We start from the raw sequence: 57,442 nt of genomic DNA, 5'->3' as shown, positions 1-57,442 counted from the left end.
TCGACCAGCAGCCGCTCGGCGCCTGGCATCACGGCTTGGCCCCAGGCCAGCAACTGCGCCTGGGCGGGCTCATCGAGCAGGCGCACGTCGCCCAGCGCCCGCTGCGGATCGGCGCACACCTGCTCGAGCAGGGCCAACAGGTGGCCGGCCAGGCGCTCGACGGTAGTCGCCTCGAACAGCTCGGCGGCATAGTCGAAAGCCAGGGTCAGGCGCCCCAGGTGGTCTTCCTCGCTGTGCAACTGCAGGTCGAACTTGGCCTCGCGGCTGTGCCATGGCAACTCTTCGGCGAGCAGGCCCGGCAGCCGGCGCAGGGCCGACAGGTCGCGCTGCTGGTGGTTGAACATGACCTGGAACAGCCCCTGCTCGCGCGCCTCGGGCAAGGCTTCGAGCAGTTGCTCGAACGGCAGGTCCTGATGGGCCTGGGCCTCCAGGGTAGCTTGGCGTACCTGCTCCAGCAGCCGGGCGAACGGCAGGCGGCCATCGAGCTCGGCACGCAGCACCTGGGTGTTGATGAAGAAGCCGACCATGCCCTGGGTTTCCAGGCGCGGGCGGTTGGCATTGGGCACGCCGACGCGGATATCGCCCTGGCCGGTATAACGGTGCAGCAGCGCCTGCCAACCGGCCAGCAGGACCATGAACAGGCTGGCCTGCCGTTCACGGGCCAACGCCTTCAGGGCCGTCCCCAGGCTGGCGGGCACCTTCACGCTCAAGCGCATGGCGCTGTTGGCCTGCTGGCTGGTGCGTGGCTGGTCGGTGCACAGGTCGAGCACCGGCAGGTCATCACCCAGCCTGGCGGTCCAGTAGCGCAGTTGGCGCTCGGCCTCGCCGCCGGCCAGCCACTGGCGCTGCCAACGGCCATAGTCGGCATACCCCAGCGCCAGCTCAGGCAGCGACGCCGCCTGCCCCCGGGCCGCGTACAGGCGGGCGAACTCGTCGAGCAGGATATTCAGCGACCAGCCGTCGGCGACGATATGGTGCAAGGTCACCCACAGTTGGTGCTCTTCATCGCCCAGACGCGCCAGGGTCACCCGCAGCAGCGGCCCCTGGCGCAGGTCGAACGGCTGCTGCGCCTCGTCCTCCCGGCGCGCGGCCACTTCGTCCGGCGCCAGGCCCTCGAGGTCGTAGCGCTGCAAGGTCAGCGGCATCTGCGGCAGGACGCGCTGCAACGCCTGGCCGTCGACCTCGTCGAACAGCGTGCGCAGGGATTCGTGACGGGCCACCAGCGCCTTGAAGCTGGCCTCGAGGGCCGCTTCGTCGAGCTCGCCACGCAAGTGCAGCCCCGCCGGAATGTTGTAGGCGGCCGATTGCGGCTGCAACTGCCACAACAGCCACAAACGGTTCTGGGCCAGCGATTGCGCCAGCGCCTGGGCGCGATCACAAGCCTCGATCGCACCCGGCGCGCTACCTCCCGCGGCAAGCTGGACCGCCACGGCGGCGCTGTACTCGGCCAGGGTCGGCGCCTCGAACAAGGTCCGCAGGCCCAGCTGGGTCCCCAGTTCGTCAGTGAGCTGCGCGGTCACCTGGGTAGCGGCGATGGAGTTGCCGCCCAGCAGCAGGAAGTGATCGTCCGCCGCCACCGCCTCGACCTGGAGCACCTCGCGCCAGACTGCGGCGATGCGCGCCTGCAATGGGTCGGCAACGTGTCCTCCAGCCCTTGCCGGCTCAAGCGCCGGAAAACGTGCATAGCAATCCAGGCTGCCATCGCCCATGCGCAGGCGGCAGGCCGAACGCTGCAGCTTGCCGCTGGACGTCTTGGGCAAGGCGCCCGGGTTGAGCAGCAGCACCGCTGCCGGAGCCTGGCGGCAGGCATCGGCGATCACCCGGCGCAGGGTATCGATCAACACCCTGGGCTCGACCGCCTTCTGCACGTTGCGACTGATCTCCACCGCCACGCCGATCCCCTCCTCGCCCTGGTCATCCACGGCGAATACCGCCACACGGCCCTTGCGCAACACCTCCACCTCGCGCTCGAGGGTCTTTTCCAGATCTTGCGGATAGAGGTTCTGGCCACGCACGATGAGCATGTCCTTCAGGCGTCCGGTGACGAACACCTCGCCGTCGCGCAGGAAGCCCAGGTCGCCGGTGCGCAACCAGGTCTGGCCATCGCGCTCGACGAACGTGCGGGCACTGGCCTCGGGATTGCGCCAATAGCCCAAGGCGATGCTCGGGCCGGCGGCCCAGATCTCGCCAACCTGATTGTCGCCCAGCGACAACTGCCGGCCCGGCTCGACGATGCGCACCGTATGCCCCGGCTGCGGGTAGCCGCAACTCATCAGCACACTGCCCTGGCCCGGCTCGGCGCGATTGCCGGCCAACGCCTCGGCGTCCAGCGCCAGGGCGCCGATACCCTGGCCGCGACGGCTGCCGCTGACGAACAGGGTGGCCTCGGCCAGGCCGTAGCTGGCAAAGAAACTGTCGGCCGCAAAACCGCAAGCGGCGAACTTGGCAGCGAAGGTGCTCAGGCTGTCCTGGCGGATCGGCTCGGAACCGGAATAGGCCACACGCCAACGGCTCAGGTCGAGCCCGGCCAGGGCCGCGTCGCTCACCCGTTCGCTGCACAGGCGGTAGGCGAAGTCCGGGCCGCCGCTGATGGTGCCGCCGTATTCGCTGATCGCCTGCAGCCAGCGCAGTGGCCGGGCGAGGAAGTAGCCGGGGGACATCAGCACGCAGGGCACGCCGCTGAAGATCGGCTGCAGCAGGCCGCCGATCAGGCCCATGTCGTGGTACAGCGGCAACCAACTGACGATCACATCGTCAGGGTTCAGGTCGATGCCGAAGCCGTGGCGGATCAGTTGCTCGTTGGCGACCAGGTTGCCGTGGCTGACCTGCACCCCCTTGGGCAACGCGGTGGAACCCGAGGTGTACTGCAGGAAGGCGATGTCATCGGCCGCCAGCAACGGTGGCTGCCACTGCCCGGCCAGGCACGGGTCCAGCCCGTCGACCGCCAGCAAGCCCGGCGCCTTGTCGCCACCGAGCCCCTGCAGGCTGTCGCACAGCGCCTCGACGGTGAGCAGCAGGCGTGGCTCGGCGTCATCGATAATCGACAGCAGGCGCTCCTGGTGGTGCTGGCGCGAGGACTCCGGGGGATAGGCCGGTACCGCGATCACGCCGGCGTACAGGCAGCCGAAGAAGGCCGCCACATAGTCCGGCCCACTGGGGAACAGCAGCACCGCGCGCTCGCCGAAGCCGGCCTGGGCCTGCAGCGCCACAGCGATGGTCCGGGCACGCTGATCGAGGTCCCGGTAACTGAGCACGGCCTGCTCGCCAGGCGCATCGGCGAGAAAGCGCAAGGCGACCTGGTCCGGGGTCCGGGCAGCGCGCTGCACCAGGGCCTGGACCAGCGATTGCGGGAGTTCGAAGGCGTCCGTCATGGAATGTTCCTGCCAGTGTCTGGGTAAGTCGCGCCCACACCACGCCGCGCAAGGGCGCGGACGGCGGCGATGGGCAGCCGGATGTACACAGGGGAACGGATGGGCAAGGCAAGAAATTAGCGTCGCCCGACTGCCGCAGCGGTAGCGGGCAAGGCCGGAAAGTTGAAGTGCTTCACAGCCTGCGGCTTAGCACAACATCGAATAAATACTCATTAGCTTTCGCAATTGACAATCATTATCATTCTGCATAGCTTGTCGCTCGTCGTAGGAAGCATCCCCTTTCGGTGTGCTCCCTTTCCCTTCCGAGACAAGGTGACTTCCATGGCGGAACAACTATCCACAAGTAAGTGCGATTCACCCTTACTCCAGGCCTTCGTCGACAACCGCAGCATCCTGGTCAAGATCGCCGCGCGCATCACCGGTTGCCGCTCCCGTGCCGAAGACGTGGTCCAGGACGCCTTCTTCCGACTCAGTGCCGCCCCGCAGATCACCTCTTCGTTCAAGGCCCAGCTCAGCTACCTGTTCCAGATCGTGCGCAACCTGGCCATCGACCACTACCGCAAGCAAGCCATGGAGCTGAAATACTCCGGCAGCGAGGAGGAAGGCTTGAACGTGGTCATCCAGAACGCCTCGCCCGAAGCCACCCACATCAACCTCGCCACGCTCGAGCACATTGCCGACGCCCTCAACGAACTGCCCCAGCGCACCCGCTACGCCTTCGAGATGTATCGCCTGCATGGCGTGCCGCAGAAGGACATCGCCAAGGAACTGGGCGTATCGCCGACACTGGTCAACTTCATGATCCGCGACGCACTGATCCACTGCCGCAAGAGCAGCCGCCAGGTCTGAAGACCCAGTGCCTGCAGGGGCCGGCTTGCCGGCCCTGCGTCAGGCCAACCGGCAACGATCGAAGAAACGCTCCCGCCCCAGGATCATCAGCGCCGCCCGCTTGTGCGGGAAATCGAACTCCTTCTCGCAATGGAAGCACTGGTCGTGCATGTAGCCGATCATCTTGCCGTTGTCGGCCCGCGGCTCGGCCACCACCCGCTGGGTGCGCGGGTCGTCGAGGAACAGGTAATGCACCAGCGCCGACAGCCAGCTGGCCACCTTGTGCGGACCACGGTGCGCCTCTTCCCCCACCAGCATGTGGATGCCGCGGTCGTAATCGTCGGCCGGATAGAACGGCGCGATGCGGTCTTCCTTGGCCCAGTAGGCCTCGAAGTAGGCGAAGGGCTCGTCGTCGAAGCAGCCGATCAGGGTCAGGGTATGCGGATCCTGCTCGAGCTTGGCCAGGTATTCACGGTGCTGCGCCAGCGTGCCGCCCTCCTGCCAGAACTGCACGACCCGGGGATGATTCTGCCAGCGGTTGAAACGCGCCAGGTCCTGCTCGATCTCCAGGGTGCGCAGCGAGACCCAGGCACCGAGGCGCGCGTCGAAGCGCCGGTACACCTCGCCATGGGGCTTGGGTGCCCGGCGCGGATGGCGCTTGCCCTGGCTGATCTGCATCTGCTGCGGATACACGCCAGCCAGCGACTCGCCCAGCCAGGGCTGGGGCAGTTGCCAGAACAGCGTGCGTTCGCACAGGTACTGCCCGGCCTGCTCACCCGGTAGCAGCAGGCCACTGGCCACGGCCCGCGGCTGCGCCTGAGGCAACCGCCAGTCCAGACGCTGGCAGGCCGGATCGCGGGACAGCAACCAGTAGCAGGCGGCCCACAACGCCTGCTCGGGGCGCTCGGGGCAGATCTGCTCGAGGTGGATTTCAAGCGCGTCGGCGTTGACCAGGCGCACACCGATCAACGGCCGCCCTTCCAGGGTCAGGCTCAGGCGGCAATCGCCCTCGTCGGCGTGCAAGGTGCGCCAGCGGGGCGCGCAAAGGGGCGGCGAAGCGGCATCGAACGGCATGGTCTTGGCTCACGGGGGAATGAAAGAAAGGCTCACTCCAGAGAACGTGACCGGTGCCGTGCGATTTAGTCCCGTGGCGCCTCGACGGTGATCTGGTAGGGCTGGAAGATGTGCAGCAGTTCGCCGTCCTCGCGCAGGCGGCGCAGTAGCCCGGCGAACGCCTCGGGGCTGATCGGCGCGCTGGGGCGCAGCAACGCGTAGTGATGATAGACCTGGTCGACCCGCTGCGAGGCGAGCAACTGGCTGACGCTGTCCGGGTTGCGCTTGAGGAAGTCGCTGAGGAACGAACGGGTGACCAGGGCGATGTCGGCCCGGCCACGCTCGACCATGCTCAGGTTGCTGTCGTGGGAGTAGGTCAGGGTCGCCCGGTAGCGCTTCTTCAGGTAGGCCGGGTCCGGATTGAAATCGGCGAAGGCATAGTGATAGCCGTTGAACAGGGCCAGGCGCTTGCCTTCAAGTTCATCGAAGTAGCGCTGGTCGCGCCCTGGCTGCTGGCGCGCGACGAAGATCTCGGCATCCTCCAGCCCCATGTCCACCGCCTTGTGCTCGATGCCCTGCCAACCCCATTGCGGGTTCTCGAAGACGGCCATGTCGGTGCGCCCCTGCTGGAAATCGCCGAAGCGCCGGGGAATCGAGGTGGGCACCAGGACGAAACGGTAGTCTGCCTGCAGCCGGTTCAACGCCTCGACCAGTTGCGGCAGCAGGCCGGTGTCCGCCCCTTGCTCCGGGCGCACGGTATAAGGAGGGAAGTGCGCCGCACCGACCTTCACCTCGACAGCCTCGCCGGCCCGTACCGCGACAGTCACGAACAGCGCGGCGAACATCAGGGAGAACGACACCTTGAAGCTGGGCAGTGGGATCAAGACGAGACACTCGTTGCGGATAGTGGCCTGGATGCGCCTAAGCTAGGCGTTTTCCGGTATGGGCACAACAGCCGGATATGCCAAAGTGCCAGGGGATGCCTTGTGCCGCGACATTGGCTACCCTCTACGGGTCCGCGCACCCGAGCGCGAAGTACAGCGTAATGGATTAGGGAGCCTGGCATGGGCCACTGGTTGGTGATCGACCTGGAAGCCACCACCGACGAAGGCGGCTGGCCGGTCACGGAGATGGAAATCATAGAAATCGGCGCAAGCCTGGTCACCCGCGACGGTCGCGAGGTCGATCACTTCCAGCGCTTCGTGCGCCCCAGGCGCAGGCCACAGTTGACGCCCTTCTGCCGCGAGCTGACCCACATCAGCCAGGCCGATGTCGACGGCGCTGCCCCGTTCACCGAGGTCTGGGGGCAATTCGAGCGCTGGCTGGGCCATCACCAGGGGCAACTGCAGGCCTGGGTCAGCTGGGGCGACTACGACCGCAAGCAATTGCTGCAGGAATGGCACCACCACCACCTGCGCAGCCTGCTGGAACAGCTGCCGCACATCAACCTCAAGCAGCGCTTTGCCAAGGCGCGTCATCTGCAGCGCCCCGCCGGACTCAACAGCGCCCTGCAACTGGCCGGCCTGCAGTTCGCCGGGCAACAGCACCGGGCCCTGGAAGATGCCCGCAACACCGCGCGCCTGCTGCCCCTGAGCCTGCCGGCGGGCACTGCCTGAAACAGATGACGCCAGGAAAGGCCTTGGGCATACTGGCCAGCCCTTTTTCCTCCCTGTTCCAGGAGTCGTCCCATGTTCAAGGTCAACGAGTACTTCAATGGCACCGTCAAGTCGATCGCCTTCGAAGGCCACGAAGGTCCGGCCACCGTTGGCGTGATGGCGCCGGGCGAATACGAGTTCGGTACCGCCAAGCGCGAGATCATGCATGTGGTCTCCGGCGCCCTGACCGTCAAGCTGCCGGGCAGCGACAACTGGGAGAAGTTCGAGGCGGGCAGCCAGTTCAACGTGCCGGCCGACAGCAAGTTCCAGCTCAAGGTCGCCGTCGACAGCGCCTACCTGTGCGAGTACCGCGACTGAGCTGAACGCCCTCATCGCGCAGAAAAGCCCGCTTCCACAGACGCCACCAGGACGTCGTGGGAGCGGGCTTGCCCCGCGATGGCTACTCGCGCAGAAAAGCCGCCACCTGCTGCGCGGCTGCCTGCAGATGCTGCTCATGACTGAACCCCGACGCCTTCAATGGCTTGAGGTCATGATCCCCCGCCACCAGCCAGCTCAGTTCGATCGCCGGCGATAGCGCATACCCCTCGACCGCCTCACGATTGCCCAGGGCATCACGCTCGCCCTGCACGATCAGCGTGCGCGTGCGCAGCGCCGCCAGATGCTCGACTCGCGGCTTCTCCGGCTTGCCCACCGCATAGAACGGATAACCCAGGCACACCAGCGCATCCGCCCCCAACTCATCGGCCAGCAGGCTCGCCATGCGTCCGCCCATGGACTTGCCGCCAACGGCCAACCGACCCGCGACAAAAGGTCGCACCTGTGCATATACCGTTCGCCAGGTTTCCAGCAACACCTTCTGCGGATTGGGCGGCCGCTTGCCGCCGCTGACACGCCGCTCGGCCATGTACGGAAACTCGAAGCGCACCACCCCTACCCCTTGCCGGGCCAGCCTTTGCGCCATGTCCTCCATGAACCCGCTGTCCATCGGCGCGCCCGCGCCATGGGCCAGGATCAGGCAGCCGGACGCGCCGTTTTTCCCCGCCAGATGCGGAGGATCGCAGCGCAAGCCTGGGACATTTGCGATCTTCGCCCATTGATCCCCGTCAATACCGGCACTTTGCCCATTAATCATGCTTGCCTCGCTGTTTAGCCTGCCTATAACCGTGGATGGGAACCCATACATGAACACAACCAGCAGTACCGCCTACAACTATCAGGTGGTCCGCCAATTCGCCATCATGACGGTGGTGTGGGGCATCGTCGGGATGGGGCTCGGCGTCTTCATCGCCGCCCAGCTCGCCTGGCCCGCCCTCAACCTCGACCTGCCGTGGACCAGCTTCGGCCGCCTGCGACCCTTGCACACCAACGCGGTGATCTTCGCCTTCGGCGGCTGTGCCCTGTTCGCCACCTCCTATTATTCGGTGCAACGCACCTGCCAGACCACCCTGTTCGCGCCACGCCTGGCCGCGTTCACCTTCTGGGGCTGGCAACTGGTGATCCTGCTGGCGGCGATCAGCCTGCCACTGGGCTACACCAGCTCGAAGGAGTACGCCGAACTGGAATGGCCGATCGACATCCTGATCACCATCGTCTGGGTCGCCTACGCCGTGGTGTTCTTCGGCACGCTGATGAAGCGCACCACCAAGCACATCTACGTGGGCAACTGGTTCTTCGGCGGTTTCATCCTGACCGTGGCGATGCTGCACATCGTCAACAACCTGGAACTGCCGGTCAGCCTGACCAAGTCCTACTCGGTCTACGCCGGTGCCACCGACGCCATGGTGCAATGGTGGTACGGCCACAACGCCGTGGGCTTCTTCCTCACCGCCGGCTTCCTGGGGATGATGTACTACTACGTGCCCAAGCAGGCCGAGCGTCCGGTGTATTCGTATCGACTGTCGATCGTGCACTTCTGGGCGCTGATCACCCTGTACATCTGGGCCGGCCCGCACCACCTGCACTACACCGCCCTGCCCGACTGGGCCCAGTCGCTGGGCATGATCATGTCGCTGATCCTGCTGGCACCGAGCTGGGGCGGCATGATCAACGGCATGATGACCCTCTCGGGCGCCTGGCATAAGCTGCGCAGCGACCCGATCCTGCGCTTCCTGGTGGTGTCCCTGGCCTTCTACGGCATGTCCACCTTCGAAGGCCCGATGATGGCCATCAAGACCGTCAACGCCCTGTCCCACTACACCGACTGGACCATCGGCCACGTGCATGCCGGCGCCCTCGGCTGGGTGGCGATGATCTCCATCGGCGCGCTGTACCACACCATTCCGAAAGTGTTCGGCAAGGAGCGCATGTACAGCATCGGCCTGATCAACGCGCACTTCTGGCTGGCCACCATCGGCACCGTGCTGTACATCGCCTCGATGTGGGTCAACGGCATCGCCCAGGGCCTGATGTGGCGCGCGGTCAACAGCGACGGCACGCTGACCTACTCGTTCGTGGAGACCCTGGTGGCCAGCCACCCTGGCTTCATCGTGCGCTTCGTCGGCGGCGCGATCTTCCTCACCGGCATGTTGCTGATGGCCTGGAACACCTGGCGCACCGTGCGTGCCCCGGCTGCCGAGCAAGCCACCGCCAACGCCCAGCTGGCCTGAGGAGTAGAGCCTGATGAAACACGAAGTCATCGAGAAAAACGTCGGCCTGCTGGCCTTGCTGATGGTGTTCGCCGTCAGCATCGGCGGCCTGACCCAGATCGTCCCGCTGTTCTTCCAGGACGTCACCAACAAGCCGGTCGAAGGCATGAAGCCCTACACCGCCCTGCAGCTCGAGGGTCGCGACATCTACATCCGCGAAGGCTGCGTCGGCTGCCACTCGCAGATGATCCGTCCGTTCCGCGCCGAGACCGAGCGCTACGGCCACTACTCGGTGGCCGGCGAGAGCGTCTGGGACCACCCGTTCCTGTGGGGCTCCAAGCGTACCGGGCCGGACCTGGCCCGGGTCGGTGGCCGCTACTCGGACGACTGGCACCGCGCCCACCTGTACAACCCGCGCAACGTGGTGCCGGAGTCGAAGATGCCGTCCTACCCGTGGCTGGTCGCCACCCAGGTCGACAACAGCCACACCGACGTCAAGATGCGCACCCTGCGCACCCTCGGCGTGCCCTACACCGACGACGACATCGCCGGTGCCCGCGAAGCGGTCAAGGGCAAGACCGAGATGGACGCGCTGGTCGCCTACCTGCAGGTGCTCGGCACCGCGATCAAGAACAAGAGGTGAGTGCGATGGAAATGGACATCGGCATGATCCGCGGCCTGGGCACCCTGGTAGTGATGATCGCCTTCATCGGCCTGTCGCTGTGGGTGTTCAACCGTCGCCGCGACCGTGATTTCGCCGAAGCGCGCCTGCTGCCCTTCGTCGACGACCGCCTGCCCCCCGCCGGGCAGGAACCTGCTGCCATGAACGCAGCCGTGAGGAGTAACGGGCAATGACCACCTTCTGGAGTACCTACATCAGTGTACTGACCATCGGCAGCCTGATCGGCCTGACCTGGCTGCTGCTCGGCACCCGCAAGGGCCAGAGCAGCAACACCACCGACCAGACCATGGGCCACAGCTTCGATGGCATCGAGGAGTACGACAACCCGCTGCCGAAATGGTGGTTCTGGCTGTTCGTCGGCACCCTGGTGTTCTCGGTGGGCTACCTGATCCTCTACCCGGGCCTGGGCAACTGGAAAGGCATCCTGCCCGGCTACGAGAACGGTTGGACCCAGGTCGACGAATGGCAGAAAGAAATGGACAAGGCCGACGCCAAGTTCGGCCCGATCTTCGCCAAGTACGCCGCCATGCCCGTTGAGGAAGTGGCCAAGGACCCGCAGGCACTGAAGATGGGCAGCCGCCTGTTCGCCTCCAACTGCGCGGTCTGCCACGGCTCGGACGCCAAGGGCTCGTACGGCTTCCCCAACCTGACCGACAAGGACTGGCGCTGGGGCGGCGAGCCGGAGACCATCAAGGCCACCATCATGAACGGTCGCCACGGCGTGATGCCGGGCTGGTCCACGGTGATCGGCGAGCAGGGCGTGGCCGATGTCGCCGCGTTCGTGCTGACCAACCTCGACGGCCGCAAGCTGCCTGAGGACGCCAAGGCCGACCCGGTCAAGGGCAAGGAGATCTTCGCCAGCAACTGCGTGGCCTGCCACGGCCCCGAAGGCAAGGGCACCCCGGCCATGGGCGCGCCGAACCTGACCCACCCGCAGGCGTTCATCTACGGCTCGAGCTTCGCCCAGCTGCAGCAGACCATCCGCTACGGCCGCCAAGGCCAGATGCCGGCCCAGGCCGACATCCAGGGCAATGACAAGGTGCACCTGCTGGCGGCGTACGTGTACAGCCTGTCGCAGGAGGCGGCGCCGGAAAGCGCAAGCGTCAAGTAACCTCCCCTGTGGGAGCGGGCCCGCCTGCTCCCACAAACCTTCCCGCCAAACCCGCTCCCGCAGCCCTCCCCCGCCTTGCACCCCCTCCGAACGCAACTAAGCTTGTTGCCACAGTGGCTTCGCCCGAAGCGACCGGAGCAGACGTGGTGCCCAGCCTGATACCTCGCCCTCGACTCCGCCCGCCCGGGCCTGCGGCTTTGGGATGACGCCTTGCGTGCCCGTCCCAGCAGGAAAAGCTTGACCGATCGATCAGAAAAACATGGAAAACGGTACACATTACAAATATTTATTTGTGTACAATCGTTCGACCCCAACGCTGCGGGACGGTAGCGCAAAGGGGCTGGACACGGGTCGGCGCAAGTCTTCTTGCGTTGCCATAACCCTGGTGGTTATCGATACTGGCGCCGATTTTCCAACCAACAAGAACACCCAAACCGTGGAACCTTAGAATGAGCACTGCAATCAGTCCGACTGCTTATAACTATAAGGTCGTCCGCCAGTTCGCCATCATGACGGTGGTCTGGGGGATCCTTGGCATGGGGCTCGGCGTCTTCATCGCCTCGCAACTGGTATGGCCCCAGCTGAACCTGGACCTGCCATGGACGAGCTTCGGCCGCCTGCGCCCGCTGCACACCAACCTGGTGATCTTCGCCTTCGGTGGCTGTGCCCTGTTCGGCACCAGCTACTACGTGGTGCAGCGCACCTGCCAGACCCGCCTGATCTCCGACAGCATGGCCGCCTTCACCTTCTGGGGCTGGCAGGCGGTGATCGTCGGCGCGCTGATCACCCTGCCGATGGGCTACACCACCACCAAGGAATACGCCGAGCTCGAATGGCCGCTGGCGATCCTGCTGGCCATCGTCTGGGTCACCTACGCCCTGGTGTTCTTCGGCACCATCGTCAAGCGCAAGACCAAGCACATCTATGTCGGCAACTGGTTCTACGGCGCCTTCATCGTGGTCACCGCGATGCTGCACATCGTCAACCACATCTCGCTGCCGGTGAGCCTGTTCAAGTCGTACTCGGCCTACGCCGGCGCCACCGACGCGATGATCCAGTGGTGGTACGGCCACAACGCCGTGGGCTTCTTCCTCACCACCGGCTTCCTGGGGATGATGTACTACTTCGTGCCCAAGCAGGCCGAACGCCCGATCTATTCCTATCGCCTGTCGATCGTGCACTTCTGGGCGCTGATCACCCTGTACATCTGGGCCGGCCCGCACCACCTGCACTACACCGCCCTGCCCGACTGGGCCCAGTCGCTGGGCATGGTCATGTCGATCATCCTCCTGGCGCCGAGCTGGGGCGGCATGATCAACGGCATGATGACCCTCTCGGGCGCCTGGCATAAGCTGCGCACCGACCCGATCCTGCGCTTCCTGGTGGTGTCCCTGGCCTTCTACGGCATGTCCACCTTCGAAGGCCCGATGATGGCCATCAAGACCGTCAACTCGCTGTCGCACTACACCGACTGGACCATCGGCCACGTGCATGCCGGCGCCCTCGGCTGGGTGGCGATGATCTCCATCGGCGCGGTCTACCACATGATCCCGAAACTCTACGGCCGCGAGCAGATGCACAGCGTCGGCCTGATCAACGCGCACTTCTGGCTGGCCACCATCGGCACCGTGCTGTACATCGCCTCGATGTGGGTCAACGGCATCACCCAGGGTCTGATGTGGCGCGCCATCAACGACGACGGCACCCTCACCTACTCGTTCGTCGAAGCGCTGCAGGCCAGCCACCCGGGCTATATCGTCCGCGCCCTGGGCGGTGCGTTCTTCGCCTCCGGCATGCTGCTGATGGCCTACAACGTGCTGCGCACCGTCCGCGCCGCCAACCCGGCACAGGCTGAGGAAGCCGCCAAGATCGTCGTCGTGGGAGCGCACTGATGAAGCACGAAGCAGTCGAGAAGAACATAGGCCTGCTGGCCTTCTTCATGGTCATCGCCGTGAGCATCGGCGGCCTGACCCAGATCGTCCCGCTGTTCTTCCAGGACGTCACCAACAAGCCGGTCGAAGGCATGAAGCCCCGTACCGCGCTGGAGCTCGAAGGCCGTGACATCTACATCCGCGAAGGCTGCGTCGGCTGCCACTCGCAGATGATCCGTCCGTTCCGCGCCGAGACCGAGCGCTACGGCCACTACTCGGTGGCCGGCGAGAGCGTCTGGGACCACCCGTTCCTGTGGGGCTCCAAGCGTACCGGGCCGGACCTGGCTCGGGTCGGTGGCCGCTACTCGGACGACTGGCACCGCGCCCACCTGTACAACCCGCGCAACGTCGTCCCCGAGTCGAAGATGCCGTCCTACCCCTGGCTGGTGGAGAACAAGCTCGACGGCAAGGACACCGCGAAGAAAATGGAAGTGCTGCGCACCCTCGGCACTCCCTACACCGACGAGGACATCGCCGGCGCGCGCGACGCGGTCAAGGGCAAGACCGAGATGGACGCCATCGTGGCGTACCTGCAAGGCCTTGGCACCCTCATCAAGAGCAAACGGTGACGCTGATGGATATCGGGACGATTCGCGGCCTGGGCACCGTCGTGGTGCTGGTGGCCTTCGTGGGCCTGGCGCTGTGGGTGTTCAACCCGCGGCGCAAGAAGGATTTCGACGAGGCCACGCAGTTGCCGTTCGCGGATGACCCTGAAGCCATCAGGCATGTCGAGCAAGCGAAAGCGCATGAGCGCGCTTCTGGGAGCAAACAGCAATGACAACGTTCTGGAGTCTGTACGTCACCGTACTCACGCTAGGCACCATCTTCGCCCTGACCTGGCTGCTGCTGTCGACCCGCAAGGGCCAGCGCGAGGAGATCACCGACGAGACCGTCGGCCACGCCTTCGACGGCATCGAGGAATACGACAACCCGCTGCCGAAGTGGTGGTTCTGGCTGTTCGTCGGCACCATCGTCTTCGCCCTCGGCTACCTGGTGCTGTACCCGGGCCTGGGCAACTGGAAAGGCATCCTGCCGGGCTATGCCTACCTGGACAACGACAAGCAGACCGAATTCGCCAACGGCCAGCAGGGCTGGACCGGCGTGCACGAGTGGGAAAAGGAGATGGCCAAGGCCGACGCCCGCTTCGGCCCGATCTTCGCCAAGTTCGCCGCCATGCCGCTGGAGGACGTGGCCAAGGACCCGCAGGCACTGAAGATGGGCGCGCGGCTGTTCGCCTCGAACTGCTCGGTGTGCCACGGCTCGGACGCCAAGGGTGCCTACGGTTTCCCCAACCTGACCGACAACGACTGGCGCTGGGGCGGCGAGCCGGAGACCATCAAGACCACCATCATGAACGGCCGCCACGGCGTGATGCCGGGCTGGGGCACGGTGATCGGCGAGCAAGGCGTGGCCGATGTCGCCGCCTTCGTGCTGACCAACCTCGACGGTCGCAAGCTGCCCGAGGACGCCAAGGCCGATCCGGCCAAGGGCCAACAGATCTTCGCCACCAACTGCGTGGCCTGCCACGGCCCCGAAGGCAAGGGCACCCCGGCCATGGGCGCACCGAACCTGACCCACCCGCAGGCGTTCATCTACGGTTCGAGCTTCGCCCAGTTGCAGCAGACCATCCGTTACGGTCGCCAGGGCCAGATGCCGGCCCAGGCGCAGATGCAGGGCAACGACAAGGTCCACCTGCTGGCGGCCTATGTCTACAGCCTGTCGCACCAGGACCCACAGGCGCCGATCCAGGCCGAGTGAGCGGATGACCGAACGTGGGAGCGGGCTTGCCTCGCGAAGGTGTCGAAGCTGACCACACCTTCGCGGCACAAGCCCGCTCCCACCGTCGTTTTGGCGGGGGCAAAAACCGCCGCGCCTGACCTGGATCAATTGACAGTCGCCATATCACGATTCATGCAGGCAACCCAACGCGACGAAGTGTCGCAGCGCAACCCGGGCGCGCCAACACAGGCGTATCATGGGCTGCAGAGCGCTAGCAGAACGCGCGAGACTGCGGCCGGCACGCACTGGTCGCGGCGTTTCTCCACTGCCGTGGGACTTGATGATGAGCAAGCAAATTCCGGTACATGATGTCACCCCGCCTGCCAACAAAGGGAAGGATTCCGTCGACCTCTACGCCTCGCGCGAAAAAATCTACACCCGTGCCTTCACCGGGCTGTTCCGCAGGTTGCGGATGGTCGGCGGCGCCGTGCTGTTCCTGCTCTACTTCGGCACCGTGTGGCTGAACTGGGGCGGTCACCAGGCCGTGTGGTGGAACCTGCCGGAACGCAAGTTCTACATCTTCGGCGCCACCATCTGGCCCCAGGATTTCATCCTGCTTTCAGGCCTGCTGATCGTCGCCGCCTTCGGCCTGTTCTTCATCACCGTCTACGCCGGCCGGGTCTGGTGCGGCTACACCTGCCCGCAGAGCGTGTGGACCTGGGTGTTCATGTGGTGCGAGAAGGTCACCGAGGGTGACCGCAACCAACGCATGAAGCTGGACAAGCAGCCCATGAGCGGCAACAAGTTCCTGCGCAAGTTCGCCAAGCACAGCCTGTGGCTGCTGATCGGCTTCGTCACCGGCATGACCTTCGTCGGCTACTTCTCGCCGATCCGCGAACTGGTCCTGGAGTTCTTCACCGGGCAGGCCGACGGCTGGGCCTACTTCTGGGTCGGTTTCTTCACCCTGGCCACCTACGGTAACGCCGGCTGGCTGCGCGAGCAGGTGTGCGTGTACATGTGCCCCTATGCACGCTTCCAGAGCGTGATGTTCGACAAGGACACCCTGATCGTCTCCTACGACCCGCGCCGCGGCGAAGCCCGTGGCCCGCGCAAGAAGGATATCGACTACAAGGCCAAGGGCCTGGGCGACTGCATCGACTGCACCATGTGCGTGCAGGTCTGCCCCACCGGCATCGACATCCGCGACGGCCTGCAGATCGAGTGCATCGGCTGCGCCGCGTGCATCGACGCCTGCGACGCGATCATGGACAAGATGAACTATCCCAAGGGCCTGATCAGCTACACCACCGAGCACAACCTGTCGGGGCAGAAGACCCACATGCTGCGCCCGCGCCTGATCGGCTACGCCCTGGTGCTGCTGGTGATGATCGGCGCCCTGACCACCGCCTTCGCCACGCGCTCGCTGGTCGGCTTCGACGTCGCCAAGGACCGGGTGCTGTACCGCGAGAATGCCCAGGGACGGATCGAGAACGTCTACAGCCTGAAAGTGATGAACAAGGACCAGCGCGACCACGTCTACGTGCTCGATGCCGCCGGCCTGCCGGACCTGCAGCTCGAAGGCCACCGCGAGATCCGCGTCGCCGCCGGCGATATCGTCAACCTGCCGGTGCAACTGTCGGTCGCCCCGGAGAAACTGCCCTCCACCACCAACGAAATCACCTTCATCCTCAAGGACGCCGACGACAGCGCCAGCCAGGTTGAAGCCAAGAGCCGCTTCATCGGCCCACAGATCCGCTGAGAGAGAACTTCGACAATGCCTGCAGCCACCGCCACCAGCCCCTGGTACAAGCACCTCTGGCCCTGGATCATCATCGGCATCCTGACCACCTCGGTGTGCCTGAGCCTGACCATGGTCAGCATCGCCGTGCGCAACCCGGACAACCTGGTCAACGACAACTACTACGAAGCCGGCAAGGGCATCAACCGCTCGCTGGACCGTGAGCTGCTGGCCCAGACCCTCAACCTCAAGGCCAGCGTCCACCTCGACGAACTGACCGGCGAGGTCGAGGTGCGCCTGACCGGCAACAGCGACCCACAGGCGCTGGAGCTGAACCTGATCTCCCCGACCCAGCCGGACCGCGACCGCAAGGTCCAGCTGACCCGCAGCGAACCAGGCCGCTATGTCGGCCAGCTCGACGACAAGGTCGAGGGACGACGCTTCGTCGAACTGCTGGGTAGCCAGGGCGATCATGTCTGGAGGTTGTTCGAGGAAGAGAAGGTCGAGCACGGCGTGACCCTGCAACTGGGTGACGAGGCCATCCAAGGGGCAGAACACCTGTAGGATCGCCCTTGCATCGCGATGGCGGCACAGCAGCCCCGAGCATGTGACACCACTGGAATGATCGGGGCCGCGCTGCGGCCCATCGCGCAGCAAGGCAGCCCCAGCAGGGTGCTTGCCAGACGATTTGTGTAAGGCCGACGACCGATGACCCACCCCATCCCCTGCTACCACTGCGCCCTGCCCGTCCCCGGCGGTAGTCGCTTCAGCGCCGAAGTTCTCGGCGCCTCCCGGCAGTTCTGCTGCCCGGGCTGCCAGGCGGTGGCCGAGTCGATCGTCGCCGGCGGCCTGGAGCACTATTACCAGCACCGCAGCGACACCAGCGCCAACCCCGAGGCGTTGCCCCGCCAGTTGCAGGACGAACTGGCCCTGTACGACCGCGACGACGTGCAACGCACGTTCGTGCGGCACGAAGGCCCACTGGCCGAAGCCACCCTGCTGGTCGAAGGCATCAGTTGCGCGGCGTGCGGTTGGCTGATCGAGAAACACCTGCGCAACCTGCCCGGCGTCGCCGAGGCGCGCCTGAACCTGTCCAACCATCGTCTGCTGGTGAGCTGGGACGACAGCCTGCTGCCACTGTCCAGGCTGCTCGCCGAACTGCGCCAGATCGGCTACGCCGCCCACCCCTACCAGCCCGACCAGGCCGCCGAGCAGTTGGCCCGGGAAAACCGCAGCGCCCTGCGCCGCCTGGGCGTGGCCGGGCTGCTGTGGTTCCAGGCGATGATGGCGACCATGGCCACCTGGCCGGAATTCAACATCGACCTTTCACCCGAGATGCACACCATCCTGCGCTGGGTCGCGCTGTTCCTCACCATCCCGATCGTGTTCTACAGCTGCGCGCCGTTCTTCAAGGGCGCCGCCCGCGACCTGCGCACTCGCCACCTGACCATGGACGTCTCGGTGTCGCTGGCCATCGCCCTGGCCTTCTGCGCCGGAATCTGGACGGCGGTCACCGGCCATGGCGAACTGTACTTCGATACCGTGGGCATGTTCGCCCTGTTCCTGCTCACCGGCCGCTACCTCGAACGCCGCGCCCGCGAGCGCACGGCAGCGGCCACCGCGCAACTGGTCAACCTGCTGCCGGCTTCGTGCCTGCGCCTGGGCAGCGACGGCCAGGCCGAACGCATCCTGCTCGGCGAGCTCAAGTGCGGCGACCATGTGCAGGTGCTGCCGGGCGCGGTGATCCCGGCCGACGGCCGCATCGTCGATGGCCGCTCCAGCGTCGATGAGTCGCTGCTCACCGGCGAATACCTGCCCCTGCCGCGCCGCAGCGGCGACCGGGTCACCGGCGGCACCCTGAACGTCGAGAGTGCGCTCACCGTCGAGGTCCAGGCCCTGGGCCACGACTCGCGCCTGTCGGCCATCGTCCGCCTGCTGGAACGGGCACAATCGGAAAAACCGCGGCTGGCTGAAATCGCCGATCGGGCCTCGCAATGGTTCCTGCTGTTCAGCCTGGTGGCCGCCGTGGTGATCGGCTTAGTCTGGTGGCAGCTCGATGCTTCCCGGGCATTCTGGATCGTCCTCGCCATGCTGGTCGCCACCTGCCCCTGCGCCCTGTCGCTGGCCACTCCCACCGCCCTCACCGCCGCCACCGGCACCCTGCACCGGCTTGGCCTGCTGGTGACCCGCGGGCACGTACTGGAGGGTCTCAACCAGATCGACACGGTGATCTTCGACAAGACCGGCACCCTGACCGAAGGGCGCCTCGCCCTGCGCAGCATCCGTCCACTGGGTCGGCTCGACAGCGACCAGTGCCTGGCCCTGGCCGCCGCCCTCGAGAACCGCTCCGAGCACCCGATCGCCCGCGCCTTCGGGCGTGCCGCGCGGCCGGCCGACAGCGTCAGCGCCGTTGCCGGCCTGGGCCTGGAGGGCGAACTGGACGGCGAACGCCTGCGCATCGGCCAGGCAGCCTTCGCCTGCGCCCTGAGCAACGCCGAAGTGCCAGCAGTACCGGAGCAGCGCGGTCAGTGGCTGCTGCTCGGCGACCGCCAGGGCCCACTGGCCTGGTTCGGCCTGGATGACCGCTTGCGCGAGGATGCCTTCGACCTGGTCGCAGCCTGCAAGGCCCGTGGTTGGCAGACCCTGCTGCTGTCCGGCGACAGCTCGCCGATGGTGACCGAGGTCGCCGCGCAACTGGGCATCGACCAGGCGGTCGGCGGCCTGCGCCCGGACGACAAGCTCGCCCGCCTGAAAGCCCTGCAGGCCGAGGGGCGCAAGGTGCTGATGCTCGGCGACGGCGTGAACGATGTGCCGGTGCTGGCCGCTGCCGACATCAGCATCGCCATGGGCAGCGCCACCGACCTGGCCAAGACCAGCGCCGATGCCGTGCTGCTGTCCAACCGCCTGCAGGCGCTGGTGCAGGCCTTCGAGCTGGCCCGGCGCACGCGTCGCAACATTGTCGAGAACCTGCTCTGGGCGACCCTGTACAATGGCCTGATGTTGCCGTTCGCCGCGCTCGGCTGGATCACCCCAGTGTGGGCCGCCGTGGGCATGTCGATCAGTTCGCTGGTCGTCGTGCTCAATGCCCTGCGCCTGACCCGGCAACCCGGTCTGCCGGCCACCGCCGGCCACGCCGAACCCGCCACGGCCTGAGCAGGAGACCGCCAATGCCCGCCCTCTACATCATGATTCCCGCCGCCCTGCTGCTGGTCGGCGTTGCCGTGTACATCTTCTTCTGGGCAGTGGACAGCGGCCAGTACGACGACCTGGAAAGCCCGGCCCACAGCATCCTGTTCGACGATCAGGACCCACGCCACCAGGCCGCCGTGAACCGCGAAGAGGCCAGCGCCGAAGACAAGGACCCGTCCCCACGTGCCTGAGCTGATTCCCTTGCTTGGCTCGGCGCTGGTGCTCGGCCTGCTCGGGGGCGGCCACTGTCTGGGCATGTGCGGCGGCCTGATGGGCGCCCTCACCCTGGCCATCCCCCCCGAACAACGCGGTCGACGCCTGCGCCTGCTGCTGGCCTACAACCTCGGGCGCATCCTCAGCTACGCCGCCGCCGGCCTGCTGCTGGGCCTGGCCGGCGTGGCCCTGGCCAGCAGCCCGCTGGCAACCGGCCTGCGCATTGTCGCGGCACTGCTGCTGATCGCCATGGGCCTGTACCTGGCCGGCTGGTGGAGCGGCCTGACCCGCATCGAGGCCCTCGGCCGCGGCCTGTGGCGCCACGTGCAACCGCTGGCGACCCGCCTGCTACCGGTGTCCAGCCTGCCCCGCGCCCTGCTGCTCGGTGCCCTGTGGGGCTGGCTGCCCTGCGGCCTGGTGTACAGCACCCTGCTGTGGGCCGCGAGCCAGGGCGATGCCCTGCACAGTGCGGCATTGATGCTGGCATTCGGCCTCGGCACCTGGCCGGTACTGCTGGCCACCGGGCTGGCCGCCGAACGGGTCGGCAGCCTGTTGCGCAAGCGCGGCGTGCGCATGGCCGGGGGCGTGCTGGTGATCCTGTTCGGCCTGTGGACCTTGCCTGGGCCACACCAGCACTGGCTCATGGGGCACTGAAGCCCGCGCCAGCGTCGAAGTGTCCTGACGCCATCCAGGTGAGTCCTACCCTCCATGGACTCACCCGCACAAGGAATCCCCATGCCCTTTCCCCACTGGATCGCCCTGCTCCTGCTCGGCCTCGGCTACCTCCTCGCACTGACCCATGGCAGCCTCGGACTGCTCGCCCTGCCAAGCTTGCTCGCGCTGTTCTGCAGCGGCCTGCTGGTGCGCCGCCAGGTGCGCTGGCAACAGACGCTCGGCCACCTGCTGTTCATCGTCCTCGCCATCGCCCTGGCGCTGCACTGGCTGCCCGGCTTCCACGGCGCCAGGGTGATCGACAAGGCGGTGCTCAGCGAAGGCGCGGTGCCGTTCTCCATGTACCTGAACCTCGACAAACCGCTGATCGGCGTCTGGCTGCTGCTGGCCTGCCCCTGGCTGGTGATGCTGCGCGGACGAGGCCTGGCCATGAGCCTGGGGCTGATCCTGCCGCTCACCCTGCTCGCCTGCCTGGGCGGCGCCTGGACCCTGGGCCTGGTGGCGTGGGCGCCGAAATGGCCTGACCAGGCCTGGCTCTGGCTGGCCAACAACCTGTTGCTGGTGAGCCTGACCGAAGAGTTGCTGTTCCGCGGCTACATCCAGGGCGGCCTGCAACGTCTGTTCAAGCATGAGGGGCTGGCGCTGCTGCTGGCCGCGCTGCTATTTGGCCTGGCGCACCTGGCCGGCGGCTGGCAATGGTTCTACCTGGCCACCCTGGCCGGGGTGGGGTATGGTCTGGCCTACCGCCATGGCGGACTGGCAGCAGCTGTGCTGTGCCATGCCTGCGTCAACCTGGCGCATTTCGCCGTCTTCACCTATCCGATGCTGGCCCTCGCTTGAACAATCGGTCATGATCCGACCTGATCGTCATTATTCATAAAGAAAACTGCAATATTGGCGGCAACTTACGCGATCAGGCCGGCTTCACCTAGTGCAGCCGCGCCGATCACGCCTTGCCCCAGATCAATGCAAGTTAAATATTCATTCAATAAAACCAAAGGCTTGCCGATACCCGTCGAAAGCCTTGCGGATTGAACAGCCAATGCGTAACAACCAGCCGATTACCCAGAGAGAACGGACTTTCCCTGCCCAGCAGCGGTTGATCTCGACCACCAATGCCAAAGGCGTGATCACCTACTGCAACGATGCCTTCATCGAGATCAGCGGTTTCTCCCGCGAGGAACTCATGGGTGCGCCACACAATCTCGTGCGCCATCCCGACGTACCGCCAGCCGTGTTCGCCCATATGTGGCAGACCCTCAAGCAGGGCCTGCCGTGGATGGGTATCGTCAAGAACCGCTGCAAGTCCGGCGACCACTACTGGGTCAATGCCTACGTCACCCCGGTGTTCGACAGCAACCAGGTGATCGGCTACGAGTCGGTACGGGTCAAGCCCACCGCCGAGCAGATCCGTCGCGCCGAAGCGCTGTACCAGCGCATCAACCAGGGCAAGTCGGCCATTCCGAAACGTGACAAGTGGCTGCCGGTGCTGCAGGACTGGCTGCCGTTCATCCTGGTCAGCCAGATCGGCTTCCTGATCGGCAATTGGCTCGGCCATTCCTGGGGCTTCGCCCTGGCCGCCGGCCTGTCGGTCCCGCTGGGCCTGCTCGGCCTGAGCTGGCAACAGCGCGGCCTCAAGCGCCTGCTGCGCCTGGCCGAACAGACCACTTCAGACCCATTGATCGCACAGATGTACACCGACAGCCGCGGTGTCCAGGCACGCCTGGAAATGGCCATGCTCAGCCAGGACGCACGGATGAAGACTTGCCTGACCCGCCTGCAGGACAGCGCCGAGCAGCTCAGCGACCAGGCTCGCCAGTCCGACGCCCTGGCCCACCAGAGCTCCTCGGGCCTCGAACGCCAGCGGGTGGAAACCGAGCAGGTCGCCGCCGCCGTCAACCAGATGGCCGCCACCACCCAGGAAGTGGCCAACCATGTGCAGCGCACCGCCGATGCGACCCAGGAAGCCAATCGCCTGACCAGCCAGGGCCGCAACATCGCCGGCGAAACCCGCGACGCCATCGAGCGCCTGTCGGCGGCCGTGGGCGAGACCGGCCTGACCGTCACCCAGCTGGCCAAGGACAGCGACGAGATCGGCGGCGTGGTCGACGTGATCAAGGGCATTGCCGACCAGACCAACCTGCTGGCGCTCAACGCCGCCATCGAAGCAGCCCGCGCCGGCGAGATGGGGCGTGGCTTTGCCGTGGTCGCCGATGAAGTGCGCCAGCTGGCCCAGCGCACCGCCGAATCGACCGGACAGATCCACGGCCTGATCGCCAAGTTGCAGCAGACCGCCAACAATGCCGTGCAGACCATGGAAACAGGTCACCGCCAGGCCCAGGAAGGCGTCGAACGGGTGATGGAGGCCGACCAGGCACTGGTCGGCATCAGCGAAGCGGTGGCCAACATCACCGACATGGCGACCCAGATCGCCGCCGCCACCGAGGAGCAGACCGCGGTGGCCGAGGAGATCAGCCGCAACATCAGCACCATCGCCGACCTCGCTGACCAGACCGCCGGCCAGGCCCAGCGTTCGGCGCTGCTCAGCGAAGAACTGACCAACACCGCAGGTACCCAGTACTCGCTGGTCGAACGCTTCAACCGCTGATCGACGACCCAACCTCGCGGGGCAAGCCCGCCCCACAGCGTGCATGGCTGTAGGGCAGGCTTGCCCCGCGAGGCGTTTTACCAGTCCAGTTTCAGGCGGCTTTCGAAATAGCGCGTCTCACCTGTCAGCGGATCCACGAAACGCAGGCTCTGGGCCAACAGCTTCAAGGGCCGCGTGTAATCATCCTGCTCGCTGGCCAGTCGTGGATAGAACGGATCGTTGCAGATCCCCGCCCCCAGCGCCGCCATGTGCACCCGCAACTGGTGGGTCTTGCCTGTCACTGGCGACAGTCCGTAACGCCACAATTCACCCTGCTTCTCCAGCACGCAGGCATGGGTCTCGCTGTTATCCACCCCCTCGACCTCATGCATGCGGAAGAACGGCTCGCCATGCACCAGGCGACTGCGGTGCACCAACGGGAAGGTGTGCTGGGGCAAGGCCGCAGCGATGGCCTGGTAACGCTTGTCGATGCGCCGCTCGGGAAACAGTCGCTGATACGCGCCGCGGCTGTCGGGGTTGGCCGAGAACAGCACCAACCCGGCGGTATGCCGGTCGATACGGTGCAGCGGCACCAGGTGCGGGTTATCCAGGCGCCGGATCAGGCGACGTAGCAGCGTCTGCTCGACGTATTCGCCCGTAGGTGTCACCGGGAGGAAATGCGGCTTGTCTGCCACCACCAGATGCGCGTCGACATGCAGGATGTCCTCCTGTACGGGGATCGGCTTCTCGTTGGGCACCTCGCGGAAGTAATGCAGGCGCATGCCTCTGCGGTAGGGAAGATCGGCTGCGATCGCCTGCCCCTGGGCGTCGAGCACCCGGCCGCGGGCGAAACGGTCGAGCCACTGCGTGCGGTCGATACCCTTGAAGTGGTCACACAGGCAATCAAGCACCGTCGTCCATTGCCCTGGCGGCAGGCATACGGTGCTGGCTTGCTGGCGGGCGGGGTCGAAAGGCGTGGTCATCGTCGGGCTCGATCTGGCGGGGCGGGCATTATCCCCTACCCCGTCCCCGTCAACCAGCCTCGCAGGCCGGCTCGCAGCGCGCCTTGAGCCAGCGCAGCACCTGCACCGCCTCCCAGCGGCCGGGGTCGTACAACGCATAGCTCATGCCCTGGTAGCCGACCACATCCAGCGGACGATGGTAACCAGCGCGTTGGAACAGCGCCTCGATCTCGGCGAAACACGTGTTGAAATGGACCTTGCCGAACGGCGTGCACTCGTCGGTGACGATGCCGTCGAGGCGCAGCTCGAGCACGGCGTCGCACACACGCTCTGGTGCCATGTGGTTGATGCTGTACTTGAGTTGCTCGACATTGAGCATGGCGTTACCTCGATACTGTATTTATATACAGCATACGGAGCATGCCACACCGCCGTCAATGCACGACTCAGCCGAGGAAGGCTGCCACCTGTTCGGCGTCGAACGGCCACCCCAGCTCGGCACCGGTATCGCAGCGACGCAATACCGGGATACTCAAGCCGTAGCGCTCGAACAACGCCTCGCTGTCAGCGATATCAACCAGCTCGACCAACAGGCCGTGCTCGACGAACGGCATCAGCACAGCCTCGGCGACTTCGCACAAGTGGCACCCAAGGGTGCCGAACAATTGGGTTTCCGGGAGCATGCGGACATCCATAAAGCGCATGAGTGGATGCTCATTCTAGGTCCGCGCCGGCCATCGCGCACCTGACCTGGCTCAATCCTGGCCGGTGGCGCCAATTCGCTGCCGTCACGGATCGCTGCCAGGTCACTGCTTCACGCAGGTCGGCGGCTTTTTTCTTGGGTTTGCCGTGGATTGGGTTAAGGTTTATCGGTAGCGGCCCGGTCGGCGCAGTTTTTCACCGCGCATGCTCACCGGCACGCGTCACTGAACCTTCCGCGCTCACCGTCACTCGAAACAGCCATACACACCTCACAGGGAGTAGCACCTTCATGGCCAGCAAATCGGCAAAGACCGCACAAGAGACTCTGATGGCTGACTTCCAGGCCCTGGTTCGCGACACCGAAAAACTGCTCGCCGACACCGCCAACCTGGCGGGCGACCAGGCCGACGAGCTGCGCGAACAGATCCACGACCGCCTCAGCCAGGCCCGGGAAACCCTGCAACTCACCCAGGACTCGGTGCGCCAGCGTGGCCAGGCCGCCCTCGGCAGTGCCGAACAGTATGTGCAGGAGAACCCCTGGCAGGCCATCGGCATCGCCGCCGGCGTCGGCCTGCTGATCGGCCTGCTGGCCAAGCGCTGAGGAGCGGCCATGGACAACGACGCCACCCCGGGCAGCGCCGCCACCGGCAGACGCCTGGGCGCCGCCGTGCTGGGGCTGTTGCACAGCCATATCGAGCTGTTCGGCATCGAACTTCAGGAGCAGAAAGCCCGCACGCTCAGCCTGCTGCTGTTCGCCGGGCTGGCACTGGTCTTCGCCTTGCTGCTGCTGACGGCCCTCTCCGGGCTGCTGCTGGTGCTGCTCTGGGACAGCTATCGACTGGCCGGCATCATCGGCCTGTGCGCGTTCTACGGGCTGGCCGCGCTGTACTGCGCCCTGCGCCTGAAGCGCGCGGTATTCGACGAGTCCTCGCCCTTCGGTGCCACGCTCGAAGAGCTGGCCAAGGATCGGGAGCGCCTGCTGCCATGAGCCTGCCGCAATTGCCAGACACGCGTAACCCACGGGAACTGCGCAAGGCGCTGTTGCGCCTGCGCATGGAAATGCACCGTCAACAGATCCGCCACGAATCCACCCAGTTGCTCGAACCGGTACGCCGCCTGCGTGGCATGGGCAGCTCGTTCGGCGAAGGGCTGGGGATCAAGCACGGCTCCTTGTGGGGGCTGGGCGCCATCGTCGCGCTGGGCTTTCTTACCGGCAAGGGCGCGCGCAGCGGCAATCTCGCTCGCCTGGTACGCCTGGGGACCAGCCTGGTGCCACTGATCCGCCTGCTTCTGGGCAGCGGTCGACGCCCCTGAGCAACGGGCGCACCCTTGCCAGGGCGCGCCCGACACAGGAAGCTATGGCCATTCGACCATGGGAGATTCCGCCTTGGACTGGCATACCCTGCTGACCCGCGAACGCCTGGGCAAAGCCCTCTCCAGCTCCGAAGAGCTAGGCCGCAGCACCTTCCACAAAGACCACGACCGCATCATCTTCTCTGGCGCCTTTCGCCGCCTGGGGCGCAAGACCCAGGTCCATCCGGTCACCAGCAACGATCACATCCACACACGCCTGACCCATTCCCTGGAAGTCAGCTGTGTCGGTCGTTCGCTGGGCATGCGCGTTGGCGAGACCCTGCGCGACAGCCTCCCTGACTGGTGCGCACCCAGCGACCTGGGGATGATCGTGCAGTCCGCCTGCCTGGCCCATGACATCGGCAACCCACCGTTCGGCCACTCCGGCGAAGACGCCATCCGCCACTGGTTCCAGCAGGCCGCCGGGCGTGGCTGGCTGGACGACATGAGCGACGACCAGCGCGCCGACTTCCTCAACTTCGAAGGCAACGCCCAGGGTTTTCGCGTGCTCACCCAGCTCGAGTATCACCAGTTCGATGGCGGCATGCGCCTAACCTACGCCACCCTCGGCACCTACCTCAAATACCCCTGGACTTCCCGCCACGCTGACGCCCTGGGCTACAAGAAACACAAGTTCGGCTGCTACCAGAGCGAACACGGTCTGCTCGGGCAGATCGCCGGCAAGCTAGGGCTGCCGCAACTCGAGCACCAGCGCTGGGCTCGGCATCCGCTGGTGTACCTGATGGAGGCCGCCGACGATATCTGCTACGCCCTCATCGACCTCGAGGACGGCCTGGAGATGGACCTGCTGCAGTACGCCGAAGTCGAGGCGCTGCTGCTCGACCTGGTCGTCGACGACCTGCCAGAAACCTACCGACAGCTGGGCCCGCTCGACTCGCGCCGGCGCAAGCTGGCGATCCTGCGTGGCAAGGCTATCGAGCACCTGACCAATGCCGCGGCCCAGGCATTCGTCGAGCAGCACAAGACCTTGCTCGCCGGCCAGTTGGCCGGCGACCTGGTCGAGCACATGCATGGTCCGGCCAAGCGCTGCGTGCTGCGAGCCAAGGACATGGCACGCAAGAAGATCTTCCAGGACAAGCGCAAGACCCTCCACGAGATCGGCGCCTATACCACCCTCGAAGTGCTCCTCAACACGTTCTGTGGGGCAGCCCTGGAACAGCATGGCGGGCGCACGCCGTCGTTCAAGAGTCGGCGCGTGCTCGACCTGATCGGCAATAACGCGCCCAGCCCGCACGAGTCGCTGCATGCCGCCTTCCTGCGCATGATCGACTTCATCGCCGGAATGACCGACAGCTACGCCAGCGAGATGGCCTGCGAGATGACCGGACGCTCGAGCCCTACCTGAACCAGACGTGACCACGGGTGATGAATGTCCATCACCCGATTAGTCTGTAAGAAAGCTCCCACATAAAACTCCACCCAATAAACTTCGAGCCCAAAAACAGCACCTGACACAACCAAATAAAGGCCAAGTTTTCCGGCTGCGCGCCATATGTGTAGAAACCTTTCGTATAAAGCGTAGGTAATTTCCTATATCCCGGTTTTGAGCTATTCCCCCTCTGAACAGCACCTTTCAACTGAGCTAATGTGCGGGCTGCTTTCGCCACCGTGCATGGAATGTTGAATATGAACTCAGTATTTATCGTCGACGATCATCCGATCATTCGCCTGGCCATCCGCATGCTGCTGGAAAACCAGAGCTACACGATCGCCGGCGAGTCGGACAATGGCGTGGACGCCATGCAGATGATTCGCGAAACCCGCCCGGACCTGGTCATCCTCGATATCAGCATCCCCAAGCTCGACGGGCTGGAAATGCTGTCGCGCTTCCAGGCCATGGCCCTGCCCTTGAAGGTGCTGGTACTGACCGCCCAATCACCGGCGCTGTTCGCCGTGCGCTGCATGCATTCCGGTGCCGCCGGCTATGTCTGCAAACAGGAAGATCTCAGCGAGTTGCTGAGCGCGATCAAGGCGGTGCTGTCCGGCTACAACTATTTCCCCAGCCAGGCACTCAACCCCGCCCAGGCCAGTTGCAGCCACGAGCTTGAGCTTTTTCGCCAAGTCAACGATCGCGAGTTGATGGTCCTGCAACTGTTTGCGCAAGGACGCAGCAACAAAGAGATCGCCAAAGGCATGTTTCTCAGCAACAAGACCGTAAGCACCTACAAGAAGCGTTTGATGCACAAACTGAAGGCCGGCACCTTGGTGGAGCTGATCGAAGTCGCCAAGCGCAACGCGCTGGTCTGAGGTCGCAATGTGGAGGTACATCGCCATCTCGCTGTTGTGCATCAGCCTTGGCGCCCCACTGCACAGTGCCTGCGTGAGCGCCGACGAGGGTGATACCTATACCCTGCTCAGCCGCGCCACATCGACAGCGGTCTACCCTGCCCCCAAGCCTGCGCAGCAGGCATGGCTGAAGACCCGCCGCGAGCTGGTGCTGGGTACCTCCGCGCCAGACTACCCGCCTTTCGATATCACCCGCGGTGGCCGGGAGTACCAGGGGCTGACTGCAGACTACGCGGGCCTGATCGGCAAGGCCCTGGGCCTGCCGGTACGCGTGCAGCGCTTTCCCAGTCGCCCGGCGGCGGTCGCAGCGTTGAAGAATGGCCGCATCGATCTGCTGGGCAGTGCCAATGGCTACGAAGCGGCCATCGAGGAACTGGCGTTATCACGTCCCTATGCCGTCGACCAGCCGGTGCTGGTGACGCGCGAGGACGAAACGCGCGCCCTCGACACCGGCCTGCCCGGAATGCGCCTGAGCATGCTCTATCACTACCTGCCACCCGAAGAAGTCCGGACCAGTTACCCCAAGGCCAACCTCCTGACCTTCGAGTCCTCGACCCAGGCCCTGAACGCCGTGGCCTTCGAGCAGGCCGACGTATTCATTGGCGATACCATTTCCACTCACTACCTGATCAGCCAGGGTCATTTGCCCCAGTTGCGCATGGCCAACTTCGGCAAGCACGAGGCGGTCGGGTTCAGTTTCGCCTTGCGCCAGAGCGATACGCTGCTGCTGTCGCTTGTCGACAGCGTGATCGACGCACAGCCCAATGCCACCCGCAACGACATCCTCAAGCGCTGGAGCGCTGGCAGCGGCAGCCTGCTGACCGACCGCAAGCTGCAGTTGTCCCCACGCGAAGAAACCTGGCTGCGCGAGCATCCCCAGATGCGGGTGGTGGTCAACGAGACAGCTGCCCCGCTCACTTTCTTCGACAGCAACGGGCGCCTGCGCGGTATCGTCGCCGACCTGCTGGAGCTGATCCGCCTGCGGACCGGACTGAGCTTCGCCATTCGCCGTGCCAGCGGCGATGGCGACATGATCGAGCAACTCGAGACCGGGCGTGCGGACATCATCGCCAGCCTGTCTGCCGATACCCGCCAGGGCACACCCTTGCATATCAGCAGGCCCTACCTTGAAAGCGCCTTCGTGCTGATCAGCCCTGCCGGAAACAAGCAACCCACCAGCCTCCAGCAACTCAAGGGCAAGCGCGTCGCCGTCCCTCGGGGCAGCAGTGTCGCTGCGTTGCTCGCCAGCCGTCACCCACGCGTCCACCAGGTGGCCACCGAAAGCACCTACTACTCCATGGCCCTGCTCGGTAGCGGCGCCGTGGATGCAGCCATCACCACCCTCATCGATGCCAACCACATGCTCACGACCAGCGACGACCTGGTCATCCGCAGCACAGTCGGCACGGAGCCTGCGACCTTTTCGATGGCCACCCTGGCACAGGCCACCGAGCTGGCCTCGATCCTCGACAAGGCGCTGCTCAGCATCACGCCGGAGGAGCTGGGGATCATCAACAGCCGCTGGCGTGACCATGGCACGCCCGAAGACGCCTATTGGCGCAACTATCGCGGCATCATCCTCCAGGCCATCGCGCTGACCGCCGTGCTGCTGGTGCTGGCCCTGGCCTGGAATGCCTGGCTGCGGCGCCAGATCAAGCAGCGCCGGTGTGCCGAACGAGCGCTGAACGACCAGCTCGAGTTCATGGGCGCGCTACTCAATGGCACCCCCCACCCCATGTATGTGCGCGACCGCGACGGCCATCTGAAGAGCTGCAACGAGAGTTACCTGCTGGCCGTCGGCGCCAACCTCGAGGCAGTTATCGGCAAGCGCCTGCAGGACAGTCAGTTCGGCGACAGCGACTACATCCGCCAGGTGCAGGACGACTATCGACGGGTAATGGACGAAGGCCGGCCACTGATCCTCGACCGACCACTGCGCCTGCGGGACCGCGAACTGACGATCTACCACTGGATCCTGCCCTACCGTGACTCGCTGGGCGAGATGCAAGGCATCATCGGTGGCTGGATCGACATCAGCGAACGCCGCGCACTGGTGCAGGACCTGCGCCTGGCCAAGCAGCAGGCTGACAATGCCAACCGTGCCAAGAGCACCTTCCTCGCCACCATCAGCCACGAAATCCGCACGCCGATGAACGCCCTGATCGGCATGCTCGAACTGGCCTTGCGCCGCGCCGACAGTGGCCAACTGGATCGACCGGCACTGGAGATTGCCCACCATTCGGCCAGCGACCTGCTGGGGCTGATCGGCGACATCCTCGACATTGCCCACATCGAGTCCGGACACCTGTCGCTTGCTCCGGAGCCCGTCGACCTGGCAGCCCTGATCGAGTCGGTCGGGCGCGTGTTCGATGGCCTGGCCCGACAGAAAGGCCTGACACTGGAGGTGACGATCGGCGCCCAGGCCCGCTGCCACGCCTTGCTCGACCCCCTGCGCTTCAAGCAGGTGCTGTCGAACCTGGTCAGCAATGCCATCAAGTTCACCGAACAAGGCCAGGTACATATCAGCGCCAACCTGGGCGATACCGACACGCCCGGACTACCGACCTTGGAGCTGGAAGTGCGTGACAGCGGCATCGGCATCCACGAACAGGACCTCCAGCGCCTGTTCACCCCCTTCGTGCAGGCCAACCCCTACAGCGACGGTGCACGCGCCGGCACCGGGCTGGGACTGGTCATCAGCCGCAACCTCTGCACGATGATGGGCGGCGAGCTGAGCCTGAACAGCCTGCAGGGCGTGGGCACGCGGGTCCGACTGGTGATGCCGCTGCACCGCGTCGACGCAGTCGAAGCGTCGCCCTTGTTTTCCTCCGAGCTCGAACGCCCGGACCCACGGTTACGCATCCTGGTCGTCGACGACCACCCCGCCAACCTGCTGCTGATGGCCCAGCAACTGAGCTACCTCGGGCTACGCCAGGAAAGTGCCCGCGACGGTCGCGAGGGGCTGCGCAAGTGGCGCGAGGGCTGCTTCGACATTCTCATCGTCGACTGCAACATGCCTTGCATGAACGGCTATGAGCTGGCCAGGACCGTACGTGACGAAGAGCGCCTGCATCGCAGACCACGCTGCGCAATGCTCGGCTACACCGCCAACGCGCAGCCAGAAGTACGCCAGCAATGCCTGGACGCCGGCATGGACGACTGCCTGCTCAAACCCATCGGATTAAAGGTGCTGGGTGAACGCCTGGCGGCACTTGGCCACCGATGCAAGCCCTGCAAGGGCTTCGACGAACCCGGTCATCGCTTCGATCTGGAGGGGTTGAACGCTATCGTCGGCGACAGTGCCAGTGACCGTGACCGTCTGCTGGCCGCCTTGCTGCAAAGCCTGCGCGATGACTTCACGACACTCATGGCCATCGATCCCCGGCAGGACACCGGCACCCTGACCAGACAGGCACACAAGATCCTCAGCGCAGCGCGGATGCTGGAGGCCAAGGCATTGATCCAGGCCTGCGAGGCACTGGAGGCGCAGGGATTATCGACGCTACAGCGGCAACGACACCGCCAGGTACTGGCACGGCAGATGCGCCGCGTGGAGAAGGCCCTGGCCAGGCAGTTGGAACGCCCGGCCAGGGACTGCTGAAACGGTGCCCGACCAGGCGCACCGCTTTCGGCATCAGGAAGCCGGGTTGACCGGTTTTTCCGGGTACCAGGCGTCCAGCAGCGGGCTGACTTCGATCTTGGTCAGTTCGCTGCGACCCTTGAGCCAGGCTTCAACGGCTGCACGCTGCGCTTCGGTGACCGAACCACGGGTGGCCTTGCAGACCAGGCCGAAATCATCGCCACCGACGTAGTCGAGGCCATTGGCATCCATGGCTTCGGCCAGGAAGGCGTCGAGGAAGGCATCGATGGCTTCATCGGACAGGTCTTCCTTGAAGTCCAGGTTCAGTTCGAAACCCAGCTCCTGGAATTCGTCCACGCACAGTTTCTTGCGCAGGCGACGGGAACGGTTGGTAGCCATGAAACAATCCTCTCAAGTAATTACGCGCGGCACTTTACCAGTTTCCAGGGCAAAACGGCGCTTTTCCATAGAATGAGGCCCATATTCGTGATGCTTGGGGCATAATGCGCACTATCATTTCGTCCTGGGGCCATCATCTCCTACAGCCCCGTTACCCTCTTCCCTCGCCTGAAGGGTTAGTGCCTATATGATCAAGACGCTCCGCCCCCTCCTGCTCGCCGGCCTGTGCCTGCCTCTTGCCCTGCCCGCCCTGGCCGCGGCGGTCAACACCAGCCTGCCGCCCAAAGTGCAACAGGCCCTGAAGACCAACAAGCTGCAAGATTCCGCACTGTCCCTGGTGATGCTGCCCCTGGACGGCCCAGGCACGGCAACGGTGTTCAACGCCGATGTCTCGGTGAACCCGGCCTCGACCATGAAACTGGTCACTACCTACGCCGCCCTGGAACTGCTGGGACCGACCTTCCAGTGGAAGACCGAGTTCTACACCGACGGCACCCTGAGCAACGGCGTGCTCAACGGCAATCTCTACCTCAAGGGTGGCGGCGACCCCAAGCTGAACATGGAGAAGCTCTGGCTGCTGATGCGCGACCTGCGAGCCAACGGCGTACGCACCGTGACCGGCGACCTGGTCCTGGACCGCAGCCACTTCGTGCAGCCGAACCTGCCACAGTTCGATGACGACGGCGGCGACCTCAACAAACCGTTCCTGGTAAAGCCCGACTCGCTGCTGGTCAACCTCAAGGCCCTGCGTTTCGTTGCCCGCAACGACGGCGGCAAGGTGATGGTTTCGGTGGAACCACCGATCGCTGGCATCCGCATCGACAACCAGGTCAAGGCGCTGTCCGGCAAGCAGTGCACCGGCGAAGTACGCTACAACCCCGTGGTCCAGCCCGACGGCGGTATCAGTGTCACCGTCAGTGGCCAGCTGGGGGATGGTTGCAACTCGCAGACCTACCTGTCGCTGCTGGATCATCCGACCTACGCCGCCGGCGCGGTACGCGCGATCTGGAGCGAACTGGGCGGCAGCATCCAGGGCCGCGACCGGGTCGAGGACGTGCCCAAGTCGGCACGCCTGCTGGCCCGTGCCTTCTCACCCGACCTGGTGGAAGTGATCCGCGACATCAACAAGTACAGTAACAACACCATGGCCCAGCAGCTGTTCCTCAGCATCGGCGCGCAGTTCCGCACCGACGCCGATGGCGACGACGCCCGCGCCGCCCAACGCGTGGTACGCCAGTGGCTGGCCAAGAAAGGCATCACCGCGCCGCACCTGGTGATGGAGAACGGCTCCGGCCTGTCCCGTGCGGAACGGGTCAGCACCCGCGAGATGGCGGCGCTGCTGCAGGCCGCCTGGAAGAGCCCGTATGCCGCCGAGTACATCAGCTCGATGCCGCTGGTGGGCATGGACGGCACCATGCGCAAGCGCCTCAAGCGCACGGCCATGACCGGCGAAGGGCATATCAAGACCGGCACCCTCAACACCGTGCGCGCCATCGCCGGCTTCAGCCGTGACAGCAATGGGCACACCTGGGCGGTAGCGGCGATCCTGAACGATCCCAAGCCGTGGGGAGCTTCGCAGGTTCTCGACCAGGTACTGCTGGACCTCTATCGCCAGCCCAAGGCGGTGAACGGGACAGCAGCGCTGCCTTGATCCGCACAAGGCCATAGTGATGGCCGGCAACGCCGGCCATCACGCGGTGACTCACCTCAGCGCAGGCGCAGTTGCCAGGCTCGGTGAATCCGGTTGTTGCGGGCGAAGTCCGGGTCCAGGGTCTGGGCACTGATCTCCTCCACCGCATAACGCGAGGCCAGGTTCTCGTCGAGCTGGAACTTGCGGAAGTTGTTGGAGAAGTACAGCACCCCTCCTGGCGCCAGACGCGCCATGGCCAGGTCGAGCAACTCGACGTGGTCGCGCTGGATATCGAACACACCTTCCATGCGCTTGGAGTTGGAGAACGTCGGCGGGTCGATGAAGATCAGGTCGTAACTGTCCTGGGCGCTCTGCAGCCAGGCCATCACGTCGCCCTGCTCCAGACGGTTGCGCTCGGAGAACCCATTGAGCGACAGGTTGCGCCGCGCCCAGTCCAGGTAGGTCTTCGACAAGTCGACGCTGGTGGTGCTGCGCGCGCCGCCCTTGGCTGCATGCACGGTCGCCGTGGCGGTGTAGCAGAACAGGTTGAGGAAGCGCTTGCCGGCCGCCTCACGCTGAATGCGCAGACGCATCGGACGGTGATCGAGGAACAACCCGGTGTCGAGATAATCGGTGAGGTTGACCAACAGCTTGGCGCCACCTTCGCTGACCTCCATGAACCGCCCTTCGGTGGCCTGGCGCTCGTACTGGCGCGTGCCGCTCTGGCGCTCGCGGCGCTTGAGCACCACACGCTGCGGATCGACGCCCAGGGCCTGGGGAATCGCGGTCAGGGCGTCGAGCAGACGAGCCTGGGCCTTTTCCGGATCGACCGAACGTGGCGCGGCGTACTCCTGCACATGCACCCAATCGTGGTACAGGTCGACCGCCAGGGCGTATTCGGGCATGTCGGCATCGTAGACCCGGTAGCAATCGACCTTCTCGCGACGGGCCCACTTACCCAACTGCTTGAAGTTCTTCTGCAGGCGGTTGGCGAACATCTGCGCGCCTTCGGACAAGCGTGCCGGCTCGCTGGCCAGCGGAGCCTGGCGGCGGGGCTCACCGTCAGCCACCTCAGCCTGGGCCTGGCGCCGCTCGCCAGTGACGAACTGGTCGGGCTGCACCTTGAACAGCAGCAGCTTGCACGGCAATGCGCCGTTCCAGAAAGCATATTGCTTGTGGCTGCGGATGCCCATGCGCTTGCCCAACTCCGGGGCACCGGTGAACACCGCCGCCTCCCACCCCATGCAGGCCTGACGCAGGCGCTCGCCAAGGTTCTGGTAGAGGTACAACAGACTGGCCTCGTCGCCCAGGCGCTCGCCATAGGGTGGGTTGCTGATCACCAGGCCTTTCTGGTTCTGGTCCGGGCGCGGTTCGAAACTGGCCACCTCGCCCTGGTAGATCTTCACCCAGTCACCGAGGCCGGCGCGCTCGACGTTGTTGCGACCCGGCTGGATCAGGCGCGGGTCGACCTCGTAGCCACGGATCCACAGTGGCGGCTTGGCCAGGCCTGCCTGGGCACGGGCCAGGGCCTCGTCATGGACCTTGCGCCACACCGCCGGCACGTGGCCGAGCCAGGCACTGAAGCCCCAGCGCTCACGCTTGAGGTTGGGCGCGATATCGGCGGCGATCATCGCCGCTTCCACCAGGAAGGTGCCCACGCCGCACATCGGGTCGGCCAGGGCGCCGCCCTCGGCGGCAATGCGTGGCCAGCCGGCGCGGATCAGCACCGCCGCCGCCAGGTTTTCCTTCAGCGGTGCAGCCCCCTGCTGCAGGCGGTAGCCGCGCTGGTGCAGGCTGTGACCGGAAAGGTCGAGGGACAGGATCGCCTCGCCACGGTCCAGGCGCAGGTGCACACGCACGTCCGGATCGACCTTCTCCACCGACGGGCGCAGGCCTTCGCGGTTGCGCAGCTTGTCGACGATCGCATCCTTGACCTTGAGCGCCCCGAAGTGGGTGTTGTCGATACCCGAACCATGACCGCTGAACTCCACCGCCAGGGTACCGTCGGCAGCCAGGTGGTCGGCCCAGTCGACCGCGTGCACACCGTCGTACAGGTCGTCGGCGTTCTTCATCGGGAAGCGTTTGAGCACCAGCAGCACCCGGTTGGCCAGACGCGACCAGAGGCACAGGCGGTAGGCGGTTTCCATGTCGGCATCGCCGCGGATGGCCGAGGTGTGTTCACGCACCTCGTTCAGGCCCAGTTGGCGAGCCTCTTCGGCGAGCAAGCCTTCGAGGCCCTTGGGGCAGGTGAGATAAAGTTCGAAACGGTCCGACATGTTCAATCCAGAGCCTTGGGCTAGGTAGATGGCAGCCGACGCATCGGCGGCCGCTGTTTTCCCGCACACCCTTCCTGCAGGTGCCCGGGTGGCCTCGCGAGACCTCTCGCGGGACCGGGCCGCCCGACAGATCAAGCCTTCGCCGGTGGCGGAACAGGCTTTGATCGTCGGGCAGTATGGAAATTTCCTCGACGCTCGGGGCAGATGTGACCCTTCGTCGCATTACTAAATATTTCAGTCATCAACCGACAGCACTGGCCAAATGACTTCAACACTGACTAAACCCTGATCATAGCGGGCTCAACGGCAAACAAGGTTGAGTCGCATTTATTTACTTATCCTTTCACCCTATGAAAGGTTACGTCCTTATGACAAATCGATCATTCACACTGTGACTCGCATTCGATAGAACTGACCTCAGGTCGTCTCGCAACGGGACGACACTTCCAGCCCGCCACGCCGGCAGCGGGCGCATACCGGCAGAACGATTCTGCCCGGCCTCGGAGAGGCCGACGGGACATTACAGTCAACAAGTGAGGGCAACACCCTATGAGAAGACTTAAGCGTGATCCGTTGGAAAGAGCATATTCACGTGGCTACCAATATGGAGTCACCGGCAAATCCCGCGAACTTTGCCCGTTTACCCTGCCATCCGTCCGCCAAGCCTGGATCAACGGCTGGCGCGAGGGCCGTGGCGATAACTGGGACGGCATGACCGGCACCGCTGGCATCCATAGACTCAACGAAAATCACGCCGTTGGCTGAACGAGGACACTGAATTAGAGTCACCATGCGCGCCCTATCCGGGCGGCGGGCTGCGGCCCAGGGGGTCCCTTGAGGGACCCCTTTTTTATGTTCGCCGATTACTGCCGAGGCATGGCGGCAATCGCATCCACCGCCTCGCGAATCAGCGCAGGCCCCTTGTAGATGAAGCCCGAGTAGATCTGCACCAGGCTGGCACCCGCGGCAATCTTCTCGGCCGCATGACGCCCCTCGGTAATCCCGCCGGCGGCGATGATCGGCAGTTTCCCGCCCAGCTCGCCCGCCAGGACCTTCACCGTGTGGGTGCTCTTCTCCAGTACCGGCGCCCCCGAAAGACCGCCTGCCTCGCCGCCGTGCGGCAGGCCCTCGACACCGTCACGCCCCAGCGTGGTATTGGTCGCGATCACCGCGTCCATTCCCGATTCGAGCAACGCCGCAGCGACCAATGCGGTCTCTTCGTCGCTCATGTCCGGTGCGATCTTGATCGCCAGCGGAACCCGCTTGCCATTGGTCACGGCCAGTTGCTCACGACGCTCAGCCAGGGCATCGAGCAGTTGCTTGAGCGAGTCGCCGAACTGCAGCGTACGCAGGCCTGGAGTATTGGGCGAACTGACGTTGACCGTGATATAGCTGGCGTCGTTGTAGACCTTTTCCAGGCAGATCAGGTAGTCGTCCTGGGCACGCTCGACCGGCGTGTCGAAGTTCTTGCCGATATTGATGCCCAGCACTCCGGTGTAGCGCGCGGCGCGTACCCGCGCCAGCAGGTGGTCGACACCGAGGTTGTTGAAGCCCATGCGATTGATGATCGCGGTCGCCTCTGGCAGGCGGAACAACCGTGGCTTGGGGTTACCCGGCTGTGGGCGCGGAGTGATGGTACCGATCTCGACGAAACCGAAGCCCAGCTGGGCGAAACCGTCGATCGCCGCACCATTCTTGTCCAGGCCCGCCGCCAGGCCCACCGGGTTGGCGAAGTTCAGGCCCATGACCGTCACCGGCAACGCCGCAGGCTGCTTGCACAGCAGGCCATTGAGCCCGAGACGGCCACCGGCGCCGATCAGGTCCAGCGACAGGTCGTGGGAGGTTTCCGGGGAGAGCTTGAACAGCAGCTGGCGGGCCAGGGTATACATGGGCGGGCGGACTCGCGGTGTGTGAACGGGCGATTATAGCCAGCACGCCGTCACGGCGACAGGGCCAAGGCACATGACCTGCAATGTCTGCCCCATGCGGCCCATGAACACGCCCTGCCCGAAATCATCTGCACAGCCTGCAGGCCGCGGCACGGGAGCACGAGCGTCTGGGAATTCGACTAAATCACAGGCAAAGAAAAACCCGGCCAAGGCCGGGTTTTTCATGAAGCATCAAACCAATTACTTGGCCTGGGCTTCAACCTGAGCTTCTACGCGACGGTTGATCGCGCGACCAGCTTCGGTGGCGTTGTCGGCAACCGGACGGGTTTTGCCGTAGCCAACCGAGTCAACACGGCTCGGAGCGATGCCGTACTGCTGGGTCAGGACTTGCTTGACAGCGTTGGCGCGACGCTCGGACAGCTTCTGGTTGTAAGCGTCTGGGCCGACGGAGTCAGTGTGACCTTCCACGGTGGTGGTGGTCTGTGGGTACTGCTTCATGAAGTCAGCCAGGTTCTTGATGTCGCCGTAGCTGTTTGGCTTGACGACCGACTTGTCGAAGTCGAACTTGACGTCCAGCTCAACGCGAACGACTTCGGCAACAGCCGGGCAGCCGTCGGCGTCAACGGTGACGTTGGCCGGGGTGTCAGGGCACTTGTCGACGTTGTCGCAAACGCCATCGTTGTCGCTGTCGGAGCAGACTTCGGCAACAGGAGCCGGAGCTGGGGCAACTTTGCCACCGCTGCCACCGAAGTTCATGCCCAGACCGAGGACAACAGCACCTTCGGTGTTGTTGGCGTCGATGTTGTGCTGCAGCTCAGCGCCGGCACGAGCGAAGAACATGTCGGTGATGTACCACTTAACACCAGCGCCGACGTTGGCGAAGGTGGAGTGGTCGCGGCCGCCACGGAAGGCCTGGCCTTGGCTGTCGTGAGCGAAGCCAGCCGAAACGTATGGACGCAGAGCGTCGCCAACGGTACCGAAGTGGTAGGTAGCGTCCAGGCCGGTGCGCGAGCCTTTGATGTTCTTGTTGAACACGTCGCCACGAGTGTTGTGGGTCTCGTTGTACTTCAGGTCCAGGGAGACGTCGTCGGTCAGGAAGTAACCGATGCGAGCGCCTGGGTTCTGGCCGTCACCGTCGAAGTGACGGTCTTTGTTGAACCACTGGTTGGTGTAGTTGATTTCGGTCTCGACCGCGCCTTGGCCCTGGGCCAGTGCGCCGAGCGAAGTCATGGCTACGAAAGAGCCAATGGCCAAGCCCAAGGTGTTTTTCAATTTCATCCGTTAAATCCCCATCTGGTGATAGTTAAGCGGCCCCACCAACAATCCGGCGGACAGCTCGTCGGCAAGTCTAGCAGAACTTGCCGGGTGGTTAGAGATATTTGCGCACGGCTAAGTTTCAGCCAACCCTGCGAATTTCTCCCTAAGCTTGTCGAGCGCACGTTTGTAACGCATTTTCGTGGCACTCAGACCCATGTGCATGATGTCGGCGATCTCCTGGAACTCCAGTTCCGCGACGAATCGCAGCACCAGGATCTCCCGGTCGATCGGGTTCACATGCACCAACCACTTGTCCAGCCCGCCCTTCTCTTCGGCCTTCGGAGCCTTGTCCTCGGACGCCTCTTCCATGGGGTCCAAACTCAAGGCATCCATCAACCTGCGCTTGCGACGCTCCTTGCGGTACTGGGTGATGCATTCGTTGTAGGTGATGCTGTAGAGCCAGGTCTTGAACTTCGACTTGCCCTCGAAGTTCTTCAACCCATACAGCACCTTCAACATCACCTCCTGACAGACATCGTCGGCATCCCGATCGTTCCCCAGGTAACGCGCACAGACATTGAACAGCGTGCGCTGGTAGCGCCGCATGAGCTCCTCATAGGCGCGGGTAACGTGAAACAGCTCCTCATGCGAACGCGCCACCAACTCCTCGTCGGTGAGTTCTCGGGGGTCGTAGCGCATGGGCGGCGAGTGAACTTTATTCAAAACGGATCTGGCCGACAGTCAGGTCAATGTCGCCGCGCGGCCCCGATGGGCCGATTTCGCGGCGGCATACATTAACAGCTTTTGGATGTTCAGCGGCTATTCACGCGCTGCTCGAGCAGCTCGCGATTGGCCAGCGACACCAGCTCCCCCTCATCGGTCAGCAGCGTCGTCTTGACCGTGCCGATCTCCTCGATATGCCCTTCGACCTCGCCAATCCGCACCTGCTGGCCCACCTGGTAGAGCTCGCGCACATAGATTCCGGCGATGATCTGCCCGGCGATCTCCCGACTGCCCAGGCCCATCGCCAGCGCAACGGCCAGACCAACGGTCACCAGACCGATGACGATCACATGGTTGAGCAGGTCAGTCTTGACCTCGAGCTGACTGATCGCCACCGAGATGCTGATGATGATCACCAGGCCCTGGACGATGCGACCGACGCCGGCAGCGTACTCCAGGCCGATGCCTTCGGCAGCGCCGCGCACCAGGCCATTGGCCAGTTGTGCCAGCAGCACCCCGGCCAGCAGCACCAGCGCCGCGCCAAACACTTTGGGCAGGTACAGGGCGAGCATGTCCAGGGTCGCGGAAACCCGCTCCAGGCCCAGCGATTCAGCGGCCGAGACCAGGAAGATCAGCAACACGAACCAGTAGACGATCTTGCCGATCAGGGTCGAGATCGGCACCTGGACGCCCACTCGGGCAAGCATCTTGGTCAGCCCGGTGCCACTCATCAGGCGGTCCAGGCCGAACTTGGCCAGCACCTTGGAGAGCAGGGTGTCGAGCAGCTTGGCAACCACGAAGCCAAGCAGCACCACGACCAGCGCGCCGAACAGGTTGGGGATGAAGTTCGCCACCTTGGTCCAAAGGGCAGTCATGGCGGTGACCAGACTCTGGGTCCAGAGATCGAGTTCCATATTCAATCGGCCTTATCTGCGTTTCTGCCGGCGGCAGAGTTGCGGGTAGAGTGTCTGCGGACCGGCGCGACATGCGCCGAGCCATTGTTCACGGCGATCAACAGCGCCTGGCTCCATCGGCCAAGCAGGCTGAACAGGTCGCCCGCGCCCACCTGGCGGTTGGCGGTCTTGAGCACGCGCCCCAGACAGGCGTCATCGTCGCGGTCCTGGCCGGACGGTGCAGCCTTGAGCAGGTCGCGCAAGGATTCTTCAAACGGATCGTGCATGGGCACCTCGCGTAATGTCTGTCAAAGACGAGGGCGCCGAGCCATGGGTCACACGGCGATGTGGGACGAATGTTTCAAAATGAGTGCGCGAACACGCCACGAGGCACCTCACACCCATCGCAACCGCCGGAACAACCACCACTGCCCAACCGCCAGGCCCAGCACGATCAGGCACGCGAACAGAAAACCATAGGGGTTGCCCGAACCCGGAATACCGCCAACGTTGATACCCAGCAGGCCGGTAATGAAGCTCATGGGCAGGAAGATGCAGGTAATGATGCTGAAGCGGTACATCGTCCGGTTCATCCGCTCGCTGCGCCGCCGATCCTCGCTTTCGAGCACCAGGGCCGCCCGTTCGCGGGCCAGTTCCAGCTCTTCGAGGTAGCGGATCAGGCTGTTGTTCAGCTCGTTCCAGTAATCGGTGTCAGGGTCGGCGAACCAGCTGCACTTGTTGCGCGACAACTGGGCATAGATGTCACGCTGTGGGGCAAGGAAACGGCGCAGTGCCGCGGCACGCCGCCGAATCTGCTGCAGGCTCCCGTGCTCCGGCGTATACCGTTCGTCGGATTCCACCTTCTCTTCTTCGAGATCGACCGCTTCCGCCAGGTCGCTGACCAGGGCCTGGACCTTTTCCGTCAGCAGCTCCCCCATCAGCAGCAACAGCTCGGACGCCGACTTCGGCCCCCTGCCCTCGTCCAGTTGCTGGAGAATCTCGTCGCTGGCGCGCAACGGCCGCAGGCGCAACGAGATGACTCGACGCGCCTCGGCGAAGATCCGCACCGAGACCATGTCCTCGGGCTCCGCGCCCGGGTTGAGGTTGACCCCGCGCAGGAACAGCAGCATCTGCTCGCTGGTCAGTTGCAGCAGGCGCGGCCGGGTGTTCTCCTCCAGCAGCAGGTCGCAGGCGAACTCGCTCAGGCCACTGTCGTGCAGCAGCCAGGTACGGGTCTGTGGGTGACTGCGGTCCCAGTGCAGCCACAGGCTTTCCTGCGCCTGCAACTGCAAGCCGTCCAACTCGGTACGGGTCAGCGCACGGGCGCCGCCCTTGCCGTCGAGCACCAGGGCATGCACCAGCCCCCACTGCGCGTTGTCTTCCTCGAACATCAAAGCTCCATCAGCGCACGCGGCGCGTCACTCGGGCATCTTCAGCGGGCTTGGCGAGACGATCACGCCATTGTTGTCGGCATACACGTACTCACCCGGGCGGAAGGTCACACCGGCGAAGGTTACCGCGACGTCGAGGTCGCCGATGCCGCGCTTGTCGGTTTTCATCGGATGGCTGGCCAGCGCCTGGATACCGACGTCGGTCTGGATCAGCACGTCGACATCGCGCACGCAGCCATAGATCAGCAGGCCTTCCCAGCCATTCTTCGCCGCCTTCTCGGCCAGCATGTCGCCCAGCAGCGCACGACGCAGCGAGCCGCCGCCGTCGACCACCAGCACCTTGCCCTTGCCGTCGAGCTCGACCTGCTCCTTGACCAGTGAGTTGTCCTCGAAGCACTTGATGGTGACGATCTGGCCCCCGAAGGAGTCGCGGCCACCAAAGTTGCTGAACATCGGCTCGAGCACCTGGACCAGCTCCGGGTAGGTATCGCACAGGTCGGGGGTTACGTAATGCTGCATGGGAAACTCCTGTCAGTCACAACGAAAGGTCGGGATCTTGCGCCGGGACAAGGCTACACCGGGGATCGGGGCCACGTCATCCGGGACCGGTCAGTCAGTTTCCCCATGCTCGGCCACACGGCTCAACCCGCAACCAGAGACGCCGTCGCCACGGTCGAGGCATGCACCGGCGCCTGCGGATCGCGCAACCAGCGCTCCACCAGCGGCCACACCTGGGCCTGTGCCGCCTTGCTGACCAGCATGTCGACATGACCGAACACTTCGAAGCCTTCCTCGCGCCCCAGGCGCAGGAACTGCTTGCTGTCGCCACCCACCTGTTCGAACAGCTTGCGACAGGCCCAGACCGGATCCTGGAAATCACCGGCGCCGGCCACCGCCAGCAACGGCACATCGACCTTGGCCAGCCCCGCCCACCAGTCATGTTCCTTGTCGCCGAAGCGGCCGAACAGGCCATTCCAGCGCAGGCTCTCCAGGGCCACGCCAATCGGCTCGTCTTCCGGGCCGCGCTTGAACCGCGCACCGGAAATCTGCGCGAAACGCTTGATCAGCATGCCTGCGCCCCATGCCACCGGCGGCACTTTCAGGGGCCAGTAGATGCGACTGACCTGGGTGCCGAAGAGCGCGACGCTGGCGACCAGTCCTTGCTCCAGGTAAGCACCGCCCAGCGCCGCTGCCAGGGTCGTGCCGCCCAGCGAATGGCCGATCCAGTGCGGCGCCCGGCCAGCCTGCTCATGGACGAACGCAGCGATCACCGGCAGATCGTAACGCGCGTAGTCAGCCACACGGTTGTGCCGCCAGTCGCGATTGCGCGGCGACAGGCCATGGCCGCGCATCTCCGCGATCCACACATCGAACCCGGCGCGCGCCAGGAACGCGCCCAGGCCCACGCCCTTGGGCGAGTACCAGAAGCGACGGTTGGAGAAACTGCCATGCACGAGCACGACCGGCACGCCCTGGGCACGCCCTTGATCGGCCAGTCCCAGGCGGGTGACTGCCAACTCGACGCTCGCATCCGGGCTGTTGCCGGCCTTGATCCGATAGACGTCTTCGCTGAGGTCGCCGCGACGCTCGGCACTGAGCAACGCGACGGGAAATTGGGTGCTGCTGCTTTGCATGGATTCACAAACATCTGGAAGACAAAAACATGGGAGCGGGCTTGCCCGGCGATGACGCCCATCGTCGCTGGCGCCATCGCGGGGCAAGCCCGCTCCCACATCCCAACGCGGGCGCGGCGAGCGCGCCCGACGGATCACATCAGGCCGCGCCCTGGCCCTCGGCCAGGAAGAACCAGGTCTCGAGCACCGAGTCAGGGTTCAGCGACACGCTCTCGATACCCTGTTCCATCAGCCACTTGGCCAGGTCCGGGTGATCCGACGGGCCCTGGCCGCAGATACCGATGTACTTGCCGGCCTTGTTGCACGCCTGGATGGCGTTGGCCAGCAGCTTCTTGACCGCAGGATTGCGCTCGTCGAACAGGTGGGCAATGATCCCCGAGTCGCGGTCCAGGCCCAGGGTCAGCTGGGTCAGGTCGTTGGAGCCGATGGAGAAGCCGTCGAAGTACTCGAGGAACTCGTCGGCCAGCAGCGCGTTGGATGGCAGCTCGCACATCATGATCACGCGCAGGCCGTTGTCGCCACGGGCCAGGCCGTTCTCGGCGAGCAGGTCGACGACCTGGCTGGCCTCGCCCAGGGTGCGCACGAACGGCACCATGATCTCGACGTTGGTCAGGCCCATCTCGTTGCGCACGCGCTTGAGGGCGCGGCACTCGAGCTCGAAGCAGTCACGGAACGACTCGCTGATGTAGCGCGAAGCACCACGGAAGCCCAGCATCGGGTTCTCTTCTTCCGGCTCGTAGAGCTTGCCGCCGATCAGGTTGGCGTATTCGTTGGACTTGAAGTCCGACAGACGCACGATGACCTTTTTCGGATAGAAGGCCGCGGCCAGGGTGCTGATGCCCTCGACCAGCTTCTCGACATAGAAGCCGACCGGGTCGTCGTAGCCGGCGATGCGCTTGTCGACGCTGTCCTTGAGCTCCGGCGGCAGGCCTGCATAGTTCAGCAGCGCCTTGGGGTGCACGCCGATCATGCGGTTGATGATGAACTCCAGGCGCGCCAGGCCGACACCGGCGTTGGGCAACTGGGCGAAGTCGAACGCGCGGTCCGGGTTGCCGACGTTCATCATGATCTTGAACGGCAGCTCAGGCATGGCATCGACCGAGTTCTGCTTGACGTCGAAGCCCAGTTCGCCCTCGAAGATGAAACCGGTGTCGCCCTCGGCGCAAGATACGGTGACGCCCTGACCGTCCTTGAGCACCTGGGTGGCGTTACCGCAACCGACCACCGCCGGGATACCCAGCTCACGGGCGATGATCGCCGCGTGGCAGGTACGCCCGCCACGGTTGGTGACGATGGCGCTGGCGCGTTTCATCACCGGTTCCCAGTCCGGGTCGGTCATGTCGGAGACCAGCACGTCGCCGGGCTGGACCTTGTCCATCTCGGACACATCGTGGATCACCCGGACCTTGCCGGCGCCGATACGCTGGCCAATCGCGCGGCCCTCGACCAGCACGGTGCCCTTCTCCTTGAGCAGGTAGCGCTCCATGACATTGGCGCTGGCGCGGCTCTTCACGGTCTCGGGGCGGGCCTGGACGATGTACAGCTTGCCATCGTCGCCATCCTTGGCCCACTCGATGTCCATCGGGCGCTGGTAATGCTGCTCGATGATCATCGCCTGCTTGGCCAGTTCGTTGACCTCGGCGTCGCTCAGGCAGAAGCGCGCGCGCTCGGCACGGTCGACCTCGACGGTCTTGACCGAGCGACCGGCCTTGGCTTCGTCGCCATAGACCATCTTGATCGCCTTGCTGCCCAGGTTGCGGCGCAGGATCGCCGGGCGGCCGGCCTGCAAAGTGTTCTTGTGGACGTAGAACTCGTCCGGGTTGACCGCGCCCTGGACGACGGTCTCACCCAGGCCGTAGGCGCCAGTGATGAACACCACGTCGCGGAAGCCCGACTCGGTGTCGAGGGTGAACATCACGCCAGCGGTACCGGTTTCGGAACGGACCATGCGCTGCACGCCGGCGGACAGGGCGACCAGCTTGTGATCGAAGCCCTGGTGCACGCGATAGGCGATGGCACGGTCGTTGAAGAGCGAAGCGAAGACTTCCTTGGCGGCCCGGATGACGTTGTCGACGCCACGGATGTTGAGGAAGGTCTCCTGCTGGCCGGCGAAGGAGGCGTCCGGCAGGTCTTCGGCTGTGGCCGAGGAGCGCACGGCCACGGCCATGTTCGGGTTGTCCTTGGACATTTCGGCGAACGCTGTGCGGATCTCGGCATCGAGGCGGGCCGGGAACTCGGCCTCCATCACCCACTGGCGGATCTGCGCGCCGGTCTTGGCCAGGGCGTTGACATCGTCGACATCCAGCGCGTCGAGCGCGGCGTGGATGCGCCCGTTCAGGCCGCTCTGCTCGAGGAAGTCACGGTACGCCTGAGCCGTAGTGGCAAAGCCGCCCGGCACCGAGACACCGGCACCCGCAAGGTTGCTGATCATCTCGCCCAGGGATGCGTTCTTGCCCCCCACATGCTCTACATCATGGACGCCGAGCTTATCGAGGGAAACTACGTACTCTACCAAGGTGATCTCTCCACTAACTGTATTGGAAAAGCTCAAGGGCGCTCGCCTGCCGACTCTGCGGCTTGGCCGGGCGCTTGTGGCCTGGACCTGGAAAATAAGTGAGAATGCCGGGCAACCGCGTTCGGCAAACCGAACCTATCATATCCAGAAATATCCGGCAGATTAAGGCCCCTCGCGCAAATGAAACGATCCGCGTTCTTCATCTCCGACGGCACCGGCATCACGGCAGAAACGTTGGGGCAGAGCCTGCTCGCACAATTCGAGAGCATTCCGTTCAATAAATTCACGCGCCCCTACATCGACACGCTAGACAAGGCCAGGGCCATGGTCCAGCAGATCAACGCCGCGGCCGAGCGCGACGGGGTGCGTCCGATCATTTTCGACACCATCGTCAACCAGGACATCCGTGAAGTCCTGGCCACCTCCAATGGCTTCATGATCGACATCTTCTCGACGTTTTTATCCCCGCTCGAGCAGGAATTGACCGCCCATTCGTCGTATTCCGTCGGCAAGTCGCACTCGATCGGCGGCAACTCCAACTACATGGAGCGCATCGAGGCGGTCAACTTCGCCCTCGACAACGACGACGGCGCGCGCACCCACTACTACGACAAGGCCGACCTGATCCTGGTCGGCGTGTCGCGCTGCGGCAAGACCCCGACCTGCCTGTACATGGCCATGCAGTTCGGCATCCGTGCGGCCAACTACCCGTTGACCGAGGAAGACATGGAGCGCCTGCAACTGCCGGCGGTGCTGAAGAAGTACCAGCAGAAGCTGTTCGGCCTGACCATCGACCCCGACCGGCTGACGGCCATCCGCCACGAGCGCAAGCCCAACAGTCGCTATTCGAGCTTTGCCCAGTGCGAGTTCGAGGTGCGCGAGGTGGAGAATCTGTTCCGTCGCGAGAGCATCCCGCATATCAACTCCACGCATTTCTCGGTGGAGGAAATCTCGGCGAAGATCCTCGTGGAAAAAGGCGTCGAGCGGCGCTTCAAGTAACGCCAGGCATGGCGTACGCCTTGCTGGAGCCCTGGCCGGCCGGCTGAAATGAAAAAGCCCCGGCATCTCTGCCGGGGCTTTCTTTTACTGCACCACCTGGATCAGGACGGCACCACCGCCGCCTGCCCGCTCAGCGCCAGGTCGACCAGCTCGCGGTTGGCCACCGCGTACATCGCATAGTCGGTGCCCGTGGCATTGCGCAAGTCGTCGAGCATGGCACGCCAGCGCTCGACCATCACCCGGTGCTGCTCGGCCCACAGCGCCACGCGGGCATCCATGTCGTCCGGCGCGTCGGCCATCTGCAGTACCGAGATGGTGATCGCCCGCTGCTGCAGGTCGATATCGTCGCGGAACGCCTCGCGGGCCAGGGCCTGCCAGTTGTTCTCCACCGGCAGGTTGCTGATCTCCTGCAGGTACCAGGTCAGGTCCAGCGAACTGCCCACGGCGAAGAACGCCTTGGCCACCTGCGCCGGATCGTGACCGGTGACATCCGAGGCCTCGATGATCGGCAGCAGGGTGTACAGGTGCGTGGTGCCGGCGACCATGCGCGCCAGCAGCTCAGGCACGCCGGCCTCGACGAAGCTCTGGTAGCGGACCATCCAGCGCTCGCGAGTCGGGCCTTCCAGCAGCTCGTCGAGCTTGAGCCCCAGCTGGGCGATCTTCGGCCCGAAGTGCGCGACATCGCGACCGGCATCCTGCTCGTTGCGACGGCTGCGCAGGAACCAGCGGGTGGCGCGACGGCCCAGGCGCATCAGTTCGTCCATCAGGGTCAGCTGGATCTCGGCCGGAACCTGGTAGTCCAGTGCCTCGATCTGACGGAACCAGTGCGGCAGGTGGAAGATGTCACGCACGATCACATAGGCACCGGCCACATTGGCCGGGCTCATGCCGGTGGACTCCTTCAGCCGCTGGACGAAGGTGATGCCCATGTTGTTGACCAGGTCGTTGGCGATCTGGGTACTGACGATCTCGCGCTTGAGGCGGTGGCGGCGCATCGGCTCGCCGAACTTGCTCACCAGCGACGGCGGGAACGCAGTTTCCATGTCGCGGGCCAGGTAGTCGTCGTCCGGGACCAGCGACTTGAGCAGTTGCTCCTTGAGGTCGATCTTGCTGTAGGAGATCAGCACCGACAGTTCGGCACGGGTCAGGCCCTGGCCAGCCGCGAGGCGCTCGGCCAGTTGCTCCTCGGTGGGCAGGAACTCGATGGCACGGTCGAGCTTGCCGCGGCTCTCGAGGTCAGCCATCAGGCGCTTGTACTCGGCGATGCGCTCGCGGGCGCGGCGCGCCGCCAGCGACAAGGCCTGGGTCTGCTTGTAGTTGTTGCCCAGCACCAGCCCGGACACTTCGTCGGTCATGCTGCCCAGCAACTGGTTGCGCTGCTTCTCGGTCATGTCGCCACCCTGCACCACTTCGTTGAGCAGGATCTTGATGTTGACCTCGTGGTCGGAGCAGTCGACGCCGCCAGCGTTGTCGATGAAGTCGGTGTTGGTGGCACCGCCGTGCAGGCCGAACTCGACGCGGCCAAGCTGGGTCATGCCGAGGTTGCCGCCCTCGCCCACCACCTTGCAGCGCAGCTCGTTGCCGTTGACCCGCAAGGCGTCGTTGGCCTTGTCGCCAACATCGGCGTGGCTTTCGCTACTGGCCTTGACGTAGGTGCCGATGCCGCCGTTCCACAGCAGGTCCACCGGGGCCTGCAGCAGAGCGTGCAGCAACTCGGTCGGGGTCAGGCGGTCGGCTTCGATGGCGAAGCGCTCCTTCATCTGCGGGCTGATGGCGATACTCTTGGCGCTGCGCGGGAAGATCCCGCCACCTTCGGACATGATGCTGGCGTCGTAGTCGCTCCACGCCGAGCGCGGCAGGTCGAACAGGCGCTTGCGCTCGACGAAGCTGGTGGCCGGATCCGGATTCGGGTCGACGAAGATGTGCAGGTGGTTGAACGCCGCCACCAGTTGCAGCTTGTCGGACATCAGCAGGCCGTTGCCGAATACGTCGCCGGCCATGTCGCCGATGCCGACCACGGTGATCGGATCTTGCTGCACGTTGATGCCGCGCTCGCGGAAGTGGCGCTGCACGCCGACCCAGGCGCCACGGGCGGTGATGCCCATCTTCTTGTGGTCATAGCCGGCCGAACCGCCGGAGGCGAAGGCATCGCCCAGCCAGAAGCCGTAGTCGATGGCGATGCCGTTGGCGATGTCGGAGAAGGTCGCGGTGCCTTTGTCGGCCGCCACCACCAGGTACGGATCGTCGTCATCGTGACGCACCACGTTGGCCGGCGGCACCACGCCACCGTCCTTGAGGTTGTCGGTGATGTCGAGCAGGCCGGAGATGAAGATGCGGTAGCAGGCCACGCCCTCGGCGGCGATCTCGTCCCGGCTGCCGCCCAGCGGCAGGCGGCGTGGCAGGAAGCCGCCCTTGGCGCCGACCGGCACGATCACCGAGTTCTTCACCTGTTGCGCCTTGACCAGGCCCAGCACCTCGGTGCGGAAGTCTTCCTCGCGGTCCGACCAGCGCAGGCCGCCGCGGGCGACGTTGCCGAAGCGCAGGTGCACGCCCTCGACCCGCGGCGAGTAGACGAAGATCTCGAACTTCGGCACTGGCTTGGGCAGCTCGGGGATCAGCTTGGGGTTGAACTTGAAGCTGAAGTACGACTTGTTCTGGCCGTTGGCGTCCGGCTGGTAGAAGTTGGTACGCAGGGTGGCCTTGATCAGGTCCAGGTAGCGACGCAGGATGCGGTCCTCGTTGAGCACCTGGACATCGTCCAGGGCGGTGAGGATTGCCTGCTCCAGGCGCTGCTGCTTGTCGTCGAGGTCGTCCTGGGTCAGCTTGCGCGCCAGGTAGAAGCGGGTCTTGAACAGCCGGGTCAGCTCGCGGGCGATATCGGTGTGGTTGTTCAGGGTGCTGGCGATGTAGCCCAGGTCGAAGCCCAGGCGGATCTGCTTGAGGTAGCGGGCATAGGCGCGCAGCAACGCCACGTCGCGCCACGGCAGGCCGGCGGTCAGCACCAGGCGGTTGAAGGCGTCGTTCTCGGCGTCGCCCTTGACGATATGGACGAAGGCGTCCTGGAAGGTGTCGTTGAGCTGCTGGATATCCAGGTTCAGGCCTTCGCTGTAGGTGAAGGCGAAGTCGTGGATCCAGAACTCGCGGCCGCTGGCGTGGCGCAGGCGATACGGGAACTCGCCGAGCACGCGCAGGCCGAGGTTCTCCAGGATCGGCAGCACGTCCGACAGCGCCAGCGGCGTGTCGGCGTGGTACAGCTTGCAATGCAGCTGGCGCTCACCGAGCTGGGTCAGCGGCTGGTAGAAGCTCATGGCCAGCGGCCGGGCCTCGGACAGGCTCAGCACGTGCTGCATGTCGACCACCGCCGAATGGGCGGCGAAGCGCTCGCGGTAGCCGGCCGGGAAACCCTTGGGGAAGTCGGCGAGGATGTTGGTGCCCTGGGCCTCGCCGAAGTTTTCCACCACCAGCGCCGAGAAGTCGTCCTGCCACGAGCGGCAGGCCTGGACCACTTCCTTTTCCAGTTGCTGCGGGTCGATGTCGATGCGGTTCTTCGGGTCGACCCGCAGGATCAGCTGCACGCGGGCCAGCACCGACTCGGAGAAGAAGGTCCAGAACTCGCAGTCGGTGGCCTTCAGGCGCTCCATCAGCACCTGCTGGATCTTCTGGCGCACCTCGGTGGAGTAGATCTCCCGCGGGACATAGGCCAGGCAGTAGCAGAAGCGACCGTACGGATCCTTGCGCAGGAACACGCGGATCTTGTTGCGTTCCTGGATCTGCACGATCGACATGGCCGTGCTGAACAGCTCGTCGACCGGGGTCTGGAACAGGTCGTCGCGCGGCAGCACCTCGAGCACCTGGGCCAGTTCCTTGCCCAGGTGGGCTTTCGGGTCGAAGTGCGAGCGGCGCTCGACCTCGGCGACCTTGCCACGGATGTAGGGGATGGTGTGCACGCTCTCGCCATACACCGACGAGGTGTACAGGCCCATGAAGCGGCATTCCCTGATCACGTTGCCGTCTTTGTCGATCTGGCGGATCGACACGTAGTCCGGGTAGGCCGGACGGTGCACGCGGCTCGGTTGCGAGGCCTTGGCGAACGACAGCAGGCGCGGTTCGCGCAGGTAGGCGACGGCGTAGTCCTCGATGCGCAGGTCGTCGGCGCCCAGGCCGGCGCGCAGCAGGCGAGCCAGGCCGAGGAACGAGGCTTCGTCGTAGACCAGGTGGCCACCGCCGGCATCGGCCTCGACGGTGAACTCCTCGTAGCCGAGGAAGGTGAAATGGTTGTCCAGCAGCCACGACAGGAAGCTCTTCACCTCGGCCTTGTCGTTCTGCGCCGGGCCGAAGGCGTTGTGCTCGACCAGTTCCAGCAGTTCGCGGATCTTGGCCTTCATCGGCTCGAAGTCGGCGACCACGCCGCGCACCTCGGCCAGCACCTGCTCCAGCTCCTTGGCCAGGGTGCTGAGCTCGGCGGCATTGGAGCAGCGGTCGATCTCCAGGTACATCAGCGACTCATGGCTGACGCCCTCGCCCTGGCTGCCCTTGGGCAGCAGCTCGGCCAACTCGCCCCTGGCGCCGCGGCGCACGCTGAGCACGGTGGTCTGCAGGGTGTGGATGCTGTAGCCGCGGCGGTTGAGCTCGGTACGCACCGAGTCGACCAGGAACGGCAGGTCATGGTGCAGGACCTCGACCACGGTGTGGGTCGACTGCCAGCCGTGGCGTTCGTAATCGGGGTTGTAGACCCGCACTTGCGGGTGCTGGGGGTCGAAGCGCTCGATGATGCGCCAGGCGGACAGCGTGCAGCCGGCCAGGTCCGACAGCCTGCGCTGAGTAAGTTCGTCCAGAGAGATGATGCCGAAGAACTGCTCGGCGAACAGTGCCACTTGTGGCAGGGACTGTTCGCTGATGTGCTGCGCCAGGGCCGCTTGCAGTTGATGCTGGAAGTCGGCTTTGCTGGCTGCGGTGAAGAACGCCATCTGTGGTACTCCGCTTGGGCTTTGTTATAGGTGAAGCGTCGCGTACGTGCGCCTTGTACGGATCAACCATAGCCAACCCGTGGCAAGACAGGAGCGTTGGGCACCTGCAAAAGCGACTGCCCGGTGGCTGTGCCTTTACGGGAACCCATCGACTGGGCAGCTTAACGACTGAGCAGTCATCCCGGCTTGCAGCGCTGCGACAATTTCGGTCAATGCGCGGTAACTTTACGTTTATCGATAAGCGCAAGGCTGTCAGAATTCCTTTTCATTTCCATTGACCCGAGCCCTCTCATGCAATTGAAGACCGCCCTGCTGTTCGCCACGCCCTGCGACGACGAGGAAGACAACATGGCGACCCTGTGCTGCCACAGCGACAAGGGCCAGATGTTCCTGCTGACCCGTTACCCGGACGAAGACACCGTCGACCTGACCCTGGACGACGAGCCCTCGACCCTGGACGGACTGAAGGTAACCCTGGCTGCCGATCGCCTGCTGATCGAAGTGGCGCCCGGGGATCGCGATGCGCTCAAGGGCGACGAGCAACTGGAGATCATCCTGACCAGCGCCGGCACCGACCTGGACGAAGTGAAGCAAACCCTGCGCAACATCCTAGACGGTACCGGCACCTTCGTCTGCGAAGTCTGAAGCCGACCCATCACCTGCAGGCGCGGCCTTGTGTCGCGAGAGGATCGCAACGCGGCCCCAGGATTTGCCCGCCAACACCCCAGCGCCGGGGCTGCTGCGCAGCCCTTTCGCAAGGCAAGGCCGCCCCTGCAGGCTGCGCGCAAGGCATCCGGACATTGACAGGCCACCACTCGCGCAGGCATTGTCTGACAACCTGATCAATAGGCACTTCCCGTCCATGCTCGAGCTCCAGCGCCCCGACACCCTCGTCGAACGCGTCGTCGGCGCCATCCGCGCCGAAATCGATGCCGGCCGCCTGGCCGCCGAATCACGCCTGCCCACCGAACAGCAACTGGCCGAACAGCTGAACGTCAGCCGTTCGGTAGTGCGCGAGGCCGTGGCGCAGCTCAAGGCCGACGGCGTGCTGATCGCTCGTCGCGGGCTTGGCTCGTACATCTCGCAGACGCCTCACGGCACGGTGTTCCGCTTCCCCGACAGCGGTCGCAAGCCGGACCTGGTGCAGATGTTCGAAATGCGCCTGTGGATCGAGACCCAGGCCGCCGCCATCGCCGCCCGCCGCCGCGACGCCGACGACCTGAGCCGCATGGCCCTCGCCCTGGGCACCATGGAAGACCCGCGCAGCGATTTCGCCACCGCCTCTGCCGCCGACGTGGCCTTCCACCGCGCCATCGCCGAAGCCAGCAAGAACGACTACTTCGTCGCCTTCCACGATTTCCTCGGTGGCCAGCTGGCCGCCGCGCGCCGTACCGCCTGGGAAAACTCCGCCAGCCCCGCAGTGGGCGGCTCGGCCGATGCCCTGCGCGAGCACCGGGCGTTGTACCAGGCCATTGCCGACGGCGACCGCCTGGCCGCCGCAGCCTGCGCCGAAGCGCACCTGCGGGCCTCGGCCAAGCGCCTGAAACTCGATCTTCCCGCCCTCGACTGATCCCGGAGAACCCCATCGCGACCTGGCGAGGCTTTCACGCGCACTAGTTAGTCTGACAACCTGATAAGCAGATCCACCGACAAGAATTCCAAGGTAACCCCTGCATGACCTACGACTACTGCATCATCGGCGGCGGCATCGTCGGCCTCGCCACCGCCATGGCCCTGCTCGAACAGCGCCCCGGCGCCTCGCTGCTGATCCTGGAAAAGGAAGCCAGCCTCGGCCGCCACCAGACCGGCCACAACAGCGGCGTGATCCACGCCGGCATCTACTATGCCCCCGGCAGCCTCAAGGCCGAGCTGTGCAAGCGCGGCGCCCAGGCGACCAAGGACTTCTGCCGCGAGCATGGCATCGCCTTCGAAGTCTGCGGCAAGCTGCTGGTAGCCTCCAACGAGCTGGAGATGCAGCGCATGCAGGCGCTGTACGAGCGCTCGCAGCAGAACGGCCTGAAGGTCGAGCGCCTGGACGCCGCCGCGCTGCGCGAGCGCGAGCCGAACATCGTCGGCCAGGGCGCGCTGTTCCTCGATGCCACCGGCATCGTCGACTACACCCAGGTGTGCAACGCCATGGCCAAGGTGATCCGCCAGGCTGGCGGCGAGCTGCACCTGTCGACCCGCGTGCAGGCCATCCAGGAGCACGCCGACCACGTCGCCATCGGCACCGACAGCCACACCTGGCGCGCCCGCCAGCTGGTGGCCTGCGCCGGCCTGCAGTCCGATCGCCTGGCACGCCTGGCCGGGGTGCAGATCGACCACCAGATCATCCCCTTCCGCGGCGAGTACTACCGCCTGCCGGCGAGCAAGAACCAGATCGTCAACCACCTGATCTACCCGATCCCCGACCCGGAGCTGCCGTTCCTCGGCGTGCACCTGACGCGGATGATCGATGGCAGCGTCACCGTCGGCCCCAACGCCGTGCTCGGCTTCGGCCGGGAGAACTACCGCAAGCTCTCGGTGAACTGGCGCGACGTCGCCGAATACATGCGCTTTCCGGGGTTCTGGAAAACGATCTGGAACAACCTCGGCTCCGGCACCACCGAGATGAAGAACTCGCTGTTCAAGCGCGGCTACCTGGAGCAGTGCCGCAAGTACTGCCCGTCGCTCGAGGTCGAGGACCTGCTGCCCTACGAGGCCGGCATCCGCGCCCAGGCAGTGATGCGCGACGGCACCCTGGTGCACGACTTCCTGTTCGCCGAGACGCCACGCATGGTGCATGTGTGCAATGCGCCGTCGCCGGCCGCCACTTCGGCCATTCCCATCGGCCAGATGATCGCCGAGAAAATCCTCAAGGCCCGCTGATCCACCCGCTGCATCCACAATTACAAAGACAACAAGGAAAACCCGATGTCGGTACACGAGACGGCCCTGGCCGCGAGCGAAACACCCGAACAGCAACGCAAGCGCCTGCGCAAGGTGGCGGCGGCGACGATCTTCGGCTCGATGCTGGAGTGGTATGACTTCTACCTGTACGCCACCATGGCGGCGATCGTCTTCTCGAAGATCTTCTTCGACCCGAGCAACCCGGCGGTGGCCTCGCTGCTGGCATTCTCCACCTTCGCCATCGGCTTTATCGCGCGCCCCTTCGGCGGCGTGCTGTTCGGCTACCTGGGCGACCGCTTCGGGCGCAAGCAGGTGCTGGTGATCACCTTCTGCATGATGGGCCTGTGCACCGCGCTGATCGGCCTGATCCCCGGCTACGCCACGATCGGCATCTGGGCGCCGATCCTGCTGGTGGTGATCCGCATCATCCAGGGCCTGGGCGCCGGCGCCGAGCTGTCGGGCGCGGCGGTGACCTCCTACGAGCACGCCAGCGAAGGCAAGCGCGGCAGCCAGGGTGCCTGGCCGGCACTGGGGCTGAACCTGGGGCTGCTGCTGTCATCGCTGACCGTGTACCTGCTGACCATGAACGGCAATGAATTCCTCCTGGCCGGCGGCTGGCGCATTCCGTTCATCGCCAGCATCGTCCTGGTGGCGGTGGGCCTGTGGGTGCGCAAGAGCATCCCCGAGACCCCGGACTTCAAGGCGCTCGACAAGGCCGACGACAAGCCGCAGACGTCGCCGCTGAAGCTGCTGTTCCAGAACGACCTCAAGGGCCTGGCCGTGGTGTTCTTCGTCGCCGTCGGCTACAACGCCCTGAGCTACATCTTCAAGACTTTCTCGCTGGCCTACCTGACCCAGTTCAAGGGCGTCGAAGCCCATGTCACCTCGCTGTCGGTGACCCTCGCCAGCCTGGTGGCGATCTTCGCCGTGCCGTTCTTCGGCTGGTTGTGCGACCGCTGGAGCAGCAAGACCGTGCTGATGCTTGGCGGAGTGCTGTCGGCGCTGTTCGCCTTTCCGTTCCTGCAACTGCTGTCGACAGGCGAGCCGCTGCTGATCTACGTCGCCATCGCCGTCGGCACCGGTATTCTCGCGCCGATGATGTTCGCCCCGCAGGGTTCGTTCCTCAGCCGCCAGTTCCCGCCCCAGACGCGTTCGTCCGGCTTCGGCACCGGGCGCGAGATCGGCACCGCGGTGGCCGGCGGGCTGGCGCCGCTGGGAGGGCTGGCCTTGGTGGCGAATTCAGCGACCCACTCCACCGACGGCGTGGCGCTGATCCTCGCGGTGGCCGGCGTGCTGGTGGTGCTGTTCGCATTCTTCGACCAGGGCTGGCGACACTCGAAGTCGAAGAACTGAGCCATCCCACCCGGCAACCCCCAACCTGTAGGAGCCAGCCTTGCTGGCAAAGCCGGCTCCTACAGGGTTCCGCCGGGCTTCGCCGCCTGCATTGACAGCCCCGCAGCATCAGATATTCCCCGATACATCCTACAAATCCATCAGACGCTTCCCTGATGGATGAGCCTCCCTCCCCCTAGTATCATCTCGCCTTCACGGACCACCCGGGACCTTGCGTCCCTGCCTAAGGAAGGCTGTACCTGATGACCGCTGCACCCGCCGTTCCCGCGCTCACCGAGCGCGAGATCCAGATCGCCGTCGCCCCCCTGCACACCCTCCTCAGCGAAGACCTCGGCGCCGCCGCCGCTTCCGTCGACCACTGGCTGCAGGAAATCAGCTACGGCCTGGTCGACCTGCAACTGCTGCGCCAGCACGCCGAAAGCATCCCG

50 protein-coding genes and 1 pseudogene (1 of these 51 cut by a window edge) are annotated in these 57,442 nt (G+C 64.9%); 32 read left to right on the top strand and 19 right to left on the bottom strand.

All coding sequences use genetic code 11. The features are described from left to right. Positions 1-3,371 carry the 5' end (the start) of a non-ribosomal peptide synthetase gene (locus tag F3J43_RS14865; protein WP_166887727.1) on the bottom strand. The gene continues 9,568 nt to the left of window position 1, outside the view, so 3,371 of the gene's 12,939 nt are visible here — the first part of the coding sequence; its start codon is at positions 3,369-3,371; its stop codon lies beyond the left edge, outside the window. A 321-nt stretch (positions 3,372-3,692) separates the two neighbouring features. Between F3J43_RS14865 and F3J43_RS14860 the strand changes: the two genes are divergently transcribed. Then, positions 3,693-4,220 carry an RNA polymerase factor sigma-70 gene (locus F3J43_RS14860; RefSeq protein WP_166887722.1) on the top strand — a complete coding sequence of 176 codons (528 nt, stop codon included), beginning with the start codon at positions 3,693-3,695 and terminating at the stop codon, positions 4,218-4,220. Between the two features lie 39 nt (positions 4,221-4,259). Here the strand turns inward: F3J43_RS14860 and F3J43_RS14855 are convergent, their stop codons facing one another. Together F3J43_RS14855 and F3J43_RS14850 are read right to left on the bottom strand one after the other, a co-directional pair. After that, positions 4,260-5,273, bottom strand: a complete 1,014-nt coding sequence (locus tag F3J43_RS14855) for a GNAT family N-acetyltransferase (protein WP_166887718.1) — start codon at positions 5,271-5,273, stop codon at positions 4,260-4,262. Positions 5,274-5,338: 65 nt separating this feature from the next. Then, on the bottom strand, positions 5,339-6,136 hold the full coding sequence (locus F3J43_RS14850) for a substrate-binding periplasmic protein (protein ID WP_205297881.1): 798 nt from the start codon (positions 6,134-6,136) through the stop codon (positions 5,339-5,341). A gap of 180 nt (positions 6,137-6,316) precedes the next feature. On the opposite strand from F3J43_RS14850, the gene F3J43_RS14845 reads away from it, so the two are divergent. Further along, positions 6,317-6,868, top strand: coding sequence for a 3'-5' exonuclease (locus F3J43_RS14845; protein WP_166887715.1), 552 nt, complete (start codon positions 6,317-6,319; stop codon positions 6,866-6,868). Positions 6,869-6,940: 72 nt separating this feature from the next. Further along, positions 6,941-7,225, top strand: coding sequence for a pyrimidine/purine nucleoside phosphorylase (ppnP, locus tag F3J43_RS14840; RefSeq protein ID WP_166887712.1), 285 nt, complete (start codon positions 6,941-6,943; stop codon positions 7,223-7,225). Positions 7,226-7,307: 82 nt separating this feature from the next. On the opposite strand, the gene F3J43_RS14835 is transcribed toward ppnP, so the two are convergent. Next, the gene (locus F3J43_RS14835; protein ID WP_205297880.1) at positions 7,308-8,051 is read right to left on the bottom strand and encodes an alpha/beta family hydrolase; all 744 of its coding nucleotides are present in this window, start codon (positions 8,049-8,051) and stop codon (positions 7,308-7,310) included. Between F3J43_RS14835 and ccoN (F3J43_RS14830) the strand changes: the two genes are divergently transcribed. The 15 genes from ccoN (F3J43_RS14830) (at position 8,050) to F3J43_RS14760 (ending at position 23,316) form a co-directional block, all read left to right on the top strand. Further along, a complete protein-coding gene (gene ccoN, locus F3J43_RS14830) occupies positions 8,050-9,474 on the top strand; it encodes a cytochrome-c oxidase, cbb3-type subunit I (protein ID WP_166887710.1) in 1,425 nt (474 codons plus the stop codon). The genes F3J43_RS14835 and ccoN (F3J43_RS14830) overlap by 2 nt on opposite strands. A 13-nt stretch (positions 9,475-9,487) precedes the next feature. Next, on the top strand, positions 9,488-10,096 hold the full coding sequence (ccoO, locus tag F3J43_RS14825) for a cytochrome-c oxidase, cbb3-type subunit II (RefSeq protein ID WP_166887707.1): 609 nt from the start codon (positions 9,488-9,490) through the stop codon (positions 10,094-10,096). A gap of 5 nt (positions 10,097-10,101) precedes the next feature. Further along, the gene (locus F3J43_RS14820; protein WP_166887706.1) at positions 10,102-10,308 is read left to right on the top strand and encodes a cbb3-type cytochrome c oxidase subunit 3; all 207 of its coding nucleotides are present in this window, start codon (positions 10,102-10,104) and stop codon (positions 10,306-10,308) included. Further along, positions 10,305-11,246, top strand: coding sequence for a cytochrome-c oxidase, cbb3-type subunit III (gene ccoP, locus F3J43_RS14815; protein ID WP_166887704.1), 942 nt, complete (start codon positions 10,305-10,307; stop codon positions 11,244-11,246). The genes F3J43_RS14820 and ccoP (F3J43_RS14815) overlap by 4 nt, the downstream gene beginning before the upstream one ends. 449 nt (positions 11,247-11,695) lie before the next feature. After that, entirely contained in the window at positions 11,696-13,138 is a 1,443-nt protein-coding gene (gene ccoN / locus F3J43_RS14810) for a cytochrome-c oxidase, cbb3-type subunit I (protein ID WP_166887702.1), read from the top strand. Continuing rightward, positions 13,138-13,746: a cytochrome-c oxidase, cbb3-type subunit II gene (ccoO, locus tag F3J43_RS14805; protein WP_166887700.1), complete on the top strand. Its 609-nt coding sequence runs from the start codon at positions 13,138-13,140 to the stop codon at positions 13,744-13,746. Before ccoN (F3J43_RS14810) ends, ccoO (F3J43_RS14805) begins: the two co-directional genes overlap by 1 nt. 5 nt (positions 13,747-13,751) lie before the next feature. Continuing rightward, the gene (locus F3J43_RS14800; protein ID WP_166888069.1) at positions 13,752-13,955 is read left to right on the top strand and encodes a cbb3-type cytochrome oxidase subunit 3; all 204 of its coding nucleotides are present in this window, start codon (positions 13,752-13,754) and stop codon (positions 13,953-13,955) included. Then, positions 13,952-14,935, top strand: coding sequence for a cytochrome-c oxidase, cbb3-type subunit III (gene ccoP / locus F3J43_RS14795; protein ID WP_166887697.1), 984 nt, complete (start codon positions 13,952-13,954; stop codon positions 14,933-14,935). The genes F3J43_RS14800 and ccoP (F3J43_RS14795) overlap by 4 nt, the downstream gene beginning before the upstream one ends. A gap of 304 nt (positions 14,936-15,239) precedes the next feature. Next, positions 15,240-16,655 carry a cytochrome c oxidase accessory protein CcoG gene (gene ccoG / locus F3J43_RS14790; protein ID WP_166887695.1) on the top strand — a complete coding sequence of 472 codons (1,416 nt, stop codon included), beginning with the start codon at positions 15,240-15,242 and terminating at the stop codon, positions 16,653-16,655. Between the two features lie 15 nt (positions 16,656-16,670). Beyond that, complete coding sequence (locus tag F3J43_RS14785; RefSeq protein WP_166887693.1) at positions 16,671-17,198, top strand: FixH family protein; 528 nt, start codon at positions 16,671-16,673, stop codon at positions 17,196-17,198. A gap of 144 nt (positions 17,199-17,342) precedes the next feature. Next, on the top strand, positions 17,343-19,787 hold the full coding sequence (locus tag F3J43_RS14780; protein ID WP_166887691.1) for a heavy metal translocating P-type ATPase: 2,445 nt from the start codon (positions 17,343-17,345) through the stop codon (positions 19,785-19,787). Between the two features lie 14 nt (positions 19,788-19,801). Further along, the gene (ccoS, locus tag F3J43_RS14775) at positions 19,802-20,014 is read left to right on the top strand and encodes a cbb3-type cytochrome oxidase assembly protein CcoS (protein WP_166887689.1); all 213 of its coding nucleotides are present in this window, start codon (positions 19,802-19,804) and stop codon (positions 20,012-20,014) included. After that, positions 20,007-20,690, top strand: a complete 684-nt coding sequence (locus F3J43_RS14770) for a sulfite exporter TauE/SafE family protein (RefSeq protein WP_166887687.1) — start codon at positions 20,007-20,009, stop codon at positions 20,688-20,690. The genes ccoS and F3J43_RS14770 overlap by 8 nt, the downstream gene beginning before the upstream one ends. Before the next feature lie 81 nt (positions 20,691-20,771). After that, positions 20,772-21,548 carry a CPBP family intramembrane glutamic endopeptidase gene (locus F3J43_RS14765; RefSeq protein WP_166887684.1) on the top strand — a complete coding sequence of 259 codons (777 nt, stop codon included), beginning with the start codon at positions 20,772-20,774 and terminating at the stop codon, positions 21,546-21,548. A 202-nt stretch (positions 21,549-21,750) separates the two neighbouring features. Further along, a complete protein-coding gene (locus F3J43_RS14760) occupies positions 21,751-23,316 on the top strand; it encodes a methyl-accepting chemotaxis protein (protein ID WP_166887681.1) in 1,566 nt (521 codons plus the stop codon). Positions 23,317-23,393: 77 nt separating this feature from the next. Here F3J43_RS14760 and F3J43_RS14755 read toward each other — a convergent pair whose 3' ends face one another. The 3 genes from F3J43_RS14755 to F3J43_RS14745 all read right to left on the bottom strand — a co-directional run bounded on the left by F3J43_RS14755 (position 23,394) and on the right by F3J43_RS14745 (position 24,940). Then, entirely contained in the window at positions 23,394-24,278 is an 885-nt protein-coding gene (locus tag F3J43_RS14755; protein WP_166887678.1) for a pseudouridine synthase, read from the bottom strand. A 49-nt stretch (positions 24,279-24,327) separates the two neighbouring features. After that, a complete protein-coding gene (locus F3J43_RS14750; RefSeq protein WP_166887673.1) occupies positions 24,328-24,636 on the bottom strand; it encodes a transcriptional regulator in 309 nt (102 codons plus the stop codon). 67 nt (positions 24,637-24,703) lie between these two features. Continuing rightward, the gene (locus F3J43_RS14745) at positions 24,704-24,940 is read right to left on the bottom strand and encodes a glutaredoxin family protein (protein WP_166887670.1); all 237 of its coding nucleotides are present in this window, start codon (positions 24,938-24,940) and stop codon (positions 24,704-24,706) included. Between the two features lie 347 nt (positions 24,941-25,287). Between F3J43_RS14745 and F3J43_RS14740 the strand changes: the two genes are divergently transcribed. The 6 genes from F3J43_RS14740 (at position 25,288) to F3J43_RS14715 (ending at position 32,220) form a co-directional block, all read left to right on the top strand. After that, the gene (locus tag F3J43_RS14740; protein WP_286184621.1) at positions 25,288-25,560 is read left to right on the top strand and encodes an ElaB/YgaM/YqjD family protein; all 273 of its coding nucleotides are present in this window, start codon (positions 25,288-25,290) and stop codon (positions 25,558-25,560) included. A gap of 9 nt (positions 25,561-25,569) precedes the next feature. Continuing rightward, positions 25,570-25,947, top strand: a complete 378-nt coding sequence (locus F3J43_RS14735) for a phage holin family protein (RefSeq protein WP_166887665.1) — start codon at positions 25,570-25,572, stop codon at positions 25,945-25,947. Next, a complete protein-coding gene (locus tag F3J43_RS14730) occupies positions 25,944-26,273 on the top strand; it encodes a hypothetical protein (RefSeq protein ID WP_166887661.1) in 330 nt (109 codons plus the stop codon). Before F3J43_RS14735 ends, F3J43_RS14730 begins: the two co-directional genes overlap by 4 nt. 58 nt (positions 26,274-26,331) lie before the next feature. Next, entirely contained in the window at positions 26,332-27,678 is a 1,347-nt protein-coding gene (locus tag F3J43_RS14725) for a deoxyguanosinetriphosphate triphosphohydrolase (protein ID WP_205297879.1), read from the top strand. A 281-nt stretch (positions 27,679-27,959) separates the two neighbouring features. Next, positions 27,960-28,580, top strand: coding sequence for a response regulator transcription factor (locus F3J43_RS14720; RefSeq protein ID WP_166887658.1), 621 nt, complete (start codon positions 27,960-27,962; stop codon positions 28,578-28,580). Between the two features lie 7 nt (positions 28,581-28,587). Next, on the top strand, positions 28,588-32,220 hold the full coding sequence (locus F3J43_RS14715) for an ATP-binding protein (protein ID WP_166887655.1): 3,633 nt from the start codon (positions 28,588-28,590) through the stop codon (positions 32,218-32,220). Between the two features lie 33 nt (positions 32,221-32,253). On the opposite strand, the gene F3J43_RS14710 is transcribed toward F3J43_RS14715, so the two are convergent. Continuing rightward, positions 32,254-32,598: a YggL family protein gene (locus F3J43_RS14710; RefSeq protein ID WP_166887652.1), complete on the bottom strand. Its 345-nt coding sequence runs from the start codon at positions 32,596-32,598 to the stop codon at positions 32,254-32,256. A 187-nt stretch (positions 32,599-32,785) separates the two neighbouring features. Between F3J43_RS14710 and dacB the strand changes: the two genes are divergently transcribed. Beyond that, positions 32,786-34,249 carry a D-alanyl-D-alanine carboxypeptidase/D-alanyl-D-alanine endopeptidase gene (gene dacB, locus F3J43_RS14705; RefSeq protein ID WP_166887649.1) on the top strand — a complete coding sequence of 488 codons (1,464 nt, stop codon included), beginning with the start codon at positions 32,786-32,788 and terminating at the stop codon, positions 34,247-34,249. A gap of 56 nt (positions 34,250-34,305) precedes the next feature. Here the strand turns inward: dacB and rlmKL are convergent, their stop codons facing one another. Further along, a complete protein-coding gene (gene rlmKL, locus F3J43_RS14700) occupies positions 34,306-36,504 on the bottom strand; it encodes a bifunctional 23S rRNA (guanine(2069)-N(7))-methyltransferase RlmK/23S rRNA (guanine(2445)-N(2))-methyltransferase RlmL (RefSeq protein WP_166887646.1) in 2,199 nt (732 codons plus the stop codon). A 549-nt stretch (positions 36,505-37,053) separates the two neighbouring features. Between rlmKL and rmf the strand changes: the two are divergent. Continuing rightward, positions 37,054-37,203 (top strand): annotated as a pseudogene (gene rmf / locus F3J43_RS14695) (ribosome modulation factor); the annotation flags it as partial. A gap of 164 nt (positions 37,204-37,367) precedes the next feature. On the opposite strand, the gene F3J43_RS14690 reads toward rmf, so the two are convergent. The 9 genes from F3J43_RS14690 to ppsA all read right to left on the bottom strand — a co-directional run bounded on the left by F3J43_RS14690 (position 37,368) and on the right by ppsA (position 46,806). After that, the gene (locus F3J43_RS14690; protein WP_166887641.1) at positions 37,368-38,393 is read right to left on the bottom strand and encodes a quinone-dependent dihydroorotate dehydrogenase; all 1,026 of its coding nucleotides are present in this window, start codon (positions 38,391-38,393) and stop codon (positions 37,368-37,370) included. Positions 38,394-38,633: 240 nt separating this feature from the next. Beyond that, the gene (locus tag F3J43_RS14685; RefSeq protein WP_166887638.1) at positions 38,634-39,671 is read right to left on the bottom strand and encodes an OmpA family protein; all 1,038 of its coding nucleotides are present in this window, start codon (positions 39,669-39,671) and stop codon (positions 38,634-38,636) included. Between the two features lie 111 nt (positions 39,672-39,782). Next, entirely contained in the window at positions 39,783-40,349 is a 567-nt protein-coding gene (gene sigX / locus F3J43_RS14680; protein ID WP_166887633.1) for an RNA polymerase sigma factor SigX, read from the bottom strand. A 113-nt stretch (positions 40,350-40,462) separates the two neighbouring features. Further along, entirely contained in the window at positions 40,463-41,287 is an 825-nt protein-coding gene (locus F3J43_RS14675; protein ID WP_166887631.1) for a mechanosensitive ion channel family protein, read from the bottom strand. A 2-nt stretch (positions 41,288-41,289) separates the two neighbouring features. Next, on the bottom strand, positions 41,290-41,553 hold the full coding sequence (locus tag F3J43_RS14670; protein WP_166887628.1) for a CrfX protein: 264 nt from the start codon (positions 41,551-41,553) through the stop codon (positions 41,290-41,292). 108 nt (positions 41,554-41,661) lie between these two features. Continuing rightward, positions 41,662-42,657 carry a divalent cation transporter CmaX gene (cmaX, locus tag F3J43_RS14665; protein WP_166887625.1) on the bottom strand — a complete coding sequence of 332 codons (996 nt, stop codon included), beginning with the start codon at positions 42,655-42,657 and terminating at the stop codon, positions 41,662-41,664. A gap of 27 nt (positions 42,658-42,684) precedes the next feature. Next, complete coding sequence (gene rraA, locus F3J43_RS14660) at positions 42,685-43,176, bottom strand: ribonuclease E activity regulator RraA (protein ID WP_166887622.1); 492 nt, start codon at positions 43,174-43,176, stop codon at positions 42,685-42,687. 122 nt (positions 43,177-43,298) lie between these two features. After that, the gene (locus tag F3J43_RS14655) at positions 43,299-44,291 is read right to left on the bottom strand and encodes an alpha/beta fold hydrolase (RefSeq protein ID WP_166887619.1); all 993 of its coding nucleotides are present in this window, start codon (positions 44,289-44,291) and stop codon (positions 43,299-43,301) included. A 139-nt stretch (positions 44,292-44,430) separates the two neighbouring features. Next, on the bottom strand, positions 44,431-46,806 hold the full coding sequence (ppsA, locus tag F3J43_RS14650; RefSeq protein ID WP_166887616.1) for a phosphoenolpyruvate synthase: 2,376 nt from the start codon (positions 46,804-46,806) through the stop codon (positions 44,431-44,433). Between the two features lie 180 nt (positions 46,807-46,986). On the opposite strand from ppsA, the gene ppsR reads away from it, so the two are divergent. Beyond that, positions 46,987-47,805, top strand: coding sequence for a posphoenolpyruvate synthetase regulatory kinase/phosphorylase PpsR (gene ppsR / locus F3J43_RS14645; RefSeq protein ID WP_166887613.1), 819 nt, complete (start codon positions 46,987-46,989; stop codon positions 47,803-47,805). 101 nt (positions 47,806-47,906) lie between these two features. Here ppsR and F3J43_RS14640 read toward each other — a convergent pair whose 3' ends face one another. Beyond that, positions 47,907-52,772 (bottom strand): NAD-glutamate dehydrogenase, encoded by a 4,866-nt coding sequence (locus F3J43_RS14640; protein WP_166887610.1) that lies wholly within the window; start codon positions 52,770-52,772, stop codon positions 47,907-47,909. Positions 52,773-53,063: 291 nt separating this feature from the next. On the opposite strand from F3J43_RS14640, the gene F3J43_RS14635 reads away from it, so the two are divergent. From F3J43_RS14635 to F3J43_RS14615, 5 genes are all read left to right on the top strand, one after another. Continuing rightward, positions 53,064-53,417: a hypothetical protein gene (locus F3J43_RS14635; protein ID WP_166887607.1), complete on the top strand. Its 354-nt coding sequence runs from the start codon at positions 53,064-53,066 to the stop codon at positions 53,415-53,417. A gap of 217 nt (positions 53,418-53,634) precedes the next feature. Then, positions 53,635-54,342: a FadR/GntR family transcriptional regulator gene (locus tag F3J43_RS14630; RefSeq protein ID WP_166887604.1), complete on the top strand. Its 708-nt coding sequence runs from the start codon at positions 53,635-53,637 to the stop codon at positions 54,340-54,342. Between the two features lie 104 nt (positions 54,343-54,446). Next, complete coding sequence (lhgD, locus tag F3J43_RS14625; protein ID WP_166887601.1) at positions 54,447-55,640, top strand: L-2-hydroxyglutarate dehydrogenase; 1,194 nt, start codon at positions 54,447-54,449, stop codon at positions 55,638-55,640. A 45-nt stretch (positions 55,641-55,685) separates the two neighbouring features. Further along, on the top strand, positions 55,686-57,014 hold the full coding sequence (locus F3J43_RS14620; RefSeq protein ID WP_166887598.1) for an MFS transporter: 1,329 nt from the start codon (positions 55,686-55,688) through the stop codon (positions 57,012-57,014). Between the two features lie 242 nt (positions 57,015-57,256). Next, positions 57,257-57,442 (top strand): hypothetical protein (locus F3J43_RS14615; protein ID WP_166887595.1); only part of this gene is annotated, 186 nt, incomplete at its 3' end.

The organism is Pantoea sp. Cy-639 (assembly GCF_011752525.1).
GTDB lineage: Bacteria > Pseudomonadota > Gammaproteobacteria > Pseudomonadales > Pseudomonadaceae > Aquipseudomonas.
The sequence above is the reverse complement of the archived record's forward strand: the minus strand, read 5'-3'. Positions and strand labels throughout refer to the sequence as shown.

Excerpts from the sequence above, each read along its gene's own strand:
- F3J43_RS14860 (WP_166887722.1), top strand. The coding sequence starts at position 3,693 with ATGGCGGAACAACTATCCACAAGTAAGTGCGATTCACCCTTACTCCAG.
- F3J43_RS14855 (WP_166887718.1), bottom strand. The coding sequence starts at position 5,273 with ATGCCGTTCGATGCCGCTTCGCCGCCCCTTTGCGCGCCCCGCTGGCGC.
- F3J43_RS14845 (WP_166887715.1), top strand. The coding sequence starts at position 6,317 with ATGGGCCACTGGTTGGTGATCGACCTGGAAGCCACCACCGACGAAGGC.
- ppnP (WP_166887712.1), top strand. The coding sequence starts at position 6,941 with ATGTTCAAGGTCAACGAGTACTTCAATGGCACCGTCAAGTCGATCGCC.
- ccoN (WP_166887710.1), top strand. The coding sequence starts at position 8,050 with ATGAACACAACCAGCAGTACCGCCTACAACTATCAGGTGGTCCGCCAA.
- F3J43_RS14835 (WP_205297880.1), bottom strand. The coding sequence starts at position 8,051 with ATGTATGGGTTCCCATCCACGGTTATAGGCAGGCTAAACAGCGAGGCA.
- ccoO (WP_166887707.1), top strand. The coding sequence starts at position 9,488 with ATGAAACACGAAGTCATCGAGAAAAACGTCGGCCTGCTGGCCTTGCTG.
- F3J43_RS14820 (WP_166887706.1), top strand. The coding sequence starts at position 10,102 with ATGGAAATGGACATCGGCATGATCCGCGGCCTGGGCACCCTGGTAGTG.
- ccoP (WP_166887704.1), top strand. The coding sequence starts at position 10,305 with ATGACCACCTTCTGGAGTACCTACATCAGTGTACTGACCATCGGCAGC.
- ccoN (WP_166887702.1), top strand. The coding sequence starts at position 11,696 with ATGAGCACTGCAATCAGTCCGACTGCTTATAACTATAAGGTCGTCCGC.
- ccoO (WP_166887700.1), top strand. The coding sequence starts at position 13,138 with ATGAAGCACGAAGCAGTCGAGAAGAACATAGGCCTGCTGGCCTTCTTC.
- F3J43_RS14800 (WP_166888069.1), top strand. The coding sequence starts at position 13,752 with ATGGATATCGGGACGATTCGCGGCCTGGGCACCGTCGTGGTGCTGGTG.
- ccoP (WP_166887697.1), top strand. The coding sequence starts at position 13,952 with ATGACAACGTTCTGGAGTCTGTACGTCACCGTACTCACGCTAGGCACC.
- ccoG (WP_166887695.1), top strand. The coding sequence starts at position 15,240 with ATGAGCAAGCAAATTCCGGTACATGATGTCACCCCGCCTGCCAACAAA.
- F3J43_RS14785 (WP_166887693.1), top strand. The coding sequence starts at position 16,671 with ATGCCTGCAGCCACCGCCACCAGCCCCTGGTACAAGCACCTCTGGCCC.
- F3J43_RS14780 (WP_166887691.1), top strand. The coding sequence starts at position 17,343 with ATGACCCACCCCATCCCCTGCTACCACTGCGCCCTGCCCGTCCCCGGC.
- ccoS (WP_166887689.1), top strand. The coding sequence starts at position 19,802 with ATGCCCGCCCTCTACATCATGATTCCCGCCGCCCTGCTGCTGGTCGGC.
- F3J43_RS14765 (WP_166887684.1), top strand. The coding sequence starts at position 20,772 with ATGCCCTTTCCCCACTGGATCGCCCTGCTCCTGCTCGGCCTCGGCTAC.
- F3J43_RS14760 (WP_166887681.1), top strand. The coding sequence starts at position 21,751 with ATGCGTAACAACCAGCCGATTACCCAGAGAGAACGGACTTTCCCTGCC.
- F3J43_RS14755 (WP_166887678.1), bottom strand. The coding sequence starts at position 24,278 with ATGACCACGCCTTTCGACCCCGCCCGCCAGCAAGCCAGCACCGTATGC.
- F3J43_RS14750 (WP_166887673.1), bottom strand. The coding sequence starts at position 24,636 with ATGCTCAATGTCGAGCAACTCAAGTACAGCATCAACCACATGGCACCA.
- F3J43_RS14745 (WP_166887670.1), bottom strand. The coding sequence starts at position 24,940 with ATGCTCCCGGAAACCCAATTGTTCGGCACCCTTGGGTGCCACTTGTGC.
- F3J43_RS14740 (WP_286184621.1), top strand. The coding sequence starts at position 25,288 with ATGGCTGACTTCCAGGCCCTGGTTCGCGACACCGAAAAACTGCTCGCC.
- F3J43_RS14735 (WP_166887665.1), top strand. The coding sequence starts at position 25,570 with ATGGACAACGACGCCACCCCGGGCAGCGCCGCCACCGGCAGACGCCTG.
- F3J43_RS14730 (WP_166887661.1), top strand. The coding sequence starts at position 25,944 with ATGAGCCTGCCGCAATTGCCAGACACGCGTAACCCACGGGAACTGCGC.
- F3J43_RS14725 (WP_205297879.1), top strand. The coding sequence starts at position 26,332 with ATGGGAGATTCCGCCTTGGACTGGCATACCCTGCTGACCCGCGAACGC.
- F3J43_RS14720 (WP_166887658.1), top strand. The coding sequence starts at position 27,960 with ATGAACTCAGTATTTATCGTCGACGATCATCCGATCATTCGCCTGGCC.
- F3J43_RS14715 (WP_166887655.1), top strand. The coding sequence starts at position 28,588 with ATGTGGAGGTACATCGCCATCTCGCTGTTGTGCATCAGCCTTGGCGCC.
- F3J43_RS14710 (WP_166887652.1), bottom strand. The coding sequence starts at position 32,598 with ATGGCTACCAACCGTTCCCGTCGCCTGCGCAAGAAACTGTGCGTGGAC.
- dacB (WP_166887649.1), top strand. The coding sequence starts at position 32,786 with ATGATCAAGACGCTCCGCCCCCTCCTGCTCGCCGGCCTGTGCCTGCCT.
- rlmKL (WP_166887646.1), bottom strand. The coding sequence starts at position 36,504 with ATGTCGGACCGTTTCGAACTTTATCTCACCTGCCCCAAGGGCCTCGAA.
- F3J43_RS14690 (WP_166887641.1), bottom strand. The coding sequence starts at position 38,393 with ATGTATACCCTGGCCCGCCAGCTGCTGTTCAAGCTCTCCCCGGAAACC.
- F3J43_RS14685 (WP_166887638.1), bottom strand. The coding sequence starts at position 39,671 with ATGAAATTGAAAAACACCTTGGGCTTGGCCATTGGCTCTTTCGTAGCC.
- sigX (WP_166887633.1), bottom strand. The coding sequence starts at position 40,349 with ATGCGCTACGACCCCCGAGAACTCACCGACGAGGAGTTGGTGGCGCGT.
- F3J43_RS14675 (WP_166887631.1), bottom strand. The coding sequence starts at position 41,287 with ATGGAACTCGATCTCTGGACCCAGAGTCTGGTCACCGCCATGACTGCC.
- F3J43_RS14670 (WP_166887628.1), bottom strand. The coding sequence starts at position 41,553 with ATGCACGATCCGTTTGAAGAATCCTTGCGCGACCTGCTCAAGGCTGCA.
- cmaX (WP_166887625.1), bottom strand. The coding sequence starts at position 42,657 with ATGTTCGAGGAAGACAACGCGCAGTGGGGGCTGGTGCATGCCCTGGTG.
- rraA (WP_166887622.1), bottom strand. The coding sequence starts at position 43,176 with ATGCAGCATTACGTAACCCCCGACCTGTGCGATACCTACCCGGAGCTG.
- F3J43_RS14655 (WP_166887619.1), bottom strand. The coding sequence starts at position 44,291 with ATGCAAAGCAGCAGCACCCAATTTCCCGTCGCGTTGCTCAGTGCCGAG.
- ppsR (WP_166887613.1), top strand. The coding sequence starts at position 46,987 with ATGAAACGATCCGCGTTCTTCATCTCCGACGGCACCGGCATCACGGCA.
- F3J43_RS14640 (WP_166887610.1), bottom strand. The coding sequence starts at position 52,772 with ATGGCGTTCTTCACCGCAGCCAGCAAAGCCGACTTCCAGCATCAACTG.
- F3J43_RS14635 (WP_166887607.1), top strand. The coding sequence starts at position 53,064 with ATGCAATTGAAGACCGCCCTGCTGTTCGCCACGCCCTGCGACGACGAG.
- F3J43_RS14630 (WP_166887604.1), top strand. The coding sequence starts at position 53,635 with ATGCTCGAGCTCCAGCGCCCCGACACCCTCGTCGAACGCGTCGTCGGC.
- lhgD (WP_166887601.1), top strand. The coding sequence starts at position 54,447 with ATGACCTACGACTACTGCATCATCGGCGGCGGCATCGTCGGCCTCGCC.
- F3J43_RS14620 (WP_166887598.1), top strand. The coding sequence starts at position 55,686 with ATGTCGGTACACGAGACGGCCCTGGCCGCGAGCGAAACACCCGAACAG.